The sequence below is a fragment of the Cohnella sp. OV330 genome, assembly GCF_900112065.1.
Taxonomy (GTDB): Bacteria; Bacillota; Bacilli; order Paenibacillales; family Paenibacillaceae; genus Cohnella.
Genome location: NZ_FOKE01000020.1, coordinates 1 through 57,671, shown reverse-complemented (window position 1 = coordinate 57,671; position 57,671 = coordinate 1). Strand labels below are relative to the sequence as shown.

General features: G+C 60.1%; 43 protein-coding genes, 1 pseudogene and 1 riboswitch (1 of these 45 running past the window's edge). Of the genes and pseudogenes, 11 read left to right on the top strand and 33 right to left on the bottom strand.

All coding sequences use genetic code 11. The features are described from left to right. Both BM235_RS30740 and BM235_RS30735 read right to left on the bottom strand, forming a co-directional pair. Nucleotides 1-156, bottom strand: partial view of a LacI family DNA-binding transcriptional regulator gene (locus BM235_RS30740; protein ID WP_090118079.1) — the 5' end (the start) only. 891 nt of this gene lie to the left of the window's left edge; only the first 156 of its 1,047 coding nucleotides appear in the window; the start codon lies at nt 154-156; its stop codon lies beyond the left edge, outside the window. A gap of 458 nt (nt 157-614) precedes the next feature. Further along, nucleotides 615-2,105 carry a DHA2 family efflux MFS transporter permease subunit gene (locus BM235_RS30735; RefSeq protein WP_090118078.1) on the bottom strand — a complete coding sequence of 497 codons (1,491 nt, stop codon included), beginning with the start codon at nt 2,103-2,105 and terminating at the stop codon, nt 615-617. A 224-nt stretch (nt 2,106-2,329) separates the two neighbouring features. On the opposite strand from BM235_RS30735, the gene BM235_RS30730 reads away from it, so the two are divergent. Continuing rightward, entirely contained in the window at nt 2,330-2,965 is a 636-nt protein-coding gene (locus BM235_RS30730; RefSeq protein WP_090118077.1) for a TetR/AcrR family transcriptional regulator, read from the top strand. Between the two features lie 66 nt (nt 2,966-3,031). Here BM235_RS30730 and BM235_RS30725 read toward each other — a convergent pair whose 3' ends face one another. From BM235_RS30725 to BM235_RS30690, 8 genes are all read right to left on the bottom strand, one after another. Further along, nucleotides 3,032-4,321 carry a 6-phospho-beta-glucosidase gene (locus tag BM235_RS30725; protein WP_090118076.1) on the bottom strand — a complete coding sequence of 430 codons (1,290 nt, stop codon included), beginning with the start codon at nt 4,319-4,321 and terminating at the stop codon, nt 3,032-3,034. Next, a complete protein-coding gene (locus BM235_RS30720; protein WP_090118075.1) occupies nt 4,318-5,310 on the bottom strand; it encodes an N-acetylglucosamine kinase in 993 nt (330 codons plus the stop codon). The genes BM235_RS30725 and BM235_RS30720 overlap by 4 nt, the downstream gene beginning before the upstream one ends. Before the next feature lie 86 nt (nt 5,311-5,396). Further along, nucleotides 5,397-7,061, bottom strand: coding sequence for an extracellular solute-binding protein (locus tag BM235_RS30715; protein ID WP_090118099.1), 1,665 nt, complete (start codon nt 7,059-7,061; stop codon nt 5,397-5,399). Between the two features lie 104 nt (nt 7,062-7,165). Continuing rightward, nucleotides 7,166-8,062 (bottom strand): carbohydrate ABC transporter permease, encoded by an 897-nt coding sequence (locus tag BM235_RS30710; protein ID WP_090118074.1) that lies wholly within the window; start codon nt 8,060-8,062, stop codon nt 7,166-7,168. Between the two features lie 16 nt (nt 8,063-8,078). Continuing rightward, nucleotides 8,079-8,942 (bottom strand): ABC transporter permease, encoded by an 864-nt coding sequence (locus BM235_RS30705; RefSeq protein ID WP_255374681.1) that lies wholly within the window; start codon nt 8,940-8,942, stop codon nt 8,079-8,081. A 211-nt stretch (nt 8,943-9,153) separates the two neighbouring features. After that, nucleotides 9,154-10,026 carry a helix-turn-helix domain-containing protein gene (locus BM235_RS30700; RefSeq protein WP_255374679.1) on the bottom strand — a complete coding sequence of 291 codons (873 nt, stop codon included), beginning with the start codon at nt 10,024-10,026 and terminating at the stop codon, nt 9,154-9,156. 180 nt (nt 10,027-10,206) lie between these two features. Beyond that, nucleotides 10,207-10,878, bottom strand: coding sequence for a phosphatase PAP2 family protein (locus tag BM235_RS30695; RefSeq protein WP_090118072.1), 672 nt, complete (start codon nt 10,876-10,878; stop codon nt 10,207-10,209). A gap of 22 nt (nt 10,879-10,900) precedes the next feature. Beyond that, entirely contained in the window at nt 10,901-12,763 is a 1,863-nt protein-coding gene (locus BM235_RS30690; protein WP_090118097.1) for an LTA synthase family protein, read from the bottom strand. A 236-nt stretch (nt 12,764-12,999) separates the two neighbouring features. Here BM235_RS30690 and BM235_RS30685 point away from each other — a divergent pair, with 236 nt between their 5' ends. From BM235_RS30685 to BM235_RS30670, 4 genes are all read left to right on the top strand, one after another. Then, the gene (locus BM235_RS30685) at nt 13,000-13,302 is read left to right on the top strand and encodes a hypothetical protein (protein ID WP_090118071.1); all 303 of its coding nucleotides are present in this window, start codon (nt 13,000-13,002) and stop codon (nt 13,300-13,302) included. A gap of 153 nt (nt 13,303-13,455) precedes the next feature. Further along, complete coding sequence (locus tag BM235_RS30680) at nt 13,456-16,743, top strand: DEAD/DEAH box helicase (protein ID WP_090118070.1); 3,288 nt, start codon at nt 13,456-13,458, stop codon at nt 16,741-16,743. A 117-nt stretch (nt 16,744-16,860) separates the two neighbouring features. Beyond that, nucleotides 16,861-17,337, top strand: coding sequence for a copper amine oxidase N-terminal domain-containing protein (locus BM235_RS30675; protein WP_090118069.1), 477 nt, complete (start codon nt 16,861-16,863; stop codon nt 17,335-17,337). 187 nt (nt 17,338-17,524) lie between these two features. Next, nucleotides 17,525-17,935, top strand: coding sequence for a hypothetical protein (locus BM235_RS30670; RefSeq protein ID WP_090118068.1), 411 nt, complete (start codon nt 17,525-17,527; stop codon nt 17,933-17,935). A gap of 91 nt (nt 17,936-18,026) precedes the next feature. Here the strand turns inward: BM235_RS30670 and BM235_RS30665 are convergent, their stop codons facing one another. Continuing rightward, nucleotides 18,027-19,457 carry a WG repeat-containing protein gene (locus BM235_RS30665; RefSeq protein ID WP_090118067.1) on the bottom strand — a complete coding sequence of 477 codons (1,431 nt, stop codon included), beginning with the start codon at nt 19,455-19,457 and terminating at the stop codon, nt 18,027-18,029. A gap of 61 nt (nt 19,458-19,518) precedes the next feature. Beyond that, on the bottom strand, nt 19,519-20,544 hold the full coding sequence (locus BM235_RS30660) for a sulfate ABC transporter substrate-binding protein (protein ID WP_090118096.1): 1,026 nt from the start codon (nt 20,542-20,544) through the stop codon (nt 19,519-19,521). A 419-nt stretch (nt 20,545-20,963) separates the two neighbouring features. Here BM235_RS30660 and BM235_RS30655 point away from each other — a divergent pair, with 419 nt between their 5' ends. Further along, nucleotides 20,964-22,049 (top strand): sulfate ABC transporter substrate-binding protein, encoded by a 1,086-nt coding sequence (locus BM235_RS30655; protein WP_090118066.1) that lies wholly within the window; start codon nt 20,964-20,966, stop codon nt 22,047-22,049. 614 nt (nt 22,050-22,663) lie between these two features. Here BM235_RS30655 and infC read toward each other — a convergent pair. The 11 genes from infC to BM235_RS30595 form a co-directional block, all read right to left on the bottom strand. Then, nucleotides 22,664-23,155 (bottom strand): translation initiation factor IF-3, encoded by a 492-nt coding sequence (gene infC, locus BM235_RS30645; RefSeq protein WP_090118064.1) that lies wholly within the window; start codon nt 23,153-23,155, stop codon nt 22,664-22,666. Between the two features lie 28 nt (nt 23,156-23,183). Next, complete coding sequence (locus BM235_RS30640; RefSeq protein WP_255374678.1) at nt 23,184-24,308, bottom strand: acyl-CoA dehydrogenase family protein; 1,125 nt, start codon at nt 24,306-24,308, stop codon at nt 23,184-23,186. Between the two features lie 105 nt (nt 24,309-24,413). Continuing rightward, nucleotides 24,414-26,375, bottom strand: a complete 1,962-nt coding sequence (locus BM235_RS30635; RefSeq protein ID WP_090118063.1) for an ATP-binding protein — start codon at nt 26,373-26,375, stop codon at nt 24,414-24,416. Between the two features lie 161 nt (nt 26,376-26,536). Beyond that, nucleotides 26,537-27,778 carry a DUF445 domain-containing protein gene (locus BM235_RS30630; RefSeq protein WP_090118062.1) on the bottom strand — a complete coding sequence of 414 codons (1,242 nt, stop codon included), beginning with the start codon at nt 27,776-27,778 and terminating at the stop codon, nt 26,537-26,539. A gap of 116 nt (nt 27,779-27,894) precedes the next feature. After that, nucleotides 27,895-29,787 carry an LTA synthase family protein gene (locus tag BM235_RS30625; RefSeq protein WP_090118061.1) on the bottom strand — a complete coding sequence of 631 codons (1,893 nt, stop codon included), beginning with the start codon at nt 29,785-29,787 and terminating at the stop codon, nt 27,895-27,897. Between the two features lie 418 nt (nt 29,788-30,205). Further along, entirely contained in the window at nt 30,206-30,928 is a 723-nt protein-coding gene (locus BM235_RS30620; protein ID WP_090118094.1) for an amino acid ABC transporter ATP-binding protein, read from the bottom strand. Nucleotides 30,929-30,936: 8 nt separating this feature from the next. Next, a complete protein-coding gene (locus BM235_RS30615) occupies nt 30,937-31,593 on the bottom strand; it encodes an amino acid ABC transporter permease (protein ID WP_255374677.1) in 657 nt (218 codons plus the stop codon). Nucleotides 31,594-31,686: 93 nt separating this feature from the next. Then, nucleotides 31,687-32,526: a basic amino acid ABC transporter substrate-binding protein gene (locus tag BM235_RS30610; RefSeq protein WP_090118060.1), complete on the bottom strand. Its 840-nt coding sequence runs from the start codon at nt 32,524-32,526 to the stop codon at nt 31,687-31,689. Between the two features lie 492 nt (nt 32,527-33,018). Next, complete coding sequence (locus BM235_RS30605) at nt 33,019-34,338, bottom strand: ABC transporter substrate-binding protein (RefSeq protein WP_090118059.1); 1,320 nt, start codon at nt 34,336-34,338, stop codon at nt 33,019-33,021. A gap of 112 nt (nt 34,339-34,450) precedes the next feature. Then, nucleotides 34,451-35,290 carry a carbohydrate ABC transporter permease gene (locus BM235_RS30600; protein WP_090118058.1) on the bottom strand — a complete coding sequence of 280 codons (840 nt, stop codon included), beginning with the start codon at nt 35,288-35,290 and terminating at the stop codon, nt 34,451-34,453. After that, complete coding sequence (locus BM235_RS30595; protein ID WP_090118057.1) at nt 35,290-36,180, bottom strand: carbohydrate ABC transporter permease; 891 nt, start codon at nt 36,178-36,180, stop codon at nt 35,290-35,292. The genes BM235_RS30600 and BM235_RS30595 overlap by 1 nt, the downstream gene beginning before the upstream one ends. Before the next feature lie 107 nt (nt 36,181-36,287). Between BM235_RS30595 and BM235_RS30590 the strand changes: the two genes are divergently transcribed. Continuing rightward, nucleotides 36,288-38,288, top strand: a complete 2,001-nt coding sequence (locus BM235_RS30590) for a cache domain-containing sensor histidine kinase (protein ID WP_255374676.1) — start codon at nt 36,288-36,290, stop codon at nt 38,286-38,288. Then, entirely contained in the window at nt 38,285-39,931 is a 1,647-nt protein-coding gene (locus tag BM235_RS30585; RefSeq protein ID WP_090118056.1) for a response regulator, read from the top strand. Before BM235_RS30590 ends, BM235_RS30585 begins: the two co-directional genes overlap by 4 nt. Nucleotides 39,932-40,021: 90 nt before the next feature. Here BM235_RS30585 and BM235_RS30580 read toward each other — a convergent pair whose 3' ends face one another. After that, the gene (locus tag BM235_RS30580) at nt 40,022-41,416 is read right to left on the bottom strand and encodes a hypothetical protein (RefSeq protein ID WP_090118091.1); all 1,395 of its coding nucleotides are present in this window, start codon (nt 41,414-41,416) and stop codon (nt 40,022-40,024) included. A gap of 498 nt (nt 41,417-41,914) precedes the next feature. Here BM235_RS30580 and BM235_RS30575 point away from each other — a divergent pair, with 498 nt between their 5' ends. The 3 genes from BM235_RS30575 (at nt 41,915) to BM235_RS30565 (ending at nt 43,718) form a co-directional block, all read left to right on the top strand. Further along, complete coding sequence (locus BM235_RS30575; protein WP_090118055.1) at nt 41,915-42,133, top strand: hypothetical protein; 219 nt, start codon at nt 41,915-41,917, stop codon at nt 42,131-42,133. 67 nt (nt 42,134-42,200) lie between these two features. Further along, complete coding sequence (locus BM235_RS30570) at nt 42,201-42,716, top strand: L,D-transpeptidase (RefSeq protein WP_255374675.1); 516 nt, start codon at nt 42,201-42,203, stop codon at nt 42,714-42,716. Between the two features lie 189 nt (nt 42,717-42,905). Continuing rightward, nucleotides 42,906-43,718 carry a hypothetical protein gene (locus BM235_RS30565; RefSeq protein WP_090118054.1) on the top strand — a complete coding sequence of 271 codons (813 nt, stop codon included), beginning with the start codon at nt 42,906-42,908 and terminating at the stop codon, nt 43,716-43,718. Nucleotides 43,719-43,828: 110 nt separating this feature from the next. Here the strand turns inward: BM235_RS30565 and BM235_RS30560 are convergent, their stop codons facing one another. The 9 genes and pseudogenes from BM235_RS30560 to BM235_RS32405 all read right to left on the bottom strand — a co-directional run bounded on the left by BM235_RS30560 (nt 43,829) and on the right by BM235_RS32405 (nt 57,596). Further along, nucleotides 43,829-44,032: a cold-shock protein gene (locus tag BM235_RS30560; RefSeq protein ID WP_090118053.1), complete on the bottom strand. Its 204-nt coding sequence runs from the start codon at nt 44,030-44,032 to the stop codon at nt 43,829-43,831. Between the two features lie 421 nt (nt 44,033-44,453). Beyond that, the gene (locus tag BM235_RS30555) at nt 44,454-44,669 is read right to left on the bottom strand and encodes a cold-shock protein (RefSeq protein ID WP_090118052.1); all 216 of its coding nucleotides are present in this window, start codon (nt 44,667-44,669) and stop codon (nt 44,454-44,456) included. 236 nt (nt 44,670-44,905) lie between these two features. Beyond that, nucleotides 44,906-45,373 carry a hypothetical protein gene (locus BM235_RS30550; RefSeq protein ID WP_090118051.1) on the bottom strand — a complete coding sequence of 156 codons (468 nt, stop codon included), beginning with the start codon at nt 45,371-45,373 and terminating at the stop codon, nt 44,906-44,908. Nucleotides 45,374-45,437: 64 nt separating this feature from the next. Beyond that, nucleotides 45,438-45,674, bottom strand: coding sequence for a DUF6953 family protein (locus BM235_RS30545; protein WP_090118050.1), 237 nt, complete (start codon nt 45,672-45,674; stop codon nt 45,438-45,440). A gap of 156 nt (nt 45,675-45,830) precedes the next feature. Next, nucleotides 45,831-49,667: an RCC1 domain-containing protein gene (locus tag BM235_RS30540; RefSeq protein ID WP_143106758.1), complete on the bottom strand. Its 3,837-nt coding sequence runs from the start codon at nt 49,665-49,667 to the stop codon at nt 45,831-45,833. Nucleotides 49,668-49,850: 183 nt separating this feature from the next. Further along, nucleotides 49,851-53,747: a galactose-binding domain-containing protein gene (locus tag BM235_RS30535; protein WP_369803578.1), complete on the bottom strand. Its 3,897-nt coding sequence runs from the start codon at nt 53,745-53,747 to the stop codon at nt 49,851-49,853. A 263-nt stretch (nt 53,748-54,010) separates the two neighbouring features. After that, on the bottom strand, nt 54,011-55,828 hold the full coding sequence (locus BM235_RS30530) for an APC family permease (protein WP_090118047.1): 1,818 nt from the start codon (nt 55,826-55,828) through the stop codon (nt 54,011-54,013). A 99-nt stretch (nt 55,829-55,927) separates the two neighbouring features. Beyond that, nucleotides 55,928-56,086: riboswitch (cyclic di-AMP (ydaO/yuaA leader) on the bottom strand. Between the two features lie 335 nt (nt 56,087-56,421). Further along, nucleotides 56,422-57,285, bottom strand: a pseudogene (locus BM235_RS30525) (IS3 family transposase); the annotation flags it as partial. 14 nt (nt 57,286-57,299) lie between these two features. Next, a complete protein-coding gene (locus tag BM235_RS32405) occupies nt 57,300-57,596 on the bottom strand; it encodes a transposase (protein WP_090110997.1) in 297 nt (98 codons plus the stop codon). Between the last annotated feature and the right edge of the window lie 75 nt (nt 57,597-57,671).

Sequence of the window (57,671 nt, the reverse complement as noted above, 5' to 3'; positions counted from 1 at the left end):
GTTCGGCACGTAGTTATAGGCGTCGATCACTTCCATGACCTTCCTGCGCGTCTCGGGCGGCACGTTGGCGTAATTGTTGATGACGCGGCTGACCGTGCTCCGGGACACGCCGGCGAGCCTTGCGATCTCGACCGAGTTGATTTCTGTTTTCTTCATGTATAGCCACCCTTTTGAATGCGAATCCGGGCTGTAAACACGTGTTTACAATGTTATTCTAACGAATCTGCGATTCGCGGTCAATCCCCGGCCTGGCATTCGACATTGACAATATATATTGCCTTCATGTATTATAATATATTAGACAAGTGTTAACCCTCTTATTTTTCCTCTCAATAGGGGTCGACCCCCTCCCGTTCCCCCACATCATTCCTTTTTACCAAGGCTGCTGGAAGGACACGAATTCAAGACTGGCGCGGTCATTGGAGCCGCAAGAACGACTGAGAGGCAGGGCTTTCGTTGCTTTCGTGCATGTGATTTACAGGAAAAATTGCGCGGTTTCGCTTGTATGGCTAGTTCAATAGCATCGCATTAAAAATCAGACCCCCGCAGGTACCCTGCGGGGGTCGTCCAATTGTGCCGGAATCTGTCCGCGCGCGAACGCGGACAGACTTGCATTAGCCGACGATCATGTGCATCTCGGCGCCGGCTTCCCCTTCGGGCAGCGGGTTTTTCGGCTTGGAAAGCAGTACGCCGAGCACGAGTCCCACGACGGCGACGCCCGTCAGCACGAGGAACGTAAAACCGAACGCATCCGCGTACGTGTGCAGATCGGGTGCCTGCAACTGCTTGTCGACCATGATATCCTTCATTCGCGATGCGGACAGCGTCGTGAGACCCGCTACCGCGAACGACATCATGACCTGCTGAGCGGCGTTCGTGAGCGAGGTCACGCGGCCGACGAGATTTTGCGGAGCGGATTGGATCAGGTACGTGTTGAGCGGCATCATGAACAATCCCATTCCTGCGCCGAGCAAAGCCAGCGGCAGGATAATCGCGCTCACGCCGGCGTCGGCGGAGATGCCGGACAGCAGGAAGGCGGATGCCGTCGTGACGATCATGCCGGCGAGCACGAGCGGGCGGGCGCCGAACTTGTCGCTCAGCTTGCCGCCGATCGGCATCATGATCGCCGAGGCGAGCGCCTGGGGAATCATGATCAGACCGGTCTCGAACGGCGAGTATCCCTTAGCCTGCTGCAGGAAGATCGGGACGAGGAACATCGTGCCGAACAGAGCGATTTGCGATACCCACTGGACGATGATGCCGCGGGTGAACGTGCTGGAGCGGAATACCCGCAGCTCGAGCAGCGGATCGCGGCGCCTAAGCTCGACGATGATGAACAGGATGAGCGCGACGACGCCGATGCCGATGCCGGTCAGCGTCGTGGACGCCGTCCAGTTGTTGCCCGTGGCGACCGTCTTGCCGCCCTCGGACACGCCGTAGACGAGCGCGGCGAAGGCGATCGGCGCCAGGATGATGCCGAGCATGTCAAGCGAAGCGACGGATTGGCGCTCCATCTTCGGCAGCGTGCGGATGCCGAGCAGGATGCCGATAATGCCGATCGGCAGGTTCAGCAGGAAGATCCATTCCCAGCTCGCGTATTCGACGAGCCAGCCGGCGATGACCGGGCCGAGCGCAGGAGCGAGCAGAATCGGGATGCCGAGCATGCCCATGACCTGCCCGACTTTGCCCGGAGGCGACAGTCTGTAGATAAACGCCATGGCGATCGGGCTTACGACGCCGCCGCCAAGACCTTGAAGGATGCGGAAAGCGATGAGCATCTCGACCGAATTGGACAGCGCGCACAAGATCGATCCGATCGTGAACAATCCGATCGCGATCAGGAACACCCGCTTGGCGCCGAAGCGGTCGGACAGCCAGCCCGCGAGCGGGATGACGGCGGCTTGAGCCAGCGCGTAGCCGGTGACCGTCCATTGGACGAGCGACAGGCTGTTCTGTTTGAACTCGACCATCAGTTGGGGCAGGGCGACGTTCACGGCCGTCCCGTCCAGGATGACCATGAATATGCCGACGATGATGGCGATCAGCGGCGCGAATACATCCCGGATGGATGTCGGCTGACCTGGCGATGCAGCATTGGCTTGCATTGTAGCGCTCCACTCTCCCTTGAGTAGCCGCTCGCCCCCGCGCCTCTCTTCGACCTATCGCGCCGTTGACCGCCGCTTGGCTTCAACGTACAATAGATTCATTCAAGGCTATAAAGGACCGCGGCTTCTTTAAGCGGACAATTGTCCGCTTTTCAATGCCATGTTACCGGACAATTGTCCGTTTGTCAACGCGAAGTTCTAATCATTGGAAGGAGCGTCCCTCGATGATCAAGCCACGCAAGCGCAGCGACGCCGCCGAGAATTGCCGCCTGATCCTGCAGACCGCGAAGAAGCTGTTCGCGGAGCAAGGCGTCCAGACGGTCAGCATGCATCAGATCGCCAAGACGGCCGGGGTCGGCCAAGGCACGCTCTATCGCTGTTACGCCCATAAGGGAGAGCTGTGCGCCGCCATCGCCGAGCAAGTGGGCATGGATACGGTGAAGCAGTTGGAGGATTTTCTTGCGAAGAACCAACATCTGCCGGCCTGCGAAAGGATCGGCGGCGTCCTTCAATACATTATTCAGTTCATCGACGATAAATTTCAGCTTTTGCTCCCGATCCATACGGTTCACGATTGCGAGGACGAGTCCGTGTTTTTCCGGTCGCCGATGTACCGGCATTTGCTGAACCTGATCGCCGGCCTGTACGAGGAGGCCGAACGCGCCCGCCGCGCGGGCCAAGCGGCCGCAGTATCCCCGGCAGCCGCCGAAACCGACGACGGCCTGCGCGCAAGGTGCGCCGCCCAAGCGCATATCTTGCTCTGCTCTCTCCAGCCGGCCGGGGTGATTCATATGCGAGAGTCGCTCGGTCTCGGCGTCCAGGAGATCGTGGACCGGTACCAGGGGCTGTTCGCCCGATAAGCATGGTCCGCAACGCAAAGCGGACGGCGCAGTGAGATCCGCGCCGTCCGCTTTTCATTTATCCGTTCAGCGAAAAAACAAAGGCAGGTACGCCCGGTTCCGCTCGATCATCTCGTCGAGCATGCGTTCCGCGTCGTTCGCGGACGGCACGAGCGGATGATGGGCCAGGGCGAGCAGCGCCTTGCCCTTGTCGCCTTCGACCGCCGCCTCGATCGCGAGCCGCTCGTAGGTTTTCACCGCGTGGATCAGGCCGACGACCGCATGAGGCACGGTCCTGAGCGGCACGGGCACAGGCCCCTCGGCGCCGACGACGCAGTTGACCTCGATGCAGGCGTCGTCCGGCAGGAAGTCGAGGATGCCGTCATTGCGTACGTTCAACGTCTGCACGTCCCTGGCGTCGTTGTGCAGGGAGACCATGAGCTTGACCGCCGCCTCGGAATAATAGGCGCCCCCGCGCTGCTCGAGCTGCTTCGGCTTCTCCGCCAGACGCTCGTCGCGGTAAATCTCGAACAACTCGCTCTCCAGCCGCTTGACCGTCTCTGCCCGCGTCTCCCCCTTGGCGGCGGCAGCCTGCTGCTCGGCCAGCAGCTCCCGGTGAAGATAAAAATACTTTAGATAATACGAGGGAATCGCCCCGAGCGAGCGAAGCAATGACGCGTTCCAATTGAATTGCGGCACGTTTTTGGCGGAATAGCCATCGCGGTCGCCAAGCAGCTCGGACAGCTTCGGGACGCCGTCAACCTCGATGTCGCTGATCCAGTGCAGATGGTTGAGCCCTACGAATTCGCAATGAATCCGATCCGCGGGCACGCCGTAGAGGCCGGACAGCCACTTGTAGGCGCCGATCGGGGAATTGCACAGACCGACCGAGCGGATACGGGAATGCTTCAAGATCGCTTCGGTCACCATCCCGGCCGGGTTGGTGAAATTGAGCAGCCAGGCATCCGGGCACAGCGCCTCCATGTCGCGCGCGATATCGAGCAGCACGGGAATCGTCCGCAGCGCCTTCATCATGCCGCCGGGCCCAGTCGTCTCCTGCCCGATCATCCCGTAACGGAGCGGTATCGTCTCGTCCCATGCGCGGGCCTCCAGCAGTCCGACCCGCATCTGCGTGGATACGAAGTCCGCGCCGTCGAGCGCCGCGCGCCGGTCCAGGGTCAACCGGACTTGGATCGGCAGCCCCGAACGCGCCACCATCCGCCGGGCCAGGCACCCGACGATGTCCAGCTTCCACTGCCCTTCCGGAACGTCGACCAGGACGATCTCCCGGACCGGCAACCGCTCGTAATTGTCGATGAATCCTTCAATTAACTCCGGCGTATAGGACGAGCCTCCGCCGATCACCGCCACCTTCATTCCTCCACCCCTCCTTGTCCGACCGCCTGAACGGGCAATGCCTGCGCCAGATTATCGTATACCTCCGGCCCGATCCCGAACCCGGCCCGATCCATAGCCAGCAGGAGCGCGCCGCCCGCCGGCTCGATCGTGAGCACGCGCAGGCTGCACCCCGGCGCCGCCGCCAGGGCGGCAGTTTCGATATAGGGCACCACATAGCGGCTGTCCCCGCGTGTCAGCACGCTGCCGACCAGCACGACATCGAAGCGGTCCTCCTCCATGCCGAGCCGGCGGATCGTCGTCTCGGCAGACAAGCCGAGCTCGACGCCTTGGTGCCGCAGAATGGCCCGCGCCGTCTCGTCGCGATCCGCGACCTCGAACAGCACTTTGACAAGATCGCGCGGGATGCGCGCGTCGCGATCGAGAAAATCGTGGAACATCGCTTCGACGGAGGCGTAGCCGAGCGCGGCCGGCACCGCTTCCGCGAGCAGCGTCGGCTCCCCCCTGCCCTCCCAGGCCCGGATCGCCGCGCGGAACGCCTCGACGGCCAGCTCGCCGCCGCCGCCGAAATCGCCATAGGCATAGCCGAAGCCCCCGCATTGGAACGACGCTCCCTGCTTGTTGATCCCGTAGCAGTTCGTACCGCTGCCGCATACGAGCACAATGCCGTCCGGCTGCCGGGTGCCCGCGCGAAGGCCGATGACCGTATCGCATACGATATCGTGCGCATTGAGTCCCAGATCGGCCATCAACGGACGCAGAATGCGGAAGTCCGCTTCCCTGTCGGCGCCCGCGAGCCCGTAGACGGCATACGCCACCTCGCCGCGCGATAGGTTCGCGCGGGCCAGCGCTTCGTCTACGGCTGCGCGTATATTCGCCTGGGCCGGCTCCGGGCCCAGCTGATGATTGCCGCATCCGCCGTAGCCGCGGCCGACGATCCGGCCCCGCTCGTCGCTGACGACGGCGAGCGTCTTGCTGCCGCCGCCGTCGACGCCTAAAAAGTACTTCAAGCTTTTCTCTCCCCTGACGGCGGTCGGTCCCCGGCTTCCGCGAGCGGATCGCGGCGCCGATTCCGTCGCCTCTCAATTTAACCGCGTTATTTTTGCAGCTTGCTCTGGTTTTCCTGCCACTTTTTCGTTTTGAACGCGAGCAGCTTGTCGTAGCCCACAGACTTTGCGTCTGCATTCGCCTTGTCCAGGATCGCATATACGTCTTCGTCGCTTTTTCCGTTCAGAATCGCCTGCGCGAAGGCCTTTTCGTAAATCTCCTTCACGCTCTGCGCCACGATGCCTTCCGGGGAATCGCCGGCAGGATCGAGATTGACGTATGCGGTCGTATTGAACTGCGTCTTCCATGTGATCTCGGACTGCCACTTGGTCTCCCAGCTCTTGAGATCCTCGGGCAGCGTCGACTCGAACTTCATCTTCGCGTTGTCCACGTACACGGTGTTGCCTACCCATTGGAGATTGACCGTGTCGTTCATCAGCTTGTCGCGGCCCTTCGTATCGCTCGTGAACTTGTCGGTGAACTTAGGCTTCTCCTCCTCGTCCGTGCCGTCCCAGTAAAGCCCGGGCGGACCCCACATGATGACGCGCTGGCCTTCGGGCCCCGTCATCCAATCGAGGAAGGCGAAGATCGCTTCCGGGTCCTTGGCCTTCTTGGTGATGACGCTCACGTTCCAGCCGAGCTGGTTGTAGGAGCCCGTGAAAATTTTGTTCTTGTCCAGACCTTCCTTGTGCACGGGCCAGATCATGATGTACCCGGCATCCGGATCTTCCGCCTTCAGCAGGGAGTTGCCGATGGCGCCGAATTCGGTCGGACTCGACGCGGCGTACACCGCCACCTTGCCGGTAACGATATTCTGCTCGACCTGATCGAGCGGCTGCGTGAAGGTGTCCGCGCTCATCAGTTTCTCGCGGTACAGCCTGGAGCCGAACGCGACGCCCTCCCTGAACGCTTCGTCTTCAAACACCGACGCCAGCTTGTCGCCCTTGGGCGAGGCCAGCATGGCCACGCTGCTGAAGTCGTACGGATGGTTCTCCGCGAACGCCGAGGACAGCACGGTTATCGCCTCGGCCTTCTGGCCGCCTTCGAACGGGATGACATTCGGGTACTTTTCCTTGACGAGCTTCAGATAACTGTAGAGATCCTCCGTCGTCTCCAGCTTGGGCGCGCCCAGGTCGTTGTAAATTTTCTTGTTGACCAGGTAACCCGCGTTGCCGTTCGGCTGCGTCGTATACCAGTTCGGGAACTGATAGATCTTGCCGTCCGGAGAACGGAGCATCTCAAGCGTCGACTCGCCCGCCCATTTTTTGAGATTCGGGTACTTCTCGAAGTAATCGTCGAACGCGACGAGCATCCCGGCCTCGCGCAGCTTCTCCACGTCGGCTCCCCGCTCCATCCAAATGACGTCCGGCAATTCGCCCGAGACGATCATGGTGCTCAGCTTCTGCGCCGCGTTGCCTCCCGAACTGACGGGCACCACGTCGACCTTTTTATTCGCCTTGATCCACTTGGAAGCTTCGTCTTCGCCCCAATTCGGCATCGTGTACCAATCGTAGTGACCGTAAAAGGAAAACGACAAAGGCTTCTCGCCCAGATTGTAGGCGCCGCCCGCCGCTTTCGCGGAAGCCGTCCCTCCCTCGGAAACACTGCCGGACGGAGACGACGTCTCCCCGTTGCCGGAAGAGCACCCCGATGCGATCAGCGCGGCGGCCAGCAAGCCGGACCATACGAGCGAAGCTCGTTTGTTGAGACTCATCATTTTTCCCTCTCCCTTCGAACATTTGATCTATGCGGCACCCGCCGGGAGGCGGGATCGCGGTCCAGGCGCCTTGGCGCCGTCAACCCTCTCGAAGCGGCGCGCTATTCCTTCAGCGAGCCGACCAGCACGCCCTTGACGAAGTACTTCTGCACGAACGGGTACACGCACAGAATCGGGAGCGTCGCCACCATCATCGTCGCCATCGAGAGCGACTTGGTGGTGACCGTCCGCATCTTGTTCAGCCGTCCCTGGGCGGCCGAATTCAACTGCGACATCTGCTCGCTCATGATGTTCGAATTCAGGATCTGCTGCAGCTTGGTCTGGATCGGCAGCAAGTCCGCATTGCTGATATAGATGCTCGGCGTGAACCAGTCGTTCCAATGGTAAACGGCCGTGAACAGCGACAGCGTCGCGATGACGGGACCGGACAGGGGCAGCACGATGCGGAACAGCACGCCCCAGTTCGAGCTGCCGTCGACCTTGGCTGACTCCTCCAGCCCGGGCGGCAGCCCGAGGAAGAAGGTCCGGAAGATAATCATGTCCCACACGCTGATCAGTCCCGGCACCACCATGACCCAAAACGAGTTGAACATGCCGAGCTCCCGAATAAGCAGAAACGAAGGAATCAGACCGCCGCTGAAATACATCGTGACGATGCAGAACACCATGTAGTACTTCCGGCCGATCAGCTCGCGCCTCGTCATGCCGTATGCGAAAATCGCCGTTGCCAGCATGCCGCAGAAGGTACCGACCGCAGTCCGCAGAATAGAGATCAGAAAGGCGTTGACCAGGCGGGCGTCTTCGAACACGATCCGGTAATTCGCGAGCGTGAATTCGCGCGGCCAGAACGTCACCCCGCCCTTCACCGTGTCGATGCCTTCGTTAAAGGAGATAACCGCCGCATTCCAAAACGGATAGAAGGCGGCGAAGCCCAGTGCGGCCAGCAGCGCGTAAATGACGGCAAGCAGCGCACGGTCCCCTGCGGTTAGTTTAAGCATGACGTACCTCCTCGCCCTACCATAAGCTGTTCCCCGACCGTCGAGCCAGTTGATTGGCCGCCACGAGCAGCCCGACGCTGATCAACGCCTTGAACAGACCAGCCGCAGTCGCGTAGGAGTAGCGAGAATTCTGGATGCCGATCCGGTAGACGTAGGTGTCCAGGACGTCGCTGACATCCCGCAGGACGGGATTCGAGGCGAGCAGCAGAATATTTTCGAAGCCCGCGTTCAGCAGATTGCCGATGGCGAGAATGAGGAAGACGACGATGACCGGCAGAATCGCCGGCAGCGTGATCGAGAACATCTGGCGCAGCCGGCTCGCGCCGTCCACCGCGGCTGCCTCGTGCAGATGCGGATCGACGCCGGCGATCGCCGCCAGATAGACGATCGAGGAGAAGCCGATCTCCTTCCACACGTCGGTGACGACGAGGATCGACCAGAAGTATTCGGGCAAGGACAGGAAGTTGATCGGCTCGCCGATGAGGTCGAGCCGCTGGAGAAGCATATTGAGGCTGCCGTTCTCCGTCGACAGCAGGGATGCGACTAGACCGGAGACGATGACCCAGGAAAGGAAGTGAGGCAGATAGCTGATCGTCTGAATCGTCCGCTTGAAGACGCGTCCGCGGATCTCGTTCAGCATGAGCGCCAGCAGGATCGGCGCCGGGAATCCGATCAGCAGCTTCAGCATGCTGATGACGACTGTATTGCGGATGACCGTCCAGAATTCGGGAGCCCCAAAGAACATCTCAAAGTGCTTGAAGCCGACCCACGGGCTCCCGAAGAAGCCTTTGAACAAGCTGTAGTCTTGAAAGGCCATGAGCACGCCATACATGGGGATGTAGCTGAATACCAGCAAAAAAATCAGGCCCGGCAATACCATCAGTTGAATGTCCCACTGCCGGAGAAACCGTGTCGGCCCGGACGGCTTGAGTTCCCCATCCTGTCGCGCCTTGCGGATGTCGGTAAGCGCCATATGCCATTATCGCCCCCCGTCGGTAATTTCCTTTATCTTACCTGCCGGGGGGCGGCGCCTCTGCGCTAAATCGACCGAATACTGACTCTATCTTACTGTTTTGCAAATGAGAAGGGGATCAGGACATCTTGCGGCGGACGGTCCGAGGGGAGCTGCCGTATTGGCGGATGAACAAGCGGTTGAAATTGGAGAGCGTACGAAACCCGCATTCCATGGCAATATCAAGGATTTTGCGATCGGTAGATTCGAGCAGATGGACGGCCTGCTCGAGCCGCAGCTGAATGAGATATACCTGCGGAGGCACGCCGACCGTCCGGCGGAAAACGTCGCAGAAGCGGGACGGGCTGAGATATACGCGGTCGGCCATCTCTTGAAGGGTCCAGGGATGGGCCAGATCGCTCTCCATCGCATGGATGACGCGGCGGATCTTCTCCAGCTTGCCCGCGCCGAGCGCCGCATTCCCGCCTTGGCGGGGAGCGCGGAAGTCGCGGTTTACGTAAGCAAGGAACTGATGGAGGCAGGCGTACACAAGCGAAGTATGCGAGCGCTGCGCGCCGATATGCTCCGCCTGCATCTCCAGGAGCAGCGAGCGGAGCTTGCCAATACGGGGATGAGCGCGGTCGAGCAAGTTCGAGAAGCTGACGCCCATCTCTTTGAAGGGAGCCAGAATCTCGGGGTCATACCGAAGCGTGCCCGTCAGCCAGGCACCGTCGAAGGACACGACTTGAAGAACCAGATCGCGGGTCTCGTAGGCGCAGTGGAGATCGTTCGAGTTGATGAGCAGGATATCGCCTTGCCGGAATTCGAACCGCTCGCCGTTGATGATGTAGTAACCGGTGCCGGACTTGATCATATTGATCTCCAGCGCGTCGTGCCAATGCATGCGCTGATATCCCGAGTCCACCCCTACCGTATCCTCGATAAAAATCGGAAACCGTCGGTCCAAATTCGTCTTCTCCCGCGGAATGCTATACGATTGAATTAATGTCACATTTCCTCCCCCTTCCTGGTCTTCTCCTGCCTCGATATGAGTATAATGATAATTTTATGTTATGTTTTCTGTCAAATAACTATCTTAATTTGACCCGCCCTTCAAATGTAAGCGTTATCTAAATGAAGTTAAAAAAAACGCCAATCCCTTTGGATTCGCGTTTGCTTCTTTATTTCCTGCTTAAGAGCTGTACATCGTTCCTTTGGAGCGTCCGGCGACCGACGCCTTGCCGGCCATCCAGCGCTCGGCCAGCATGACCGCGGGCAGCGCCAGCTCGACGAGCGCGATCGCGGCGACGACGTCAAGCAGGACGTGCTGCTTGATGAACTGCGTCGACAGGATGATCAGCCCCGAGCCGATGCCGACCAGCGTCAGGCTGCGGCGCGTCTTGAAGCTGCTGCTCGCGAGGATCCGGAACACCATGTAGCTCGAGAAGCAGTGGATGCTCGGAAAGCAGTTGAACGGCTGATCCCGATGATAAATAAAGGCGACAAGCCGGGTCAGCGGGTCGTGTCCGACGAGCTCCGGCCGCGGCACGGTCGTCTGGAAGACGCTATAGACGAAGTAGCAGACGAGCGCGCAGATCGTATATGTCGCGATGGCGCGGTAAAACGTCCTAACGTCTTTGACGAAAAAGAACAGCACGCACACGTAGATATACACGATCCAAACGGAATAAGGAAGGGCGAACCATTTGACGAACGGAACGGCCTGGTCCAACGGCGTCGCCAGATGCCAGACGCGTCCGCCCCCCCGGTTCACGGCCGCGTAGATCATGCCGAGCACCGGGAATACGAGCATGGCGAGCAGCGGCGCGAAGCGCTTGAAGTACGCCATCCAATTTGTTTTCATGCAGATCCCCTCCTCGCGACGGCTACTTGCGGTCCGGCAGGGATCGCACGTACCCGTCGGACATGCTGAGCAGCTTCATCGCATTGTCGTAGTTCGCGCGGCTGTCGCCGCCCGGCGTCTCTCCCCCGTCCTTGAAGCCGAGCGTGCGCCCGTCCTCGAAGCCCGTGCCGGAGATAAACATGCCGCTGTCGTCGATATAGGAGCCAGTCGGCAAATAATAGCGTTCCGGCAGCATATTCCCGGTTGAATTGAGCAGATCTTGGCCAAAATGAAGATGATCGGCCATCGACAGGCCCGCGAGATTCGCGATCATCGGGAAAATATCGGATTGCCCGCCCAGCGTGCCGATCGTGCGGTGCTCCGCCGCCCCTGCAGGCAGCTTGACGAGCAGCGGAATATTAAGCATGTCGGTCAGCTCGTAATCGCGGCCGAGCAGCTCCTTCATGAGCTTCTTCTCGCCGGCCGTCAGCGAGTAGATCGGCAGACCTTGATGGTCGCCGTACAGCACGACCGTGGTGTCGTCCCAAAGCCCGCGCGCCTTCAGATCGGCGATCAGCACGCCGAGCGCGTAGTCCGCGTAGTTCTGCGCGCGGATGTAGTCGCCGACGAGCGTGCCTTTGAAGCGGTCCGGCAGCTCCATCTTGTACTTGCGCGACGGAATCTTGTACGGATGATGGCCGGACATGGAGATCAGCTGCGCGTAGAACGGCTTGCCGCTCGCAGTCATCTCGGCCAGCTTTGCGGCGGACTTGGCGTACAGCACTTCGTCCGAGGCGCCGAACATGACCGTGTCTTCGTCGCCGAACAGCTTTTTATCGTAATACGCCTGCCAGCCGAGCGCCGGATACAGCTCGGTGCGGTTCCAGAACACGGCGTCGTTCGTATGGAACGTGGCGGTATCGTACCCGTTCGCGCCGAACAAGCGCGGCATGCTCGGCAGCTCCTTGCCCGCGTATTCCTGCGAAGCCGCGCCGTGGCTCGGCACGAACATCGAGGTATTCACGACGAACTCGGCGTCCGCAGTGTTGCCCTGACCGACCTGCTGATAGAATCGGTCGAAGTAAAGGCTATCGCCGACCAGCGCGTTCAGGTTCGGCGTGATGACCTGGCCGTCCACGGACTTGCCGATCAAGAAGTTCTGCAGCGCCTCCATTTGGACGACCAGCACGTTTTTCCCGCTCGCCTTTCCCCAATAGAGCGGCGTGCCGGACGGCGGCGTATAGCCTTTAAGCTGGTCGATCTGCGCTTGCGTCATGCCCGAGACGTCGACGCGCTGGTCTTTGGAAGGCGCGAACGCGGCATAGACTTCGTAGTTGATGATGCCCATTTTCTCCGCCTGCACGACCTCGTTCATGCTGTGCCGGTACGGCCAGACGGTGAAGATGCACGCGGCCAGCGCCAGCACCCCGATGACGGACAGCACGCTGCGCCGCTCGCGCACCTTAAGCCCGCGCCCCCAGGCCCGGAACGACTTGCTCAGGCACAGCAGGAGCAGCAGCGCGACGAAGTCCGTATAGATGAGCAGAAAATACGGATGGAGCAGCGAGAAGACGCTCCCCTTGACCTCCGTCACCTGGTTGACCTGCTGAAGCGCGTGATAGGTGACGATGACGCCGAAATATTTATAATACATAATCACGGCAAAATAGACCGACGTCAAAACGCCGTTCGCCGTCAAATACAAGCCGAGCTTGCGCCTAGGCGCGAGCAGCTCGATCAGGCAGAAGACGACCCACACGGACGGCAGCCCCGTCGCGAGCGGCAGCCACAGCCGCCAGCCCTCGAAGATGACGTACCCCGCCAGGTACATTTTCAGAATCATCAGGAGGGAAAAAAGCACAAACGGCTTCGTAAGCCAAAACCGTACCCGCTGCCATGCCATCATATAATACAAGACCGTCCCTCTATTTAAATGTAAAAAAGCTCGCCTAAGATGCCGATTCATGTAAACTGCAAGTTAACCGGACCAACCAAAATCAACTTCATCATTATAGTCCTTTGCCGCCTTCAAATAAAGCGATGCATGCAATTGCCAGCCGCCGCCGGAATCGGGCCTGCCGCACGCTTCGCGCTTGGGAAAAATAAGCTATAATGTGGACATACGAAAGGAAGTGAGCGAACGTGGCCATTCGGTATACAAGACCCTACGACGAGATTCTGGATGAGCTCTCCGAGGCGCTGGCGACCATCCCGGACTGCTACGATACGTTCGAGATGGAGGCGCAGGAGTGGGCGGACTTGACCCAGGCCGAGAAGGATGTGTGCATCCGCACGCTGGCCGACGACCTCTTCTATGTACTGGGCGCGGAAAAATCTGCGAGCGCGGGCTCCGGCAGCGTCGAGTACGACAAGGCGCATCATGTCATCAAGGTCGTCTCGACGCCGCAGCTCGTTCATATCGTGGGCCTCAGGGAAAAGGCCTGACGCCAATGCGGCCGCAGCGGCCCTTCGCCCGTGCCGGGCGCGAAGGGCTTTTTGCGTTTGTCCGAACGCGGCCGGCCGTCTAAAAGCGCGCAGGGCTGTGGTATAATGAAATATTACCATTCGCGCGCGCTGCCGCGGGGAGGAAGCTTACAAATGATTTATCATCCGTCCCTCCAGCAGATCAAGCTGCTGTGCGGGCAAACCGCGTACGAGCGCGGCATGAAACTGGATAAAGCGGGCAAGGCGATGGCCGCCGACGAGCAGAAGGACGAACGCCGGTACGAAGCGTACGTATGGGGCGCCGAAGGGCGCCGGAGCGTGCGCATCGACCTGGGCGACTCCGGCATCGTCGACGCCCGCTGCGATTGCTCGGCCGCGCATTCGCAATATTACTGCGAGCATATCGCCGCCGCGTTGATCCATCTCCACGAAGAGCGTGCCCCCGAGCCGGAGGAGCGTCCTTTTCCCGCGACGCCTTCGTTCAAGCGGGAAGCGTTGATCCCGACTCGCGACCTGCTTTTCACCAAAGGACTGATATCGCTGTTCGACGGCCCTGTCGGAGCGGCCGACGCGATCGAAGATACCGGGACCGAGGCCGGCGAGATCGTCCCGCTCGACGTCGAGTTCATCTGCAAGGCCGTGACGGAAAACACCCGCTCCCCGCTGCTCGCGATCGAGATGAAGGTCGGCCCGAAGCGGCTGTACGTCGTACCCAAGCTCAAGGAGTTCCTCGAACGGATCGAGCTTGGGCAATCGTACGTTTTCGCCAAGCACTTCGTCTACGATCCCGCCGTCCACGTCTTCAAGCCCGAGGACCGCGCGATCGTCGACAAGCTCATCGTCATCGCGCGCAGCGAGGCCGCCTATCGCGACGCCTTCCGCGCGGCTCCCGGCGGCACGGCCTTCGCGATGGACCGGCTGCTCATCCTGCCGCCGCTCGCCTGGGAGGACCTGCTGCCGCTGTTCGCGCGCGCGAGCGTCCGCTTCGAGTACGGCATGCGGACCGCCGACGCCGTCGTCGTGACCGAGGAGCCGCTGCCCCTCGTCTTCGAGCTGGACAGCGCCGAGGACCTCGAAGGCTATCGGCTCGACATCCGCGGCCTCGAGAAGCTCGTCATCCTGGAAAACTACGGTTTCGTGCTCGCGGACGGCACGCTCCACCGCACGGGCGATGCCGCGATCCGGCGTCTTGAAGAGCTCAAGCGCATGTTCGCCTACAAGCCGGCCAAGCAAGCGTTGATCGCGCCCGCCCAGATGGAATCTTTCCTGGATCGCGTCGTCCCTTCCCTCAAGCGGATCGGGCGGGTCGACATCGCGCAGCCGATCGCGGACCGCATCGTCAGCCCGCCTCTCGCGGCGCGGCTTGACCTCGACTGGCTGAACGGCAGGCTGCTCGCGCGACTCACTTACCGGTACGGCGACAAGGAGATCAACGCCCTGCAGGCGGACAGCCCGCTGCGGCGCGACGCCATCGACAATGACGCCATCCTCGTACGCGACGTCGACGCCGAGCACCGGATCATGGCCTTGATCGAGCGCGCTTCGTTCAAGTACAACGGCAGCGAGCTGTATCTGGAGGAAGAAGACCACATCTACCGATTCCAGTACCGGCTGCTGCCCGAGCTCGAGCGGCTCGTCCAGGTCAACGCGACGGCGCCGATGCGGCGGCTCATCCAGGACCTGCCGCCTGCGCCGCGCATGACGATCGACTATGACGCGCATGCCTCCTGGCTCGAGGTGCGCTTCGACGTCGAGGGCATCGACGACGACGAGATCCGCGACATCCTGCGCAACCTCGTCGAAAAGAAGCCTTATTACCGCCTGTCCGGCGGCGGCCTGCTATCGCTTGAGGACGCCGGCTATGCCGAGATCTCCCGGCTCATGGACGAGATGGGCATCCGCAAATCCGAGATCAAGGGCTCGCGGCTCGATCTCGCAGCCGTGCGAGGCCTGCCGCTCATGGACGCCGACGTTCGCGGCGGCAGCGTCAGGCTCACGCGGGCGCTGCGCGAGCTGCTCGACAACATGCGCAATCCGGACAATCTCGATTTCCCGATTCCGGACAGCCTGACGGCGACGCTCCGCGACTATCAGAAATTCGGCTACCAGTGGATGCGCACGCTCGCGCACTACCGGTTCGGCGGCGTGCTCGCGGACGATATGGGCCTCGGGAAGACGCTCCAGGGGATCGCCTTCATCGCGTCCGTCGTAGAGGAGATCCGCGCCTCCGGGCGTCCCGCGCTGATCGTGTCTCCGGCCTCGCTCATCTTCAACTGGAAGCACGAGCTCTCCCGCTTCGCGCCAGGTCTTCGCGTCCGCATGGCTGCCGGCGACAAGCAGGAGCGTGCCGACACGCTCTCCGGCATGGAGGACGCCGACGTCGTGATCACCTCCTATCCGCTGCTGCGCCGCGACATGGAGCTGTACGGGGAGCTGAAGTTCTACTGCCTTTTCCTCGACGAAGCGCAGGCGATCAAGAACCATGCGACCCAGACCGCGCAGGCCGTGGGACGCATCCAGGCGGGCATTCGCTTCGCGCTGACCGGCACGCCGATCGAAAACTCGCTCGACGAGCTGTGGTCGCTGTACGACGCCGTCTTTCCCGAGCTGTTCGGCAGCCGGCGGGAATTCGCCTCCCTCTCCCGCGAACTCGTCGCGAAGCGCGTGCGGCCCTTCCTGCTGCGCCGGATGAAGCGGGACGTGCTGAAGGAGCTGCCGGACAAGATCGAGACGCTGCAGCATTCGGAGCTGACCGACGATCAGAAGAAGCTGTACGTCGCTTATTTGTCCAGACTCCAAACCGAGACGCTGCAGCAGCTTGAGCATGACGGCTTTCAGAAGAGCCGCATGCGCATTCTGGCCGGTCTCACGCGGCTTCGGCAGCTGTGCTGCCATCCGGCGCTGTTCGTCGAAGGCTATGAAGGCAGTTCCGGCAAGCTGGACCAACTGCTTGAGATCGTCGGGGACGCGCTGGACGCGGGCAAGCGAATTCTGCTGTTTTCCCAGTTCACGTCCATGCTCGCGATCATCCGCGACGAGCTGTCGCTGCGCGGCCTGCCCTACTTCTACCTGGACGGCCAGACGCCGGCGGCGGAACGCGTCGAGCTGTGCACCCGGTTCAACGAGGGCGAGCACGATATCTTCCTGATCTCGCTGCGCGCGGGCGGCACGGGCCTGAACCTGACCGGCGCCGATACGGTCATCCTGTACGACCTGTGGTGGAACCCGGCAGTCGAGCAGCAAGCGGCGGACCGGGCGCACCGGATCGGGCAAAAAAACGTCGTGCAGGTCATCAAACTCGTCGCGGAGGGGACCATCGAAGAAAAGATGGTCGAGCTGCAGCAGCGCAAGCGCGACCTCATCGCCGAGGTCATCCAGCCGGGCGAAGAGAGCCTCTCCGCCATGACCGAAGACGAGATTCGCGAGCTGCTAAACATTTAATCCAATATTTGTTGTCCCGTATTGATTGCAAATTCAAACTTCGGGGTATAAAATTCATGAAATATTCGCCATTAACTCTGGCGTATTACATATCATCCTACTAAGGAGTGATCTCTCATGAAAAAGTCCATGAAGAAAACAGCCGCGCTTATGCTCGGCGCCGCCATCGCGATGTCCGCTACGGGTGCCGCCGCATATGCGGAGGAAACGGCGATGCCCACGAAGCTGTGGTTCCAGGTCGGCAACTACAACGTCGGGATCGACGACAGCGTCGAGACGCTCGACACGACGCCATACATCCAGAACGGCGTCACGTTCGTGCCGTTCGCGGTCATCGCCGAGAAGTCCGGCGCGCGCATCAACTACGACGGCAAGAAGACGATCTACATGAAGAAGAGCAACAACAAGGATACGTACACGTTCACGATCGGCTCCGACAAGTACGTGTTCAACGGCGAAGAAAAGACGCTCGCCGCCAAGCTGACGGTCAAGAGCGGACGCGTCGTCGTCCCGCTCCGCGACATCGGCACGCTGCTGGGCTGGAAGGTCGTCTCGTACGACAACCAAAAGAAGATCGTGCAGATGACGATGTAAAAGATGAATCCTATTAAACATTGATGAAGTTAAAGACGGGCGCCCCTGCGGGTGCCCGTTTGCCATGCGCGCGGACCATAGCAAGATTGCTCGACGTTGATTGGTTCTAACGGAAGGTGCGCTCCTCATAGGCTCAAGCAAGCACAGTCGCGTCCATTAGGCACGGCGAGGGAAAGCAGGTGTCGGCATGACGACAGAAACGCCAAGCCAAGAGCTGCGTTCGCTCCTCGAAGAGACGTTGCGGCAAGCCGTCACGTGTCAGGAAGAGGCGATGGCCGGGTTCATCCGGGCCGCTGCCCTTCACATGCAAATTTGCACGCGCAAAATGGCGGAGGGCGTACCAAGCGGTGCCGGAATGCCGCCGAGCGCCAAACCGCTCGCCGACGCCGCCATCGCCGCGGCCCGGATCGCCGAGTCGTTGGACGAGCTGCAGCGTCTCGCATGGGAGATCGCGCGCAATCTTAACGTAACTCGACCGTCCTCCTCCCTCCGGCAGCCTCCCGCAGCGAGCGAAGCCGCCGTCTCGAAGGTTCGATTTTCAACCCCGGAGAAAGCGGCCCCAGCCTGGTTCGCATCGCCGAGCAGGCGAAAAAAGTAACGACTTTCTGCGCCCTTGAATACGAGCCGCCAAAATGAAAAAGCCTCATCCCGCGAAATAAATTCGCCTGGGACGAGACTTTTCTTAAGCATTACTTGGCCGCAGCATCCTCGGCTTCCGCTGGCGCCGCGTATGCCTTCTTCACGACGAACGCGCCCTTCGCGTTGATCAAGCCTTCCCAATCGCCCTTGATCGCGTACGCCAGTCCGTCCTTGAAGGCATCCGCCTGATCGAACGCCGGCTCGATGACGACCGCGCCCTTTTTGTTAATATAGCCGTACTTGCCGTCCTGCTCGAACGCCGCCAGGCCTTCGCTGAAGTCTCCGACGTCGTCGTAGTCCGTTTCCAATACCGTCTTGCCGGTCTTGTCGATAAATTGGACGGCGCCGTCTTTAACGACCGCCGCGAGCCCGTCGCTGAAGGCGTAGCCTTCCTCGTATTGCGCGGGAATCGCCCATTCGCCCTTCGCGTTCAGGTAGCCGAATACGCCGGTCGATTGCTCGACGCCGTCAGTCTCCGTGCTCACGAGCGTCGAGGCGAGCGCCAGGCCCCCCTTGAAGTCCGATACCGACTGGTACTTTGCCGGAATGACCAGCTTGCCCGTCTTGTCGATAAAGCCGTAGCTGCCGTCGATCTGCACGGCCGCGAGACCGCCGCTGAAGTAGAAGGCGTCCTCGTACTGCGCGGGAATGACGAGCTTGCCCGTCTTGTCGATGTAGCCGAAGCTGTCGCCGCTGCGAACCGCCGCCAGTCCCTCGGAGAAGTCGAACAGCTCGTCGTAAGCAGGGCTCAGCACGACTTGGCCGGACTTGTCGATGTAGCTCTGCGTGCCGTCCTTCGAAGCGACGAGCGCCAAGCCGTCGGAGAAGTCGTACGCGCTGCTGTATTGCACCGGAATCGCGATCTTGCCGCTGCGATCCTCGTAGCCGAACGCATCGCCTTGCTGCAGCACCGACAGGCCGCCGCTGAACGCGCTCGCGATGCCGTAGGTTGCGCCGATCACGGATTCCCCGTAGACGTTGACGAACGCAGTGTTGCCGTCCTTGGTGAACGGATGCAGCCGCGTGGTCACTTCATAGGCGCCGGTCGATGCGTTCCACGAGAGCGAAGCGCCGAGCGATTCGGCGACGAAGCGAAGCGGTACGTAAGGCACGCCCCCGATGAGGATCGGCGCCGCGACGATCGCGCTTTTCGCGCCGTTCACCTTCGCCGTCTTCGATTCGGGCTGCAGGATGATCAGGCGGTTGCCTTTCTTGATCGAGATCGTGTTCGTCTTGGCATCGTACTTGCCCGCGGCGCCCAGAGCGGCCGAGACGCCCGCGAGCGGGCCGTAGGTCGCGCCGTTTTTCGTGACGGGGGCCCAGAGAGACTGCTGGCTCGTGCCGTCCACCGACACATAAGGCTTCGCGGCAGGCGCCGCGAAGGCGCCCGGCACGGCGGCGAAGGCGAGCGCTTGCGCGCCGATGGCGACGGCGAGCGCGGTTTTGGCGATGCGTTTTTGGATGCTGCGGCTATGGGACATGTCGTTTACCCCTTCATATTTGGAAGATGACTGCGTGTCGAGCCTGGTTATTCGCGCCGGCTTATTTCTTCAGATAGATCTGGTCGAACGTGCCGCCGTCCGAGAAGTGCGTCTTCTGCGCCTTATCCCATCCGCCGAAATCCTTGATCGTGACCAGATTGAGCTTCGGGAATTGCTTCGAATACTCGAGCGCGACCTTCGGATTGATCGGGCGGTAGAAGTTGCGGGCCGCGATGCGTTGGCCTTCCTCCGTATACAGGTAGTCCAGATAGGCGGTAGCGACTTGGCGCGTATCGTGCTTTTGCACGTTTTTCGTAACGACGGCTACGGTCGGTTCGGCGAGAATGCTGAGCGACGGCGTGACGATCTCGAACTTGTCGCCGTACTCCTTTTTCGCGAGAAACGCTTCGTTCTCCCACGCGAGGAGCACGTCGCCGATGCCCTTCTCTACGAACGTCGTCGTCGAGCCGCGCGCGCCGGTGTCGAGTACGGGAACGTGCGTGAAAAGATCCTTGACGAAAGCCTTGGCTTTGTCGTCGCTGTTGTTGTTATGCTTGAGCGCGTAAGCCCAGGCCGCGAGGTAGTTCCAACGCGCCCCGCCGGAAGTCTTCGGATTCGGCGTGATGACCTTCACGTCGTTTTTCACGAGATCGTCCCAGTCCTTGATGCCCTTCGGATTGCCCTTGCGCACGAGGAAGACGATCGTCGACTTGTACGGCGCGCTATTGTTGGCCAGACGGCTCTGCCAGCCTTTGCTGATCAGGCCCTTCTGCTCGATCGCCGAGACGTCGTATTCCAGCGCCAGCGTGACGACGTCGGCTTCGAGGCCGTCGATGACGGAGCGGGCCTGGGCGCCGGAGCCGCCGTGGGATTGCTTGACGGTGACGCTCTGGCCGGTTTTCTTTTTCCAATACTTCGCGAATGCCGCATTGTAGTCCACGTAAAGCTCGCGGGTCGGATCGTAGGATACGTTCAGCAGGGTGATGCTTTTCTTTTCGTTCTTCTTCGATACGGCCGCGAACGCGCTGGAAGTCGTCAGCGCGAACGCCAGAATTACGAACATGGCGATTTGCAGGCTTCTTTTCATCTTTGCATTCTCCCTTTGTCCCCATTTGGTTTTTTTATCGGAAAACAAAGAGGCCGCGATCCGCTTCTCCGCACGAGGATGAAGTACGCGAAGTCGCGTCCTTTCGTCCTCGTCCCCTTTTTGATCGGCGATGCGGCGGCATGAGCGGCCAGCCAGCATGATCAAGGGATGCAGCCTGACGTCTCTAGGCGTCTCGGTCTGCGGCGGAGAAATGCATATCGGGCCTCCGGTCGTCCGGTAGGTGAATCCATTTCTTGGATCGATCATACAATTCATTATTCCAACCTGTCAACTAGGTTTTATAAACTTTATTTTACAATTATCTATTGACACTTTTCAGCCGAAGTTGCTACAATCGCTCCGTTAAACCTATTTTTCCAATTGGAATTAACATTAGGGTTTGAAGGGGCGTCATTCCGATGATCGTTAAAAGAAAAAGAAAAGGACATCCCGTCCTAACCGCCGCGATGCTGATCTCGTCCGCATTGGCCTTGTCTGCCTGCGCTTCGGGCGACGGCCAGCCGATGGATGCGGCTGCTGCGGACGCATCGCCGTCCGCCAGCTCGGACTACGGCAAGGCGCTCACGCTCAGCGGCGTCTCGCCGGACGGGACGGAGTCGTTGTTCGTCGCATTGAACGACGCGTTCGCTGGCGACTGGAAGTCCAAGACCGGGCAAGACGTGTCGATCAAGCAAACGACCGGTCCTTCTTCCGTGGAGAAAGACGCCGTGAATGGCGGTACGCTCAAAGCCGACCTGACCGTGCTCGGCGTCGGCACCGACATCGATGCGATCCAAGCCGCAGGGTTGGTCGAGGAAGGCTGGCAGCAGCGCTACGACTACAACAGCTCTCCCTTTTATACCACCGTGGCGTTCGCCGTTCGAACCGGCAATCCGAAGGGCATCAAGACGTGGGACGACATCGCCGCGCCGGGCGTGAAGCTCGTGGCGGCGGATCCGAAGACGTACAGCGATGCCAGGTGGACCTATACGGGGGCTTGGGCGTACGCGTTCGACCAAGCGGCCGACGAGGAAGCCGCCAAGACGTTCGTAAAAAGCGTGTACGCGAACGCCGGCGCGCTGGATGCCGACGAAGCGGCTGCGCAGGCGCGTTTCCTAGGCGGAGACGGCGATGTCTGGCTCACGACTGAAGCGCGGGCGCTGGCATTGGCCGCCGGCGAAGCGCAGGGCAAGATCGAAGTCGTCGTGCCCCCAGTCACGCTCGCCGTCGAGCCGATCGTGTCCGTCGTCGACAAAAACGCGTCCGAAGCGGGCACGCGCGAAGCGGCCAACGGCTACGCGGACTTCCTCTTCACCGAGCCGGCGCAGCAGATCGCCGCGGAGCACTATTACCGCCCCCGGTTCGCTTCCATCGCCGAGCAGTTCGCGTCGCAGTTCCCGGAGACGACCGTGCTCACGGTCGACGACAACCTCTCGGGCTGGGAGGACCTCAACAGCGTCCAATTCGCCGACGGCGGCTTGTTCGACCAGCTGACGGGGAAATAAGCGGCGGCGGGACGCGAGGTGCGGGGTAACGGGAAAATAGACAGGCGGCTGAATGGTGCGAATAACGGGAAAGTAGGCAGGCGGCGTGACGCGAGGTGCGGGTAACATACGACATCGCGTACCGAGCCGCGCAAAGCGAACAACGCTCCTCGGGGAGGAGCGTTGTTCGTTGTTTTATGGGGCTTGCTGGAGCGAGCATCATCGCCTTCTGTAGTGAAGGCGATCGGTTCTTTCGCGCGGGTATGAGCATCATCGCCTCCTATTGAGAAGGCGATCGGTTCTTTCGCCCGGCTACGAACACCATCGCCTTCTGTAGAGAAGGCGATTGGTACTTTCGCCCGGCTGCGAACACCATCGCCTTCTGTAGAGAAGGCGATCGGTACTTTCGCGCGGCTGCGAGCGTCATCGCCTTCTGTAGAGAAGGCGATCGGTACTTTTGCGCGGCTGCGAGCGTCATCGCCTTCTGTAGAGAAGGCGATCGGTTCTTTCGCGCGGGTATGAGCATCATCGCCTTCTGTAGTAAGGGCGATCTCCCCTTTCGCGGCTGCGATCCGCTCCATTGCCGCTCCTCGCATAGGCGATATCCACGCCCCCGCGGACCGCCCCCTACAGCTTCAGGCCGGATTAACCTTCACGGCGGCCTGTTTACCGCTGACTTGGATTCCGGTCTCTCGCGTACCGTGCGGAGCGAGCTCCTTCAGCATGCGTTCAATGAGCGCCTTGGCGCGCTCGCCTTCTTTGGCGCCCGCCAGCTTGACCGTGAGCTGGACGGCGTGCCCCGAGGTCAGCAGCTTCTCGGCCTGGCGCAGCTTGGTTTCGTAGTCGTGCTCCTCGATTTGCGCGGTCAGCCGAAGTTCTTTGGTCTTGACCGCGCCTCCCTGGATGCGCTCCGCCTTCTTTTCCTGCGCGGCCGTCTGCTTGGCGGCGCCTCGCGCGACGAGCTTGCACGGCGGCGGACTGCTGAGCAGCGACGCGCAGACGAGATCCGCCTTCGCTTCTCTTGCCATCGCGAGCGCTTCCTCCCGTCCGACGATCCCTAGATCCTCTCCGTGCAGTCCAGTCAGCGCAACTTCGGAGGCTTTTATTTTTTCGTTCATCAGCAGCATGCTGCCTCTCCCCTTTCCGCCTGCAAAGCTACATATTCAGCACGCCGTGCTGCGCGGCCGTATGCAGATCGCGCCAAGCGCGATTGACCGTCTCCCGCTGCATCAGCGCGGTCATGCCAAGCATCGGCCATATCGCATGCGCGGCCGCTACGGCCGATCGCGCGGCTTCGACGCAGGCGCTACCAACGCGACCCTTCGCCTCGTCCGACAACACGCGCAGGTCGGCAAACGTTCGCCAAGACGACTCGGTCTCCAGATAAAATTGGTCGGAAGCCGCATCCAGTAGCAGTCGTTGCCCCGCGATCGCATCCGAAACCTTCCCGTGTCTGCTCGCATAAGCGCGATCCCACTCGCCTCGCTTCTCGTCGGCGAGCGCCGCGGCCTCATCAAGGAATCGGCGTCCCAGCCCCAGAACGACCGCCGCAAACGAAACCTGCGCGAACGGCAAAAACGGATAGCGGTAAATCGGATCGTCGTAACGCGGCTCAGACGTGATATCGAAGGTCCGCGCTTCCGGCACGAATGCGTTCGCGACGCGGATCGTATGGCTTTCCGTCGCTTGGAGCCCCATCGCGTTCCAATCCCGGACGATCTCCACTTGATCGGGCAGGAAGGCGAACGAACGGATCTCAGGTGCGCGATCATTAACAGTACCCTCGTTATCACTGCCCGCTTCCTCGCCCCGCTCCACGATGCAATTCGCGGTGTAAAAGCTGGCATAGCCGGACCCGCTGCAATATTTCCAGCTGCCGTTCACCTGGTAGCCGCCCGGCACCGCCTTCGCGATGCCCGTCGGATGGCCGCTGCCTGCAATGACTGCGCGCCGGTCCATGAACAACGTCTCGGCCGTCTCCGCCGGCAGCGTGGCCGCGAAAAAGCCGCCGCCCGAGCCGATCGTCACCAGCCAGCCGAAGCTGCCGTCAGCGTAGGCTGCCTGCTCGAAAATACGCGCGGCATCCGGCAGCGGCGTCATGCGCCCGCCCAGCTCATCCGGCACGAACAGCTTGAACAGCCGCTCCTCGTAGATCCGCTCCAGGATGTCCGCCGGCAATCTGCCGTCGCGTTCGACTGCTGCCGCAGCTTCCCCGACTTGCGCCAACAGCGCCTCCGATATCCCTATGCCCATCTTCCCCATGACTGCGTGCCACTCCAATCTCTTTTCCCTCTCCAGGCCTTGCCTCTCTCATGCTTACCTTTAGTAATTCCTTCCCTCTCGCCCAGCCTTCTACCTTTACGCCTTCCCTTTCGCCCTGCCTGTTCACGCCTTCCCCTTCGCCCGTCCTTCGCGTATGCGAACGCCGATCTCGCGGACGAGGTCGTTCACGTTCACCGGCTTGGTCATGTAGCCGTCCGCTCCCGCGCGCAGGCATTCATCGCCGTCCTCGGCGAACGCCTTCGCCGTGAGGGCGATGATCGGCAGCTCCCGGCGTCCGGGCATCTCCCGAATGCGCCCGATCGCCTCGAGACCGCTCATGCCGGGCATCATGATGTCCATCAGCACGAGATCGATGGTCGCGTTTCCCGACAGCAGGCCCAGCGCCTCGCCCCCGGAGGAGGCGGTCACGACGCCGAAGCCCTTCGCCGCGAGCGCGACCCGCAGCGAATAGACATTGTGCTCGTCGTCGTCCACGATCAGCAGACGATGCGTCGCAGGCACAATGGAAGCCGGCACGGCGACCGCAAGACGCCCCGCCCCCTGCCTCCAAGGCGCTTCCAGGGACGCCGCCTCTTCCATCGCCGCCGGATCCCGCCCCAACGGCGCCTGCGAGCCCTCCGCCGAAGTGACCAGCGCCGGCCACGGCAGGAGCAGCGTGAACCGGCTGCCGCCGCCGAGCTCGCTCTCGAGCCGGATATCGCCGCCCAGCAGCATCGCGAATTGCTTCGCGATGGACAGGCCGAGCCCGGTCCCGCCGTAGGATCGGCTGATCGAGCCGTCGGCCTGGAAGAAAGCGTCGAAAATAGCCTCCTGTTTGTCCGCCGCGATCCCGATGCCGGTGTCCTCCACTTCGAAGGCCAATCCGCCTTCTGCCAGCGGCCCGCCTTCGGGCACGCGCGAGACGACGAAGCGCACATGGCCTTCATGCGTGAACTTCAAGGCGTTCGACAGCAGATTATTGATGATCTGCTTCAGCCGCTGCTCGTCCGTGTGCAAATATTCGGGCACGTCCGGCTCGCTGCGCAGCGTGAACGACAGCCGCTTGCGCGACGCGATCGGGCGGAACAGCTCGTCCATATGGCCCAGCAGCTCGCGTACGCTGAACACCGAGCGGTCGAGTTCCAGGCGGCCCGCCTCGATTTTCGACAAGTCCAGCACGTCGTTGATGAGGCCGAGCAGCTCTTTGCCGGAATGATGGATGATGCGGGCGTAGCCGACCTCCTCCTCGCTGAGCCGGCTGTCGACGTTCTCCTCGAGCAGCTGCGCCAGCACGAGCACCGAATTAAGCGGCGTTCGGAGCTCATGGGACATGTTGGCGAGAAATTCGGTCTTATAACGCGAGGCCGATTGAACCTGGTCGTACATCGTCTCCAGCTCCTGCTTCGCCTGCTCGAGCGACCGCCCCTTTTCCTCCGAGATCCGGTATTGCTTTTCCAGACGCGCCGTATAGATCTTCAGCTTGTGCGAACGCTTGTCCTCCGTCATGAACTCCCGCAGGATGAACATGAAGGCGAAGCACAAAAACAAACTGACGAGAAAGGTACCCGGCGCGATGTCGACCAGGTAATGCCGGCGGGGAATGATGCCGAACAGCGCGATGAACAGCACGTTGCCCATATTGACCGAGATGACGATCGTGGCCATCTTGCGAAGCTCCGGCCAACGCCTGCGACGCGCCAGCCACAGAATGAAGAGCACGAGCAGACTCATCGCCACGACGTTCAGGCACCCGACGAGCGCCGCATGACTCAATCCTAGGGACAAGCGCGCAAGACCGATGCCGAGCCCGATCACCAAGATCGACAGCTTGTTCCGCACGAACAGCGGCGCCACGATGACGGCCAGGTAGCGCATGTCGAACATGACCGTCTCCGAAAAACGGAACCCGAACCGAATCGTCGTCCATCCGCACACGATCGCAAGTACGATGAACAGCGTTTCTTTCCAAGCGGGGCTCCATTTGTAGACGACGTATTTATAAAGCAGGCTGGCCAGATAGAGGAGCGTCAGCATCGTGCTGACGTTGATAAAAAAGATACGTAAAAAAGAAGTGATATCGTTCACGGTGCACCGCCTCTTGGGAGCTTGCTTCCATTATAACAAATCGATCCTCTCTGCACGCATGAGAACGACTTTTCTGCAGATATGCTACAGCGAGTCTCCTTCTTCAACCGCAAATAAGCGCGATCGCATGCGATCGCGCCTACCGTGACCTCAAAATGGTCCTATGCGAGCAGATTGATGCCTTCCAGCGCCAGCCCGATGAGGAAGCCGCAGACCGCGCCATTGACGCGGATCCACTGCAGATCGCCGCCGATCTTGTCCTCCATCATCTCGATCAGGGCATCGTTGTCCAGCTTGTCGATATTTTCCTTGACGAGCTTGCCGATCTTCCAGTGATTGCGCTCGACGAAGCCGGTGATCCGCTCCTGCACCCACGTCTGGAACAGCTCGATTACCTGCGGGTTTGCCCGGAGGCTGGCGAGCAGGCCCGATAGAGCCGGCAGTACGTAATCATCGGTGAAACGGGGCTCGCGCACGAAGGCCAGCGCCTTGACGCGCAGATCCTCCAGCCAGCCGGCAATCTGGCGCTCGATCGCGCCGCCGTCCGCCAGCCGCGCTTTCCAGCCTTCGAGCTCGGCCAATACGGAAGGCGATTCCGGCAGATTGCGGATCGCGTTCCGCAGCGACGCCAGGAGCATCTCGCGCAGCGGATGATCCTCTCGCTGCTGCATCTCCGCCAGCGTGCCGACGATCGCGTTCTGCAGCAGACCGCCGATCTTTTCTTCATCCATGAAAGAGATGAACGCGTTCACGGCAAAGCCCATCAGGCCGCCGACCTGCAAATTCTGCAGCGCCGCCGCGCCGATGATGCCGAGCTGCCGCCGCGTCTCCTCTCGGGAAGCGAGACCGCCCGCCTTGTCGATCAGGAAGGCTAACGCCTTCTCCTCGTAGCCTCTCGCCAGCGCTTCGTCGCTGATCTTGCGCAGCAGGCCGGCGGTATCGAGCTCGCGCAGCTTCGACTCGAGCGCGCGGGCGAGCATCGGGACGATCCGGTCCATCGGCAGCCGCTCCAGCGCGAATTCGCTCACGCGGACGGCCACGGCGGCCGCATCCTCGCGATGCGTCTCCAGCAGGTCGAGCAGCCGCTCCCCGATCTTGAACTCGGCCGTCTTGGTGACGATGCTCTCCTTGGTAAGCAGCTCGGTCTCGATCGCCTGGATAAGCGAACGGACGACCTTGTCCCGGTTGCGCGGCAGCAGCGCCGTGTGCGGGATCGGAATGCCGAGCGGATGGCGGAACAGGGCGGTGACCGCGAACCAGTCGGCGAGCCCGCCGACGAGCCCGGCTTCGAAGCCGCCGTGGAGCAGCGCGCCTCCCCAGCCTCCGAAGGGGAACGTGGCCAGAAATCCCGCCCCCATGACGCCAAGAGAAATGGCGGCCGTATGCTTAGCTTGTCCGGGCATGTTCGGTAGACTCCTTCAGCTTCGATATTCTATGTCTATATGATACCCAAAAAGAGAACGGACGGGGAAGTGCGGGATTCACCCGACTTCTCCGTCCGTCATCGCGCATGCTATGCTCACTTGGAATCGGCGCCCGATACGGGGCCGCCGTCCAGCGGCAGCTCGGGCAGTTGCTCGACGTAGCTGTCCGACATGTTCAGCAGGCGAAGGGCCCCGTTGTACTGCGCCTCCGTCGATCCGCCCGCGCTGATGCTGTTGTCTTTGACATCGTAGTTGGTGCCATCCTCGAACCCGACGCCCGGCAGGAACACCGAAGTGTCGTTGACGAACGAGCCGGTCGGCAGGAAGTGCCGCATCGGCAGCAGGTTGCTCGTGTGGTTCATGAGATCCTCGCCGAAGTGGATCTGGTCCTTCGTGGACACGCCCAACAGGTTGGCGACCGTCGGCAGAATGTCGATCTGTCCGCCGGTTTGCTCGAAGGTCTTGCCGTACGAGACGCCAGGCACGTGGACGATGAAAGGAATGTTGAACATATCCGTGTAGCCGTACTCCCGGCCGAATATGCCTTGCATCAGTCCCTTTTCCTTGTTGTCCAGCGAATACAGCGGCAGGCCCTGGTGATCGCCGTAGAACACGATGACGCTGTCGTCCCACAGGCCGCTGGACTTCAACTGCTCCAGGAACTGCCCCATGGCATAATCGGCATAGTTCTGAGCCAGAATGTAATTGCCGACTAGCGTGCCGTCGTACTCGGCGGGCAGCTTGATCTGGTCCTTCGCCTCAGGTATCCGGTATGGATGGTGCGCGCTCATCGAGATGACCATCGAGTAAAACGGCTTATCCTCCGCGTCCATCTTGGCCAGCTCCGGCACCGTCTTGGCATACAGCACTTCGTCGGAAGCGCCGAACGCGATGTGGTCGTCGTCGCCGTAGAACGCTTGGTCGTAATACTTGTCGAAGCCGATCGCTTTGTACAGCAACGTACGATTCCAGAACTCTACGCTGTTCGTATGGAACGTCGCCGTGTTGTAGCCGTTCGACGACATGAGCCGCGGCAGGCTCGGGAGCGTCTTATCCATGTAGTCCGAAGACGTGGCGGCCTCGTGATGCGGCACGTAGAGCGACGTGTTGACGACGAATTCGGCGTCGGACGTCGTGCCCTGGCCGACGTTGGTATAGAAGTTGTTGAAGTAAAAATCGCCGGCCGCCAGCTTGTTGATGTTAGGCGTGATCTCCTGGCCGTCGATCGTAAGGCCGATCAGGAAGTTTTGGAACGACTCCATCTGCACGACGATCAGGTTCTTGCCCTTGGCCGCAGCCCAGAGCGCCGGATCGACGGACTGCTCTCCGCCCTTGAGCGCGTCGATCGACTGTTGGTTGATCTCCTTCATGTCGATGACTTCTTCGTGCTCCGTGCTGTCGGCGAAAATCGTGTAAACCTCGTAGTTGAGAATGCCCATGCCCTCTGCCTTTTTATTCTCGTTCATGCTGGCGTGATTCGGCCAGATGTTGAAGATGCAGAGCGCGGCGGACACGATGAACGTCGCGAGCAGCGCAGTGCGGTTCACCTTGCGCATGCCGATGCTCGTGAAGCGGGCGATATACTTCGGGCGAACCATATAGAACGCGAAAATGACGATATCGATAAAGATCAGCAGATAGTACGGATCAAGCAGCGAGTAGGTGCTCTCTCCGACCTTCGTCACCTTGTCTGCTTGCTCTAGCGCATGGTACGTGACGATGACGCCGTAGTATTTGTAATACATGAGTACGGCGAAGTAGAGCAGCGTGATCGACAGATTGACGATCATGTAGTAGAGCAGCTTGCGCTTGGACGCGAACCACTCGATCAGACAGAAGACGATCAGAATGAACGGAATCTCGGTCAGCACCGTCATCCAGGACGGGCCGTCGTCGAAGATGACGAACCAAGCCAACGCGCCTTTTAAGAGCAATATCAATGTAAACCATAGGATCGGCTTGGATTTAATCGCATTCCAAAGTCGCATCTTCAGCACTCTCCTTCTTGCAGCATAGCCTTATTTTCAGACAGCATCCATGCACGCAATCTCTATCTCTTTTTGTAATCGTTCTGTAAACAACGTTTCTAATTATGCCTCGAATGCAGCCGCATGTCAAAAGACATAAGCCGCGAAAAAAGCTGAAAATCCGGCTTCTTAAGCGTTCCTGCCGGCCAAATCGGGCCGATATGACCGCATTGGATGGGAATAAATTGAAAAGGTCTGGAATAAATAGGTCCTTACCCTTACTTACGCTCCTCTACCTTAAACGAAGCACGGATGGACATGGTTCCGTATCGCTTCCTTAAATGTAGTTAAACGCAGACAAACTTCGGCTTGCCAAGCGATTCCTCATTAAAAAAGCTCCCTCCTTGGCCGCCGCGGCCGTGGAGAGAGCGTCGTTTTTTCACAGCACTTTGGAAAGGAACAGCCGGGTCCGCTCCGTGCGCGGGCGTTCGAACAGCTGCTCGGGCGGGCCTTCCTCGACGATCGTCCCCGACTCCATGAACAGGATCCGGTCTCCGACCTCGCGCGCGAACCCCATCTCGTGCGTCACGACGACCATCGTCATCCCTTCCGCGGCCAGCTCCTTCATGACGGCGAGCACCTCGCCGACCATCTCGGGATCGAGCGCCGAGGTCGGCTCGTCGAACAGCATGATCTTCGGGTCCATGGCGAGCGCGCGCGCGATCGCGACGCGCTGGGCCTGTCCGCCGGACAACGAGTCCGGATAGGCGTCGGCTTTGTCCGCGAGCCCCACTTTGCGCAGCAGCGATATCGCCCTTTCCTTGGCTTCTTCGGGCCTGCGTCCGCGCACCTGCACCTGTGCCAGCGTCACATTATCCACTACCTTCATATGAGGAAACAGGTTGAAGCGCTGGAACACCATGCCCGCTTCGGTGCGGATATCCGCGATATTGGTGCCCTTGGCCATGAGCGAATGCCCGTCGATGACGACCTCGCCTTCGTCCGGCCGCTCGAGCAGGTTGATGCAGCGCAGCATCGTGGACTTGCCTGAACCGGAAGGACCGATGACGACGACCACCTCGCGAGGCGCGACGTCCAGGTTAATGTCGTGAAGTACCTTGTTTTTGCCGAAGGACTTGGCGACCCCGCTCATTCGAATGATCGGCTCCATCACTTCACCCTCCTCTCGATCCACTGCAGCAGCTTGCTAAGCGTGTAAGTGAGCACGAAATAAATTACGGCCGCGGCCAGGTATGGCTCCCATATGTGGTAGTACTGACTCTTGGCCGCATTGGCCCAATACATGATCTCGGGCACTGCGATCCAGGCGACGAACGATGAATCCTTCACGAGGACGATGAATTCGTTGCCGAAGGCGGGGATCATGCGGCGCACCGCCTGCGGCACGATAATGTGGCGCAGCGTCTGCGCGTGCGTCATGCCGAGCGAATAGGCAGCCTCCCGCTGCCCCGCGTCGATCGACTGGATGCCCGCCCGGTAGATCTCGGCCGAATACGCGGCGCAGTTGAGGCCCAACGCTACGATGGCGGCCACGACGCCGTTCGTGGTGCCCAGGATCGGTGGAATGACGCCGAAATGGATGATCAGCACCTGCAGGATAAGCGGCGTTCCTCGAAAAAGGTTGATATAACCGCTCATCAGCCAGCGGAGCGGCCAGAACCCGGCCATTTTGCCGAAACCGATGAACAGTCCCAGAATTAAGCCGTTGGCGATGGCCGCAAGGGAGATACCGATCGTCAGCAGCGTCCCTTTTAACAGTAAGGGCAAATATTCCTGGATGATATCGAATCTAAACGCGTAATACACGCCCGCACCCTCTCTCATCAAAGAGAGCATGCGTCCGGTCTGCCCCGGGCCGCATGCCCTCTGCTTCCTAACTTTGCTTGATTATACCCGCATTTACTTCGCCGTAACCAAGTTGCTCGTGTCCGGCTCGACGCCGATCCACTTTTTGTAGATTTCTTTATACGCGTCGCTCGCGCGCACTTTTTCGACGGCTGCGTCGATGTCCGACTTCACGGTCTCGTCCGTCCCCTTCGGAAACAGGATGCCGTAGTATTCGGACGCGAAGTTCGTACGGTCGTAGATCGCGTTGAGCTTCTTGTCCGGGTTGCTCTGCACGTAGGATTGGACGACGGCAAAATCCGCGACGACGGCGTCGACGCCGTTGCTCTCCAGCTCCATCAGCGCCAGCGTGTTGCTGTCGAAGCGTTTCAGGTTCGGATTGTTATCGCCCATGATGCCCTTCATCAAAATCTCGGCGGTGGTGCCGCCCTGAACGGCGACCTTCTTGCCCTTCAGCTCTAGGGCGTCCTTGACCGGCTTGTCTTCTTTCGTCAGGATCATGTTCACCGATTCAAAATAAGGAATGGAAAAATCGAACGACTGCTTGCGCTCGTCGGTGATGGAAATCGACGAAATGCCCCCGTCGTACTTGTGGTTGCCGCTCCCCAGGTCCGCGAACAGCGGATCCCAGCCGGTATTGTCCAGCTTGTAGTCGTAGCCGGCTTCCTTCATGACGGCATCCAGAAAGTCGACGTCGAAGCCGACGATCTTATCCTTGTCCATGCTCTCCATCGGCGCATAGCTCGCGTCGGTCGCGAACTTCAGCGTGACTTTGCCAGCGTCCGCCGATGCAGCTCCGCCCGCGTTCGCATTGGACGACTCCTTCGCGCCGCATGCGGACAGGCCGACCGCCAGCGCGACAGTCAATATAATAGATGTCAACTTTCTCAACATGAATAACCCCCTGCGTTCTAGTCAGCACTCATTTTATCAGCTAGAATGCGAGAATGGCAATGGAAAAAATTAAATTTATCCGCAAAAGTTAACACGAAGAGAGATATTTCATTAAACAATAGTATAATTATCCAGAAATCTATATTCGCTCAAATAAGAAAAGCCCCCTGCGGCCTTTTTGTTTGTGCATTAACGCGTAGATGACCGACCGAGGATCCGTTATTCTTGTTCATATCGCTATTTGCGGCCCGCTCGCGGACATAGAGGCCGCTATTGCGGGATTGCCGGTCTTTTTTAGCCAAATTCGGGGTCTATAACGCCCCTCCAGTCCGAATCCTATCGCCATTGTACCGTTTTTTACGAAATAGCGTCCCCTGAGTCCGATGCCCTCTGCCTGCACTTGCACAAGCCGAAAAAGGCTTCATGAGAGGCATTCCTCTCATGAAGCCCTGATCTTCGTTCGCACCTGTTTCTACTATATATAAAGTAGTCTTATTTACTCACGATATCTTTGACGGCCTTGTCGAACTTGTCGAACAGTTGGTCCTTGTCGATGGAGCCGCCTTGATATTCCTGCATGGCCGCGCCCCAGCCCTGGATGACGCCGTCAGGATACCGGCCCCAGTTCCAGCCGCCCGCTTCCTTCGCTTGCTCGGATACGGCCGCGCCGAGCTGACCGATGTCCGCCTCGGTCGCGGGGATCGTGACGAACGCCGGGATAAACTTGAACTCCTTGGTCATGTAGCTCTTGCCCGTCTCGGAGGCGACCATCCACGCCAGGAACTTTTTCGCTTCTTCGGCGTTCTTGGACTTGCTGTTGACGATCCAGAAGTTCGCCGGGCCGGTGTAGATGTGCGCCTTGCCGCTATCGTCGATCGGGACCGGCATCATGCCCAGATTCAGCTTGGCGACCTTGTCGACATCGCCTTGGATCCAGTTGCCTTGCTGGATCATGGCCGCTTTGCCGCTGGCGAACGTAGCGACTTGGGTCGCGTAGTCGGTCGTCAGCTTATCCTTCTGGGAATACTTGAAGACGAGATCGACATAGTTGATCCACTTGCCGAACACTTCGTTGCCCTTGAAGGAAGCGGTGCCCGCTTTATTGTCCTCGATAAACTTGACGGGATCGGGCTGCTCGGAGAGACCGATATTGATCGTGTGATGGCCGATCGACCACCATTCGTTCGTCGTGGAGAACGGCGTGATGCCGGCGTCCTGCAGCTTCTTGGCCGCGGCCTCGAGCTCGGTCAGCGTCTTCGGGAGCTCTGTGATGCCCGCCTTGGCGAACAAGTCCTTGTTGTAAATGATGCCGTAGCCCTCGATATTCATCGGCATGCCCAGCAGCTTGCCGTCCACCTGGGCCGGAGCGGCAGCCGAGTTGACGACGTCGGCAGCCCAGGATTCGCCCGAGAGATCCGTCGCGCGGTCGTAGTAGGGCTCGAGCGCCGCATAGCCTTCGGAGTTGAAGATCTCGGGCTCGGAGCCCGAAGCGATCTCGGCCTTCAGGAGCGCATTGTAGTCCTCGCCGCCGCCGTGCGTTTCGACGTCGACCTTGACGCCGGTTTCCTTTTCATAGGCTTCGGCCATCTTGTTCAAGGCGTCGGCGATCTCGACCTTGAACTGGAACACTTTGATCGTGACGTTCTTCTTGGGCGCGTCGGAAGATGCGGCAGCGGACGATGCCGGCGCGGACGACGCGGCGCCCGAAGCGGCTTCCGAAGATGCCGGCGAAGCGTTGCCGTTGTTGTTGCCGCAGCCTGCGGCGACCGTTAGGAGCGATGCGATCAAGATGCCTGCGGAGATGCGTTTCATGTAATGACCTCCCATGTATTCAATCATCTGGCTACAGTGTCGAGTATAGTGGAGAAAACGTTTGCACAAAACCGACGATGTTGTTGTCAAAAGTGTAACATATTGATCCTGCCTAACCTTTGACCGAACCTGAGGCGATCCCTTCGACGATGTGCTTCTGCAGCAGCAGGAACAGCACGACGATCGGCGTGACGCTCATGGCAAGACCGGCAAGCGCTAGATCCCACTGCTTCGTATACTGCCCGAAAAACCGCGTGACCGCGAGCGGAATCGTCGTCAGGTCTTTGTTCGAGCCGATGATGAGCACAGGCAGCAGGTAGTCGTTCCAGATCCACAGCGTGTTCAGAATGACGACCGTGACGGCGATCGGCTTGAGCAGCGGAAATACGATCCGCCAGAACACGCCATAAGGCGAGCATCCGTCCATGACCGCGGCCTCCTCGATCTCGAGCGGCACGCCTTTGATGAAGCCGTGGAACAGGAACACCGACAGCGCGAGACCGAAGCCGAGATAGCATACGACGATGCCGAGCAGGTCCCCGCGCAGCTCCAGAATGCTCGTCACGCGCACGAGCTGCAGCATGACCGACTGGAACGGGATGATCATCGACGAGATGAACGCGAGAAACAGCAGATTGTTGAAGCGCGTCGGCCTGCGAACGAGCCGGTAAGCGGTCATCGAACTGATCGTCACGATGCCGGCGACGCTGATCGCCGTGATGACGATGGAGTTGCGAAGCGCGGTCGGGAAGCGGATCATGTCCCATACCCGCGAGTAGTTCGTAAACTTGTAGGCTTCCGGCAGCGAGGCCGCGTCGACGAGGATCTCGCCCAGCGTCTTAAGCGAATTCACCAGCACGAAGTAAAACGGAGCGAGAAACAGCAGCGCCAGCAAGATCGCGAATATCTCGATTCCGGCGAGCCGGTAGCGAAGCGAGCGGTCGCGGTTCATCAGGCCTCCACCTCCTTGCGCTTGGTGAGCCACACCTGCGTCACCGCGATGAGCGAGACGGCCAGGAAGAACAGCATCGCCTTCGCCGTGCCGAGGCCGTAGCGGTTATTGACCAGCGCTTCCGCGTAAATGTTGTAGGCGAGCGACTGCGTCGACGTGCCAGGGCCGCCCTTGGTGAGCGACAGGTTCAGGTCGAACATCTTGAAGGCGTTGGAGATGGTGAGAAACAAGCATACGGTAATGGCCGGCATGATGAGCGGAAGCGTAACCTTGCGAATGCTCTGCCAGTAGCCCGCTCCGTCGATGGTCGCGGCCTCGAGCATGTCCTTCGGGACGCCGGTCAGCGCCGCGATGTAGATGACCATCATGTAGCCTGCCGACTGCCAGACGAACACGATGACGAGCCCCCAGAAGCCGGTGCCCGCCGTGCCGAGCCAGGGCTGCTCGAAGAAGGACCAGCCGGTCATTTCCCCGATCGTCTTGAAGCCCTTGGTGAAGATGAACTGCCAGATATAGCCGAGCAGGATGCCTCCGATCACGTTCGGCACGAAGAAGACCGTCCGCAGCAAATTGCGCGTCTTCAGCGCCCGCGTCAGCATCAGCGCCAGCAGGAACGCCAGCAGGTTCGACGCCAGCACCGTGACCGCCGTGAAGCGGAGCGTGAAGCCGAAGGCGGCCCAGAATTTGTCGTCGCGCATGAAAATGCGGTTCAAATTGTCCATGCCCGTCCAATGCGCCTTGTTCAGGTCTAGGCCGTTCCACTCGGTGAACGAATAATAAAAGCCGAGCAAGAACGGCACGAGCACGATGATCGAGAAAGCGATCAGGCCGGGTCCCACGAATACGAGCTGCTGCAGCCACTCTCCGGATTTACCGCCGCGTTTGGTCATGAGGCACACTCCCTTTCCGTTATGTAAAATATAAAGCCATATTGCGGCATCGACCACCGATAGATATGATGGGTTTGGTGTAATATATTGACCTCGGGGGAACCGCCTTGAAAAAAAGCATCCGCACCAAGTTGATGGCGCTGCTCCTCGCGGCCACCATCGTCCCGATGGCGCTGTCCATGGTCATCTCGGATTTTTATATCAAAAACCAGGTGACGGGCAAGGCGATCGCGGAAAACCGCAGCCTCCTCGAGGTCGGAAAAGACAATATCCTGAATTATATGAACACGCTCAACCGGAACTCGTTAAGCGTCTACAACTCGATTAATTCGCCGACTTCCCTGTACGCCATCATCGAGCGCTTCACGGCGCCCGGCGCGGATGCGGAGGCCGCGGATCTCGCCTATCGCACGACGATCTACCAGCATCTCTTGAACATGTACCAGTCGAACAAAGAAATTCATCAGATCCATCTGCAGATCGGACGGGGCGAGGATAGCTGGTCCTATCTATTGGCGCGCGGCCTGTTCCGCAGCGGATATGAAGCCCAAGGCGGCTGGCCCGCCGGGCGGGCGGACGACCCGGCGCCGTTCATGGAGCCGGCCCACAAGAGCGCGAGCTACGCGCTAGATTCGCGGCGATCCGTGTCCGCCCGGGACGTGATCACGCTCAGGCGGCCGATCATTCGCACGCCGAGCGACCAGGTCATCGGCTACTTGTCGATCGACGTCCTGCTGACCGAGCTGGGCGACATCTGCGGGCGGCTCGCGCTTTCGGAGGAGGAGAAGCTGTACGTGCTCGACCGCGGAGGCAACGTCGTATGCGGCGCGAAGCCGGAGGACGGCGATCTGCTTAAAAATACCGGCTGGACGCGCAAGCTGCTGACGGATACGGGCGGCACCGGCGATTTCAAGTGGTCGGATTCATCCTTTTCCGGCTATGTCGTCTACGATACGCTGCAGACGCAGTTCATGGACTGGGTCGTCGTGAAGCAGCTGCCTTACGACTATCTGTACCAGAACGCGCAGGGCATCCGAATGATCAACTCGCTGATCATCTCGCTGTCGCTCATCGTCGCCGTCATCGCGACGCTCGTCGTGTCCGTGCAGTTCACGAGCCCCATCAAGAAGCTGATCGCGCGCATGAACCTGGTTCAAGCCGGCAAATGGAGCGCGGGCGCGGACGCCCGCCTCGTGCGGAGCAGCGACGAATTCGGCGTCCTGGAGCGGCGCTTCGGCACGATGGTATCGACGATCGAGGAGCTGATCAACCGGGAGTACAAGCTGGCGCTCGCGAACAAGACGAACCAGCTGAAGGCGATGCAAGCCCAGATCAACCCCCATTTCCTGAACAACGCGCTGCAGTCCATCGGGACGCTCGCACTGCAGTCGAACGCGCCCAAGGTTTATGGGCTCGTCGCGGCCATGGCCCGGATGATGCGCTACAGCATGAACACCGAGGAGAGCGTCGTGCCGCTGTCCGCGGAGCTCTCCCACGCCAAGGCTTACCTGGAACTGCAGAAGCAGCGGTTCGGCGAGGATCTGGACGCGTTCTACGAGATCGATCCGGAGACGATGGATGTCGCGGTTCCGAAGATGCTGCTTCAGCCGCTCGTCGAAAATTACTTCAAGCACGGCTACGAGCCGGGGACGGGGGGCGGCTCGGGGGACGGCGGCGCGGGCGGCGGTAGCGTTGAAAAAGAAGCGGGAATAGCCGAAGCGGGCGGAACGGGCGCGGCTGGCGCCGCAGGTCAGGCGGGCGCCAAGCTGTACGTTCGCGCTTGGCTGGAGGGCGAGCGCGAATGGCTGCGCGTCGAGATCGCGGACAACGGCAAGGGCATGGAGCCGGGACCGTTGGAGAGCCTTCGCGCCCGCCTGAACCGCGCGGCGGCGGAGGACGGCATGGGCGGCCAAATCGGCCTGGCCAACGTCCGCATGCGGCTTCGTTTGTATTTCGGCGAAGAGGCGGGCATGGCGGTGGACGCTTCGCCGGGCGGCGGATTCAAGGCCGCGCTCCGGATTCCGCTGCGGCAGACGCCGGCCGCGGAAGAGATGCCGGCCGGCGCGCAAGCGCGCGAAGCGGGCGACGATAGGGAGGGGACGAGATGAAGGTCGTCATCGTAGACGACGAGCGCCACGTACGGGAGGCCGTCCGGCTGCTCGTCGATTGGGAGACGCTCGGCATACGGGAGATTCACGAAGCGGCCAACGGCGAGGAAGCGGCCGCGCTTATCGAGCGCGTGCGCCCGGGCATCGTCGTCACCGACATGATGATGCCGGTTCGGGGCGGCCTCGACCTGCTGGCTTGGCTGCAAGCGAACAATCCCGAGATTCAGAAGATCGTCATCAGCGGTCACGACGATTTCCATCTCGTGCGCGGCACGATGCAGCACGGCGGGCAGGATTACCTGCTCAAGCCGATCGATCCCGAGCAGCTGACCGGCGCGCTAGCACGCGCTGTTGCGAGGTGGAACGAACAGGATCGGTCCCGCAAGCACGAGCTGGCGCGGAATATGGAGATCAACCAACTGCGCCCGGTCATGCGCGATCGCATGTTTTCCGACTTGCTCGGCGGCGATCCCTACGGCAACGCGCAAACCGTCCTGCTGAACGAGTCCGGCGCCCCGCATCCGTCTTCGTGCCTCGTCGCCGTCCTGGACGTCGATTCGGCCTCGCCCGAAGTGGCGGACCGGTACGCCCGCCATCGGGACCTGCTCTACTTTACGCTGACGAACATCGCGGACGAAGTGCTGCGGCGAGGCGAACGCGGCATCGCCTGCCGCAATCTTCGCGCGGAAAGCGAGATCCTCCTTTTTGTCTGGGCGGATCCCCGCGCTGCGCGGCCTGAAGCGACGCTGGAGGAGACGCTGTCCGCGATCAACGACGGCTGCTTCCTGACGCTCAAGTGCCGCTTCGACTTCGGCATCGGCACCGTACAGCCCTTTCCCCAAGGCGCCGCGATCTCTTATCAGTCTGCCCGGGCCGCGCTGCACGAACGGAACCTCCTTGCGGAGCGGACCTATCATTACCGGCCCGAGGCAGCGGGAGCCCGCCCCTCCTTCGCCCCGCCGCGTCTGGACGCGTACGAGGAAGGCCTTCGCCTCGCCGTGCTTGGCGGCTCCGACCGGCAGATCGGGGAGGCCGTCGGCCGCTGGATGGCGGAAGTGCGCCGCATGCCCCGAATCAGCGGCGAGCAGCTGCAGCGGTGGCGAAACGATTTCGGCGAAATGCTGAGGCGATGGCGGGAGACGAAAGGCACGCGGGCGGACGTCCCGGGCGATGGACGCGCTCGCTCCGGAGAGGCGGACGAAGACCCGGCTCCGACCGGCGTCTTCCCTATGGACGCGCACGGACGACTCGACCTCGACCGCCTTGAAGCGATGCTGCGCGATTTTCTGACCGCTTATGCCCGCAGCCGCTCGGCCGCCGGCCAACAAGCCCAGAGCGCGATTCCCGCCGTCGTCCGCTACATCGAGCAGCATTACAACAAGGAGCTCACCCTGCAGGACATCGCGAGCCGATTTTATTTGAGCCGGGAGTATATCTCCCGCCGGTTCAAGCAGGAGACCGGGGAAAACCTCATCGACTTCCTCGGCCGCATTCGCATCGACAAGGCGAAGCTGCTGCTCGAGAATCCGCACTTTAAAATCTCGCAGGTCGCCGAGATGGTCGGCTACCAGGATGAAAAGTATTTCAGCAAGGTGTTCAAAAAACTCACGGGGCTGTCGCCGAACCAGTACCGAAAGTCATAAACGCATGCAAGGGGAAGCCGTTAGACGGCCTCCCCTTGTTTTGGCTTTAGACGATATCCTCGGGCATCAAGACGCCCCCCGCGCGAAGCGTCAGATCAGGAACATCGCGACGACGGTCGTCACCGCGAGTCCGATCAGCACCGGCAGCAAATTGCGCCGGGCCAGTTCGAACGGGCTGACGCCGCAAATGGCCGCCGCGGGGATGAGCGCCCACGGGATCAGCGTGCCGCCCCCCACCCAGATGGCCGCGACTTGACCGAGCGCCGTCAACGTGTCGGTGCCGCCGACCGAAGCGCCGAACATATTCGCGATGGAGCCCGCCAGCGAGATGCCGGAAAAGCCCGAGCCGTCGAGCCCGGTAATGGCGCCCACGACGGTCAGCGTCACGGAGCTCACCGCGCCGTTCAGCGGCACCGTGTTCGAAAGCGCGACGCCAAGATCGTTCACGATGCCGTGCGAGCCTTCCGGCAGCTTGCCGATGAGGTCCCCGAATGCCGAATCTCCGAGATAGAAGAAGGCGGCGATCGGAATGACGGGGCCGAATACGCGGAAGCCGAACTGCAGCCCCTCGATGAGGTAATCCGTCGTCGCCTCGAGCCCCCGATCGCCATGAGCCAGCAGCGTCACTGCGATAAGGATGAGCACGGCCGTGCCGCCGATGAGCGCCGTGGCGTCGCCGCCTTGCAGCTTGAACGCGATCATGGCGCCGACATCGGCCAGGAACAGCAGCGGAATAACCGCGGCAAGCACCCGCTTGAGCACGGGCGCCATCGGAATCGCATCGTTCTTCCCGCCGGCGTCACCTGCGGGCGCCTCCGCGACCAAGCCGTCGCGGAAGGCGCCGCGCTTCAAGTCCCTCCGCATCAGCCAAAACGCCGTCGCCGTCGTGACGATGCCCATCACCGCCACGAGCGGTATGCTTGCCTCCATGACCTGCGACACGGGCAGACCCGCCGCGTCCGCCGTCAGCTTCGGCGCGCCCTGAATGATGTAGTCTCCGGACAGCGCGATGCCATGTCCGAACAAATTCATCGCCATCGCGGCCCCGAGCGCCGGCAGTCCGACCCGCACGGCGACCGGGAGCAGCACCGCGCCGATCAGCGCGACGCCCGGCGATGGCCAGAAAAACCACGACGCGACCATCATGATGATGCCGATGCCCCAGTAAGCCATCGCGGGCGTCCGAATGAACCGCGTCAGCGGCGCGACCATTACTTCGTTGATCCCCGTCCGAATCAAAATCCGGCTCATCGAAACGATGATCGAAATGATGAGGATCGTGCCGATGAGCTCTTTAATCGCATAAATGAAGCTGTTGAATATGCCCGATACCGAGCTGCCGAGACTGTCCGTCGCGATCAAGCCCAGCGCAAGAATGCCGAACACGCACACCAGCATCGTATCGCGGCGCATTACGAGCATCGCCATGATAAATAAAATAAAAGCCAGGTACACCCAATGCAAGGATGTCAGGGCTATCTCCAAAGTCATCACCCTCTGCCTCTCCCCGAAGACTGCTACATCGTATGCGGAGAGGCGGGCGGGCGTTCGTCCCGGTGCAAGGGCCGGAGCTTCCCTTTCGTACGTTTACACGGTATCCCCCTCGAACAGGTTCAGCAGTCATAACCAAAAAAGCAACTACACCACCCCAAAGCCCATCCTATCATCCCCTTCATCTCTGTCTCTGTCGCCGCAAATCCTGCCATAGCAGCCAGAACATCCAAAGGAGTAACAGCGCCTTTCCGGCGGAAACCCACAAGTGGGACAACCGTGATCGGAGAGGAACCCGCCGTACCGATCGGCCAACCACAAGCGCAGAGCTACGCCAATCAGCACAAGAGTTGTGCCTTTGCTGAAACAAACGGATGACAGCCCTGGATTTGCGCCTTCCGCGGCATTATGATGGATAGAGCCGTTCTTCTATGACTCCCGACCGCCCTGTCTCGGACGTTAGCGGAACCGGGCCAAGAAAGGGGTACCCTTATGTCAATCAACCGCAGACTGTTTACGGACGCGGATTTCCAAGAGGCGATGGAGCGTCAGCTCCGCATGCGCGTTTTCAAAAACGATCATATCGTGGACAGCGGCGGCGTCATTCTTCGCTTCGACGACAACACCGTCGTCATTCAGACCAGCGTCAGCGAACTGGCCTATCACAATAGGCGGGACTGCGAATTTTTCGAGCTGAAGCGGAAAACCTGAGCTTATCCAACCATATTCGCCTCCTCTCGCGCATATCCATGGGGAACAGCGCAAGGAGGCGATTCCATTGAAAAAAGCTTTTTCGGTGTTGCTCGGTCTGTTCATCTGCATGATTGGCCTGATTCCCTTAGGTACCGCATCCGCGGCATCAGCCGCCCAGATCAAGCTGGACGCGAAGTACAGCGGCTACGAGAACTTCATCGTAATCGACAAATCGCTCAATAAGCTGGCGTACTTCAAGGAAGGCAAGCTCGTCAAAACGTTCCCGGTCGCGACCGGCGCCAAACCTTCGTACACCCCCGAAGGTCTTTTTGTCATTCAGGAGAAAATTAAAAATCGCCCCTACTACAAGGAAAAAATCAAAGGCGGCGATCCTAAAAATCCGCTTGGCGATCGCTGGCTCGGCCTCAAGGTGACGCTGAAAAACGGCGACGTCTCCTACGCTTACGGCATCCACGGCACCAACAATGAGAAATCGATCGGCAAATACGTATCCGCCGGCTGCATACGCCTGCACAATAAAGACATCCGTTGGCTGTACGACGAGATTCCGAGCAAAACGCTGGTGCTTATCCAAAAGTAACCATTCGCCCTTTTAGGACGGGAATATACGTTCCCAAAAAGGGATTGACTTCCAACATCGTTTCCGTGTATATTGAACGAACAGAATACTTATCATCCGACAGGGGAAGCACCCGTGAGTCAAGGCCACAGCCTTGCTTGCTGGTGCTTTTTTGCTGTCCAATCAACCTTTTCGGGGAGGAAATTCGTTATGCGATGGGGATTTAAAGTCGTGCTTGCGGCGGTACTGACGTGGTTTGCGATGTTGCCGGGGGTGTCGGAGGCCGCTGCGTTCACCTTCTCCGCGGCGGCCAAGACCGCTTACGACAAGATGTATGCGGCGACGGAGCCGGCGCTGCGCACCAAGATCGCGTCTCAACACGACGCGCTCGTATCGCTGGAGGCCAAGGGCGATCAGACGGACGAAGCGACCGCCGCCCTGCACGATCGCAACGAGCTGCAGTTGAAGACGGCCAAGCAGCGGATCAAAGACATCGACGCCGTCGATATCGCCAAGCTGGACGGACAGGTCAAGGCTGCGCAGGCCAAGTACAAGCCGCTCTTCGAAGGTTATACGGCGCTCAACAAGCGGATCGAAGCGGCACGCATGTTAAAAAACAAAGAGCTGAACGCGGCGCTCAAGCTTCAAGCCGATATCATGAAAGTGACGGTTCAACTCGCTCGCGACGATATTCGAGCCAAGCAAGACAAGCTCAAGCTCGCCAAAAGCGCCGCCACCGCGAAGTCGAAGCGAGCCAAGGAGCCGCTGGAAGCGATCGACGGGTTGAAGACGCGTATTCAAGCGGAAAAACGGGCCGCTTCCGCCGCAAAGCAGGCAGGCAAGACGCTCTGGAGCAGCTTTAATGCAGCCGCGAAAAAGAATGCCCCTGGAGACGCCTCCAGCGCGCTTGCGAGCCTGCTCAAGATAGCCGGCCAGATCAACGAAGCCAAGCAAAATCAATACGCGCTCGAGCAGAAAATCTCGGAGGCGATCGCACGCGCGTCGTTTTTGGCCGCGGCATGAACGCCCAAAAGGCAGAAGCAAGAAACCGAATTCAGGTTCATACACGCACAAAAGCCCGGCCATAGGCCGGGCTTTGCTATTTAAGGGCGTTGCCGCCGCTTAAAATCCTATTACAGCTTTACAACGTTCTCAGCTTGAGGACCGCGGTTGCCTTGAACAACGTTGAATTCAACGCGTTGGCCTTCGTCAAGCGTCTTGAAGCCTTCGCCGACGATTGCGGAGAAGTGAACGAATACGTCGTTGCCGCCTTCAACTTCGATGAAACCGAAGCCTTTTTCTGCGTTGAACCACTTAACTGTACCTTGTTGAGCCATTTGGTATTACCTCCAAAAAATGTTTTTTCTACATGACCTTTATTTTGCGTAGAAAATAAAATTCACATATTGTACAAGGTTATTAAAGCTTCTAAAATAATAACCCTCTACAATATGCGAACTCAGGTCAAGATTTAGATTAGATTCATCTTATCATATCTTGTCCAGGAACGCAAATGCAGAAATGGTCCATGTAAGGCAGAACAATAAAACGCTCTTCCTTGCCGGCTTCACTCCCCTCGGCAGGGTAAAGCGTCGCTCATATATAGGTTAACCAAATACGGGAGATCTTAAACAGGGTCGCACAACTTTTTTTTGGAAATATCGAATCTCCCCCTCAGATGCAAAGATGCCGCTCTCCATAAGGAGATACGGCATCGGGCGCGATCACGGGTATCCAAGTTCGATGCGGCGGCCAGCCTCAGCTGCGGCTCGACATCGACAGGCTCGTGTTCACGAGGGCGGGAAGCATGCGCTCGGTCTTTTCCATCGGCGATCCGCAGAGCGTGCAAGCCGGTTCGTCCGAAAACGCAAAATTTTCGCGAATCCATCCGTTGCAGCTATCGCTGGCGCAGGACCATACGGAAGTCGGCTCGAGGGGGACCTCTTCGACCGGTTTTTTGCGGGAATTGTACATGGAGCGCTCCTCTCCAAGGCTTAGCCTTGTTCCTTGTATTGGGCGTAACACAAGCAGCCTCGAACCGTCAAAACTAAAAAATCATATACTCGACAAGGCTTCGCTAACTGCCATGGAACCTTGACGATATATGATTCTCCACGTACATGCATTATATCCATCATAGCCCATAAAAGAACGGATGGCAAATCCAAAATGGTCCTTAAGCGGATTTCCGCCCCTTTTCAAAGCACGATTTAAGCCTTGGCGAACCCTTCTTCCTTCAAGTAGGCCGCGGCTTCGTCGTAGGAGTCGAATGCGCCGTCCAAGTTAAGCCCCGCATAGACGTACCACATCGCATCTTCGTCGTCGTACTTCAATTCCAGCGTCTGCCGCTTCTCGTTCCGCCAGATTTCTTCTAGGGCCGGCTCGGATGCTGCGCCCGCTTCGCCTCTGAGCGAATCGATGGATGCCGCGACGATCGTCCGCAGCTGTTCCTCCGAAAACTCGGCGATATTGGCGAAGCCTTTATCGTCCGTATCGTACCCGTCAAGCCTCCCCGCATATACGAAGCCGTTGCCGCTGCGGTGCAAATGATAAATGACGTTTTTCTTGTCGAAGGCGCTGCCTTCGAATTGATAATTGACGCGGCCGAGCGATACGTCCTTGCGCGTCAGCTCTTTGAATTCGTCGGCGATCGCCAGCTTTTGCTCAAAGCTCAGCATGCTTGCACGCTCCTTGTCATGATCTATCTATATCGCTGCGCATCCGCGCGTTCAACCGGCCGCTTCAGGTCCATCCCCAGAAAAAACCGTCGCGATCCCAAGCGACGCGGCCCCCGTGGAGCTTGCGAAACGCCTTGACCACCTCGCGGTCGAGCGCTGTATGGCCGCGTTCGTTCACGAACACGAATCGTTCGCCGAACTGCTCGCGGATATAAGCGACCGCTTCCTCCTGCTTCAACATTCCCCGATGGCGAATCTCGCTAACCATCCAGTCCGCCACGTCCTGCGCCGTATTTTCCATTCCGATGCCTCCTTGACTGCCGGTAACTCTTCTTGCGCTTGACCGTTTCTTATTGTACCAAATTGACGGGAATTGCAGGCAATTAATCGAGCGCCGATAAAAAAAGAGAAGGACGGTTCAGGCAGACCGCCCGGGTTGTCCCTCTCTGTAAAAACGTTAATCTTGGATCAAGCCTGCCTGCACGAGCAAGCGGCGAAGCATAGTAGCCGTCTCGGCGCGGGTCACCGATCCCGTCGGATCAAGCCGGCCTCCTGCGCCTTGAACGAGGCCCTCCTGCACGGCGCCCGCTACGTCCTCGCGCGCCCATCCGTGAATCGCGTCGCCATCGGCGAATGCAAGCAGGATGCGGTCCGCATCCCCGGTTGCCGCCGTGGCTTGAATGCCGGCGAGCTTCGCAGCGCGCGCGATTACCGCGAACGCTTCCTCGCGGGTGATCGTCTCGTCCGGCCGGAATCGGCCGTCGCTGCCGCCGAGCAGCAGGCTGTACGCCGCCGCTTGTTCGACGGCTCCGCCGTACCAGGCCCCAGCCTTTATATCCGCGAACGCGTTCGTTCCGTTCGCCGTTTGCGGCAGTCCCAGCGCTCGAATGAGCATGGCAGCGAATTCCGCGCGGCTGACGGCGGCGTTCGGGCGGAATTCGCCGCCCGAATAGCCGTACACGATCAGCCGAGCCGCCATGTCGGCGATCGCTTCCCGTGCCCAGTGCCCGCTCAGATCCGCGAAGTCCTGCGCCGTCGATCGGACGAGCGCGTAGGCGCTGTTCGTCAGACTGCGGACGACTGCGTAATACCGGCCGTCGCGGGCCACGATCTCCGTCGGAACCGGCCGAAGCGTGCCGTCGGGTTCGACCGCGACGGCCGTCACGCCTGTCGGATCGGCCCCAGCCGGCAGCGGCAGCTCTCTTTTTACAAAGGACTTGAAGCTGTCGACGACCGTCGCTCGGCCCGCATCGTCTACCTTTAATTCGAACGATACTGGCGAACCGATGATGGCATATCCCGCATCCGTTGCCGCCTGGGACAGCTGCAGGGCGGTCCCTTCTCCCCCTCGGCCCACGGTCAAGCTGTATGTCGCGCCGGCAGCCGCTTCGACAGGAGGAAGGTCGGTGATCGGAAGCGTATAGCTTCCTTGGGCCGTCACGAGCTGGAGCAACGCTCGTTTCTCCTTCATGGCGTTAAGCGCCGCTGCGTCGAACCGCACGGTCAGGCTCAACGCGTCGTCTGGCGCCGTGATCGCGATCGAAGTCCCCTCAGCCGCATCCGTCAAGCCGGTCGTCAGCGCCGATGATCGCAGCTGCACGTCGAGATCGTGCGCGTTCATGGTCGCCGCTCCGATAAGGGACTGCTCCGCTCCCCCGATCGTCAGCTTGAATGGAGGCGGAGTCGGCGTTGGCGAAGGCGTCGGTATCGGCGTTGGCGTCGCCGGATCCTGCGCCTTTTCTCTTTTGATTTGCAGCGTGTACTTCAATGCCCTGCCGTCTTCGGCAACGACCGCGATCTGCAAGGAGGCTGCGGAGGCGATAAGCGAGACGCGCTCGGATTCTGCGCCGAGCTCGACCGGGCCGACGATCCGCAGGCCTTCCCCGTCGTAAACGCTGGCCGTAACGGATTGGCGTTCGTTCGCGGCTGCCGACGTTATGTCGACCGAAGGGACTTCCTCCGGCAGGGTGATCGTGTACGCCGTCGTGTCCGAAGCAAAGGCCGTGCTCCAAACGCCCGCCGATAGATGGAGCGACGATAGCTTCGGCGCAGCTACAGGATCGGGGCCCGGGCCCGCATCGATCTCCCACTTGGCGTACAGCGTCAAGTCGGACGCGCCCATCGTCAGCTTGTCGCCATTCTTGTACACCGTTCCGGTGCCCTCGGCCGACAACGTCCAACCGACGAAGTCAAAGCCGGCTTTCGCCAGATTACCCGGATTGCCTCGCACCGTCACTTCGGCGCCTTCTTCATACGCGCCTGCATCCACGGGTACGCTGCCGCTATCGGTATCGCCTGCCTCGTACGTCACGCGATACGTCGTGATCGCCGTCCACTGCGCATACAGCGTCACGTCGTCAGCGCCGATGGTCAGCGTCTCCCCTGCCGAATACGGCGTGCCGCCGCCGTCCGGCTTGGTATTCCAGCCGGCAAAGGCATAGCCGCTTTTGACGAAGCCGCCGGCATTGCCCATGACGATCGCAGCCGCGCCGGGCCCGTATTCCTCGTCGTCGTTCGGACCCGGGCCGCCCGTTTCCCCGTTGCCTTCGTAGATTACCTTGTAGGGCGGGTTCTTCGTCCATTGCGCGTAGAGCACGAGGTCCTCATGCCCGATGGGCGCCAAATCGCCTTCCGCATAAGCCTCGCCGGTTCCGTCGGCTTTCGTGTTCCAATTCGCGAACGTGTATGCGGCTCTGACCAGCCCTCCGGCATTGCCGAGAACCTCGGCCTCTTCACCCTCATAGTAAGTGTAGTCGTCCACCGGCACGGTGCCCCCGGTACTTCCGTTCCCTCTATAGATGACGCTATACGTAGGGATGGCGACCGTCACGACCTGCTGCATCCCATAAGCGGTCTTATTGCCGGCCTTATCCTTGACGATCACGTTAAAGTAGTAAGGCATGCCGTCGAGCAGGCCCGTCAGTGCCAAGCTGTCGATATCGGCCGTATACGCGTTGACGACGATGCCTTTGGATTCGATATCCGCGACCGACTGAATATTGCTTTTAAAGGAACGATAAACGCGATATTGCAAGCCGGACTGCTCGGTCATGTTGTCGGTCGCCTTCGCCCACGTCAACGTAGCGCTGTTCGTCGTAACCCCCGAAGCCGCGATCGTGCCGGAGGCGACGTCCGGCGTCGTGCCGTCGAGCCATGCTTTGCTTTGAACGGGAACGGCGGTATCGGCACTGCTCGCGTTGCCGTGCTGCCCGTAGCTGCCGAGCCCCCAGCTCCAGACAGAACCGTCTTTGCGCAAGGCTGCCGAGTGAAAGGCGCCGGCCGCGATCTGCACGAATTCGGAAAGACCGCTTAACTGCACGGGCGCGTTTCGATTCGTTAGCGTGCCGTCGCCCACCTGCCCGTACTTATTGTAGCCCCAGGTCCATACCGTGCCGTCCGTCTTCAGCGCGATGCTGTGCCAGCCGCCTGCGGACACTGCCTTAACGCCGCTCAGTCCGTTCACCTGGACCGGCACGATCCGCTTGGTCGTCGTCCCGTCGCCCAGCGCGCCCCAGTCGTTGTCGCCCCACGCCCATACCGTCCCGTTCTCCTTCAGCGCGAGATTGTGATAGTTGCCGGCCGAGATCGCGACCACATGATCCAGCCCCGATACTCGCACCGGCGTCGTCTGAGCGACCGACTCCGTACCGTTCCCCATCTCGCCCGAAGAATTGAGTCCCCAAGCCCATACCGTCCCGTCGGCCTTCAGGGCGATGCTATGGTAGCCGCCGGCCGATACCGCGATCATGTTCGCGAGACCGGGGATTTCGGCAGGTACGGAGCGGTCTGTCAATGTGCCGTCCCCAAGCTCTCCGTTGCCGTTGTCTCCCCACGCCCACACGGTCCCGTCCTTCTTCAAGGCAAGCGTATGGTAGCCGATGCCGCCCGACAGCGAAGCCACGTCGCCGATCGCGATTTGCACGGGCAGCCATCTGTCCGTCTTCGTGCCGTCTCCCAACTGCCCGTAGTTGTTGGAGCCCCAGGCCCATACCGTCCCGTCCTTCTTGATCGCGAACGATTGTCTGACTCCCGCCGCGATCGACGCGACGCCGGTCATGCCCTGTGCCGCTACCGGGATGCTGCGATTCACGTTGGTTCCGTCGGCCAATCCGCCTTTTTCATTGCCGCCCCATCCCCATACGCTCCCGTTCGTCGTCAACCCGACATTGTGGTAATACCCCGCGACCAGCTGAGGTTCATTGCCCGGCGCGGCTGCGTCGGCGTTCCCGCCGTATATCGGAATGAGCCCCAGAAGCAGCGCCAGACACATCAGCATGCTCAATTTGCGTCTCAACTTGAATTCCTCCTCGCTTGCCGGCGCGCAGTCCGGCTTCTGCCGCTATTTTAAGGGAGGCCGGCAGGACGATACGATTATCGAAAGTTAATTCGGTTAAAGGAATACGCCGTTAATCCTTAATGCCGCTCATGCAAACAGCCCGCCCGCCGGAGGGCGAACGGACTGTTGGTCGGCCTTGATTTAAGGATTGACGTTGATCGTAAAGGTCGAGGTCGTATTCTTGATCGGCGTCACGACGTTGTTGAACTTCAGATTGTTAAACGTAACCGAGCCGACCGCCGGACCTTGGCCCGGTTCCGGCATTTCGTTCGCCCAGATGCCGACGCCGCTCTTCGCGTCGAACGCATCGCCGCTCTTCTGTGCGCCGGAGATGCTGATGTTGGTGAAGATCGTATCGGTCACCGGATTTTCCGGTTGCGTGCCGTTGTACTTCGTCTGGAACATGATGCCGTGATACGTCGGATCGACGATATCGACGTCGCTCACGCGAATGCCCTGGAACACCTTGGACGCCGAGAACACCCAGATCGCCGGGAACGTCTGCTGCCCCCAGAAGTGGCCGCCCGCACGCACGATCGAGATATTTTGCAGATTCGTGGTAGGGCTTGCGCCGAAGCCGTTCATCGGGTAGCCGAAATCGAGCGAGCTGATCGTAATACCCGAGTAGCAGAGCGTATCCGCGATGTAAATGTTGCGGAACGTGTTGGCGTACCCGCCGTATACCGCCAGGCCAGCCGCGCGCCAGGTGAGGATGGACGTCAGGTTTTCGAAAATGTTGTCCTTCTCGTCTGCTCCGCCCGCGTCGATCGCCGAGAACAGCGCGAAGCTGTCGTCGCCGGTCGCGCGCGCTTCGTTGTTGGAGATCAGGTTGTTCGTGCTGCCGTTCGTCATGTTGATGCCGTCGGCGAACGTATTACGGATGCGCGAGTTTTTGATCGTCACGTAGTCCGTGTTGGCGCCCCAATACATGCACACCATGTGTTCGGTCCAGATGTTGTCGATCGTCATGTTGGCGACGTTGGAAAAGTCGAACACTTTGCCCGGTCCGTCGATCCGGGACGTGTAGTTGCCGAAGTAGGCGAAGTTGGCAAAGGTGGAGCCGTTCGCCGTGGACGTCGCCGAGAAGCCGATGTCGGTGTTGGCCTGGTTCGACGGCGCGACGAAGCGCGTGTACCATGGACCGGCGCCGATCACCTTGATCGGTTTGCCGTACACCTGGAACTTGTTCGACGTCGTGTACGTGCCCGCCGGCAGGTAGACGCCCACGTAGGTCCCGGTCGTGTCCATCCGCACTTTGTCGAGCGCGTTTTGCACGTCCTGGTGCGTGAAGCCCGTCGGCACGACGTACTTGGCCGGGTCGGGATTCGCGATCGGCGACGCCTGCTCGAGGCTGACGAAGTCGATGGCGTAGTTCGTCGCGTTGGCCGCGTCCTTCTGCAGGCGGATCGTGCTGCCCGCCGGGATCGTCGTGTCGAACATAAGATTCGCTTCGTCATAAATGTGACGCGGCGAGCCGGAGCCCGGGCTGTTGCCCGGCGCGGTTTCGGAGCCGTACAGCCAGGCATACCTGGACGTCAGGTCGATGGCCTTGGCGAACGTGCCGTTGACGTAGACGTTCAGCGTCGCGTCGATGCCGTCGCCGCCCGGCGCGTCCGGGATGGAGAAGCGGGCGACTAGCGTGTTGGTGCTCGCCTTGGTCGTGAACTGCACGTAGCTGCCGGTGGCGTTCAGCGTGACCGCCTTGCGGCCGGACGCTTCGCCGGCGAGATCGCCGATGTTGCGGTTCGGCCCGACGACGGCCGCGCCGCCGCCGATCGTGCCGTCCTCGGCCTCGTACATGTCGAACGGCATGTTCGCGCCGCGTCCGACGAACAGCGGCTGCGTGGAGACGTTGTTCGCTTGCTTGACGGACAATTCGTTGCCGTCGGCGGCGATCTGGACCTTGACGTTGTACTTGCCGTTCGATGCGGTCCAACTGCCGAGCGCGATCGACGGGCTGGATGCGCCTGCGGCGAGCGTGCCGGTGTAGCTGGCGGTTAGCGTCTTAAGCACCGCATTGGTCGTGGCGTCCGTCAGCGTCAGCGTGACGGCGTGCGCGCCGGCGGCCGAAGCGATCGTGCCTTGATTTTTCAGGATGACGGAAAAATTCGTCGTATTGCCCGCAGCCGGATTGCTCGGGCTCCAGCTGACCGACGTTGCGACCAGGTCCGAGCTCTGAACCGGGCTGATCGTCAGGTTGGAAGCGGCAGCGTAGCTGTTGTTGTTTTCGTTCTGCTCGATGACGGCGTTGTCTTCGTCGATCTTGGCAGAGACGGCATAACTGCCTGCGTCCTTGGCGCCGATGCTGGCGGTGATGTTAGCCTGGGCGCCGGCCGCGAGCGCGCCCACGTTCGCCGTGCCAGCTTTGGTCGTGCCCAAATAGAAGTTGACGGTCGTCGCTGCGGATGCCAGCGTGCCGGCGTTTTTGACGGTCGCCGTCAGGTTGACGCTGTCCGTCTCGACCGGCGCGGACGGCGTCCAGGACAAGCCCGTCACGGTCAGATCCGGATTCGGCGCGGGTACGCCGATGACCTGGAACTCTGCCACCTGGCCGCCCGTCGCGCCCGTGTTCGCCGTGAACTTCAGCTGCACGCCGCTGGCCGTAGCGCTCACGGGGATGGTGACCGTATTGCCGGTCGCCGGGTTAAACGCGTACTGCGCGGACGAGACCAGGTTGTTGAATGCAGTCGCGTTCTGATCGCGGCCCAGCACCTGGATCGTCTGCGTGCGCGTCGCCCAGGCGTTGTCCGGATTGAGCTTCAGCACGATGGCGGAGATGCTGGCATTCGAGCCGAGCGAGACGGTCAGCGTGGCGGGGTAGCTGTTCGCATTGCTTTCCCAGTAGGTAGCCGTATTGCCATCGTTGGCGTTGGTAGCAACATAAGTCCAGTTGACGGAAGAAGCAGTGATCGGCTTGCCCTGCGCCAAGTTGGAGCCGGACGGCGGAGGCGTAGAGGTCGGCGTAGCGGTTGGCGTAGCCGTTGGTGTTGCGGTCGGCGTTGCCGTTGGCGTCGCTGTCGGCGTTGCTGTCGGCGTTGCTGTCGGCGTTGCCGTTGGCGTTGCCGTCGGCGTCGCGGTCGGCGTTGCCGTCGGCGTCGGCGTCGCGGACACTGCGGTCAGGGCGATTTGGTCCAAGTTAACGTTGCCGGAATCGGTCGCGTCGTATTTATAGGCAATCGTGTTGCTGCCCGCGTTCAGCGCGAACGTCTCGGATTGCGTTCCCCATGCATCCCAGTTGGCGAGATTGGCGAGCGTCGTCTGTTTGACCTTGGTGCCGTTCACATAGACGCTCAGCGTTCTGGCCGCGCCGTTCGCGTTGCCGTACTTCAGCGCGACCGCGTAGTTGCCGGCGGCTGCAGCATTGACGGTAAACTGCGTCTGCGCCCCTTGCGTCCAATAGCCGTCCACGAATCCCGTCCCCGTATAACCGGCGTGGTCCGTGTTCACCTTTGCCCCGCCGGACAACGCCGCGGCCTCGGCCTCGTAGACGTTGTTGGCCGGCGGCGCGACGGTTCCGTACACCTCGAGTTCGGACACCTGACCGGCCGGCCAAGCGCTGTTGGCCGTGAAGTTGACCTTGACGTAGCGCGCGCTGGCGGCGGCGAAGCTGATCGTCACCGCGTTGCCGGTCGCCGGGTTAAACGAATAAGACGCGGAAGCCGCGAGCGTGCTGTAGTTCGAATCGTTCAGGCTGCCCTGCACGGACAGCGTCTGGGAGCGCGTTCCCCATCCTGACGGCAGCTTCAGCACGACCTGATTTACCGCCGAAGCTGCGCCCAGGTCGACTCGGATCCACTGCGGCCATGCGTTGTTCGCGCTCTCCCAGTAGGTGCCGGCGTTGCCGTCCACGGCATTGCCCGCTTGGTACACGTCCGCGTACGAGCTTGCGGTCACAGGTTTGTTACCCGCCAGATTCGGACCGTCCGCATAAACTTTGGACGCCGGCAGTCCGGCCAGGTTGGCGAGCAGTCCGGCCATCAGCGCGAGCGCCAGCAAAGAAGCCGTCCACGGCTTCCGTTTCCCCGTATGCAGTTGCATAAACCTCATCTGCCTCCTTTTAGATGGATAACTCGATTTTCCGGTCCCTTCCGACTTAAGCGGCTGATCAGTGACCCTGTTAAAGTCAACGGCTCTGCGAACCTCCTCCTCCCGGATATGGATGATGCTTCCTTTCAAATTATAAGCGCTTACAAACCGGCCGACGATGTACATTCCTATGGGATGTGTGTGCGGAATTACGATACAAAAAAAGCCTCGCCCGCGAATCGCGGACGAGACGATCGTAAAGCTCAGCATGAACGTTAACGCCGCAAATGGTAAGGCACGGTCGCGATGATGACGTCCTTCTGATTGTAAAGATAAGCGCGGAGCAGCAGGCTCGACTGGTTGTGCAAAATATGCTGCCACCAGTGCTTGGCGATGAACTGCGGGATGAGGACGGTGATATGGTCGGTCTCGGCGGTTTTCCACTCGATCGTATCGATGAACTTCATGATCGGCCGGATGATGCTGCGATAGCTCGATCTCAGCGTGATGAGCCGGACGCCGGGATCCCAATCGGCCCATCTTTTCTCCATGCGCTCGATCTCCTCGTCGTCGAAGCCGACGTAGACGGCGACGACGTTGTCGGTCAGCGACTTGGCGTAGCTGAGCGAGTTCATGACGACGCGGGTGACGCCCGCGACCGGCACGACGATCGTGCTACCCTTGATGCACGGCTTTTCCTTCGTCGGATCGATGCGGAGCTCGTCGGCCGTATTCCGATAGTGGCGCGCGATGGCGAAGAAGGTCCACATAACGATCGGCAGGAAAACGAATACCATCCATACGTGCGTAAACTTGGTGAAAATGAAGATGAGCGTGATGCTCAGCGTGGTGAGCATGCCGATCGTATTGACCGCGAGACGCATCGCCCAGCCCTGCGGGCGCAGCCGGATCCAGCGCACCATCATGCCGAGCTGCGACAGCGTGAACGGGATGAAGACGCCGACCGCGTACAGCGGGATCAGATTCTCCGTATTGCCGTGGAAAAGAATGACGAGCAGCGCGGAAAATACGCCAAGAAAAATGATGCCGTTGGAGTAACCGAGCCGGTCGCCGCGAACCATGAAGGCGTGCGGCATGTATTTGTCCTTAGCCAGCATGAAGGCCAGCAGCGGGAACGCGGAGTACGCCGTGTTCGCCGCCAGAACCAGGATCAGCGCGGTCAGCGCCTGAATGACGTAATAAATCGTGCCCCGACCGAAGGTCGATTCGGCGATTTGCGAGACGACCGTCTGCTTTTCGTCCGGCGCTACGCCGTACCAGTAAGCGAGCAAGCTGATGCCGATAAACATCGCGCCCAGAATCGTCCCCATCATGATCAGCGTGGCTGCGGCGTTGCGCTCGGCCGGCTTTTTAAAGTTGGGGATGGCGTTGGATACGGCCTCGACGCCCGTAAGCGCCGAGCAGCCTGAGCTGAACGCTTTGAGCAACAGGAAAAGGCTGACGTTGGACACGGCGGCGCCGAACTCGGGCGCGTGGGCGTCCGCGCCGCCCGTCGCGTACTTGACGATGCCCGCGGCGATGAGCACGAAAATCGCGACGACGAACAGGTAGATCGGCGTGGCCAGTACGGAAGCCGACTCGGTCACGCCTCGAAGATTCATGACGGTCAGGATCAGTATGATGATGAGCGCGATCAAGACCCTATGCTCATGCAGCGACGGGAAAGCCGACGTGATCGCGTCCGTCCCGGCGGACGAGCTGACCGCGACGGTCAATATATAGTCGACCAGCAGCGAGCCGCCGGCCAGGAGTCCCGTCGAGACGCCGAGATTGTCCTTGGCCACGATGTAGGCGCCGCCGCCTGCCGGATAGGCGTAGATGGTCTGGCGATAAGACAGGATGAGTATGAACAAAAGTCCGAGCACCGCCAGCGAGATCGGCACCGAATACCAGACGGCCGCGAATCCCGCCGCCATGAGCACGAGCAGGATCTGTTCCGTGCCGTACGCTACCGACGACAGGGCGTCCGACGACAGTACGGCGAGCGCTTTGAACTTGCCGAGCTTGGCGCCTTCGATTTCCGCGCTCTTCATGGGCCTGCCGATCAGTAATCGTTTTACTTTGCTGACCATGGGGTTATCTCCTTTGCTGTTCCGACGCCGCACAGGCGCATCAAAAAAAGCCGCAGGAAAGGATCTCCCGCAGCTTATTCTTAGGCGAATAGCGGCGCAGGTTCCTCTTCCGGACGCTTGCGAGGTTAGCTGTCGGATTCGGGCTCGGCAAGCAGCCCTACGCCTGGCATGGCCAAGCGATTCACCCCTGGGCGCGCATGCGCGGCACCCGGTTGGTTCCCCCGTTCCCGCTCTCGCGGGATTCAGCGATTAGGATGTTGAATCACGAAATGAATCATACGTCACGTTCCATCTTCATGTAAACTGCCGCGGAAGGAGATGAAACAGCGCGGCGGCCGGTTAGCGCGCCAAGAGAGCGGTTACAAGCAAGCGGCTCTTGCATTATCGCGTTCTCGCACGTCCGCGCGCGGTTTATTGTGAATTGAGGTGATGAAGCGTCCGCCTGCGGGGAAAGCGCGGGCGAAAAAAAGCGGCTGGAGCGAGGCAGAAAAGCAGTAACCGCAAGATGCACGGTTACAGCGTGATAGTGGGGCCGAGGCGGTGCTGAAGCAGCAGAATTGGACCTCTGTCAATAAAGTAGACGCTCTCTAAGCTCACTTGTCCTTCTTGTTATAAAACTGGGTTCTGAATTGTTCTGGAGATAGGTAATCCAAAGAGCCATGAATTCTTTTACGGTTGTAGAAGAGCTCAATGTACTCAAACATCGCTTGCTGCGCCTGCGCCTTGGTCCTGAATTTCGTACAGTAAATAAACTCCTTTTTCAGCACGCTGTGGAAGGATTCAATGCAGGCATTATCGTAACAATTTCCCTTGCGGCTCATGCTCGCTTGCATGCCAAGTTGTTCTAGACGACCTCGATACGCATCGGAAGCATACTGAGAGCCTCGGTCCGAATGATGCAGTACGCTCTCGGAAGGTTGCTCGGACGCGTGAGCCTGTTCGAGTGCAGCCAGCACCAGGTCCGTCGTCATGCGGTCTGAGAGCTTCCAGCCGACGATGCGGCGGGTGTACAGGTCCATGATGCTGGCCAGATACAGACGGCCTTCCCGGCAAGGGATGTAGGTGATGTCGGCCATCCATACTTCATTCGGTAATGTCGTCTTAAACTGCTGATTCAGCACGTTAGGCGCAATCGCCAGGTCATGGTTGGAGTCCGTCGTGTTTACACGAAACTTCCTGGATACGCAGGATCTGAGGCCATGCTCACTCATGATCTGTCCCACCAGACGCTCGGAGACGATCCAGCCTTCGTTGCGCAAGATCCTCGTGATTTTAGGGCTGCCATAACGGCAATAGGAGTCGGTAAAAATCCAAGTGATACGCAGCAGAAGCGCTCTCCGGCGTTTTTGGTAGTTCGTCTCCTTGAGTTTTTCATTCATCCATTTGTAAAAACCGCTCCGAGAGACATTCAGTACGGCGCACATCTTCTCCAGTCGAAACTCGGAGCGGTGATCTTCGACAAACTGGAACCTTAGTTCCTTTCTTTGCTGAAGATGTGCATGGCTTTTTTTAAGATGGCGATCTCTTCCTTGAGATCTTCGATCTCACGCTCTTGAGAAGCAATCTGTTTTTCCTTCTGACGAATCGTTTCCCGATCCATGAGGGGCTCATTTTCAAACTTACGATGCTTGGTCATCCACTTCCTCAGCGTGCCGGCGGGGATGTCAAGTTCCTCTGCGATCTGGGGAATCGACTTCGTCTGTTCCTGAATGAACTTTACCGTTTGTTCGATGAACGCTTCGCTGTAATGTTTCCGCATCTCGCCCATGTAGGACACCTCACGTGATTTTTGTTTATTATCTCATGAGCTTAAGAGGTGTCCACTTTGTATTCTAGTTGCAAA

Excerpts from the sequence above, each read along its gene's own strand:
- BM235_RS30735 (WP_090118078.1), bottom strand. The coding sequence starts at position 2,105 with ATGCAAGCCAATGCTGCATCGCCAGGTCAGCCGACATCCATCCGGGAT.
- BM235_RS30730 (WP_090118077.1), top strand. The coding sequence starts at position 2,330 with ATGATCAAGCCACGCAAGCGCAGCGACGCCGCCGAGAATTGCCGCCTG.
- BM235_RS30725 (WP_090118076.1), bottom strand. The coding sequence starts at position 4,321 with ATGAAGGTGGCGGTGATCGGCGGAGGCTCGTCCTATACGCCGGAGTTA.
- BM235_RS30715 (WP_090118099.1), bottom strand. The coding sequence starts at position 7,061 with ATGAGTCTCAACAAACGAGCTTCGCTCGTATGGTCCGGCTTGCTGGCC.
- BM235_RS30710 (WP_090118074.1), bottom strand. The coding sequence starts at position 8,062 with ATGCTTAAACTAACCGCAGGGGACCGTGCGCTGCTTGCCGTCATTTAC.
- BM235_RS30705 (WP_255374681.1), bottom strand. The coding sequence starts at position 8,942 with ATGGTATTGCCGGGCCTGATTTTTTTGCTGGTATTCAGCTACATCCCC.
- BM235_RS30695 (WP_090118072.1), bottom strand. The coding sequence starts at position 10,878 with ATGAAAACAAATTGGATGGCGTACTTCAAGCGCTTCGCGCCGCTGCTC.
- BM235_RS30690 (WP_090118097.1), bottom strand. The coding sequence starts at position 12,763 with ATGATGGCATGGCAGCGGGTACGGTTTTGGCTTACGAAGCCGTTTGTG.
- BM235_RS30680 (WP_090118070.1), top strand. The coding sequence starts at position 13,456 with ATGATTTATCATCCGTCCCTCCAGCAGATCAAGCTGCTGTGCGGGCAA.
- BM235_RS30675 (WP_090118069.1), top strand. The coding sequence starts at position 16,861 with ATGAAAAAGTCCATGAAGAAAACAGCCGCGCTTATGCTCGGCGCCGCC.
- BM235_RS30670 (WP_090118068.1), top strand. The coding sequence starts at position 17,525 with ATGACGACAGAAACGCCAAGCCAAGAGCTGCGTTCGCTCCTCGAAGAG.
- BM235_RS30665 (WP_090118067.1), bottom strand. The coding sequence starts at position 19,457 with ATGTCCCATAGCCGCAGCATCCAAAAACGCATCGCCAAAACCGCGCTC.
- BM235_RS30660 (WP_090118096.1), bottom strand. The coding sequence starts at position 20,544 with ATGAAAAGAAGCCTGCAAATCGCCATGTTCGTAATTCTGGCGTTCGCG.
- BM235_RS30655 (WP_090118066.1), top strand. The coding sequence starts at position 20,964 with ATGATCGTTAAAAGAAAAAGAAAAGGACATCCCGTCCTAACCGCCGCG.
- infC (WP_090118064.1), bottom strand. The coding sequence starts at position 23,155 with ATGCTGCTGATGAACGAAAAAATAAAAGCCTCCGAAGTTGCGCTGACT.
- BM235_RS30630 (WP_090118062.1), bottom strand. The coding sequence starts at position 27,778 with ATGCCCGGACAAGCTAAGCATACGGCCGCCATTTCTCTTGGCGTCATG.
- BM235_RS30625 (WP_090118061.1), bottom strand. The coding sequence starts at position 29,787 with ATGCGACTTTGGAATGCGATTAAATCCAAGCCGATCCTATGGTTTACA.
- BM235_RS30610 (WP_090118060.1), bottom strand. The coding sequence starts at position 32,526 with ATGTTGAGAAAGTTGACATCTATTATATTGACTGTCGCGCTGGCGGTC.
- BM235_RS30605 (WP_090118059.1), bottom strand. The coding sequence starts at position 34,338 with ATGAAACGCATCTCCGCAGGCATCTTGATCGCATCGCTCCTAACGGTC.
- BM235_RS30600 (WP_090118058.1), bottom strand. The coding sequence starts at position 35,290 with ATGAACCGCGACCGCTCGCTTCGCTACCGGCTCGCCGGAATCGAGATA.
- BM235_RS30595 (WP_090118057.1), bottom strand. The coding sequence starts at position 36,180 with ATGACCAAACGCGGCGGTAAATCCGGAGAGTGGCTGCAGCAGCTCGTA.
- BM235_RS30585 (WP_090118056.1), top strand. The coding sequence starts at position 38,285 with ATGAAGGTCGTCATCGTAGACGACGAGCGCCACGTACGGGAGGCCGTC.
- BM235_RS30575 (WP_090118055.1), top strand. The coding sequence starts at position 41,915 with ATGTCAATCAACCGCAGACTGTTTACGGACGCGGATTTCCAAGAGGCG.
- BM235_RS30565 (WP_090118054.1), top strand. The coding sequence starts at position 42,906 with ATGCGATGGGGATTTAAAGTCGTGCTTGCGGCGGTACTGACGTGGTTT.
- BM235_RS30560 (WP_090118053.1), bottom strand. The coding sequence starts at position 44,032 with ATGGCTCAACAAGGTACAGTTAAGTGGTTCAACGCAGAAAAAGGCTTC.
- BM235_RS30555 (WP_090118052.1), bottom strand. The coding sequence starts at position 44,669 with ATGTACAATTCCCGCAAAAAACCGGTCGAAGAGGTCCCCCTCGAGCCG.
- BM235_RS30550 (WP_090118051.1), bottom strand. The coding sequence starts at position 45,373 with ATGCTGAGCTTTGAGCAAAAGCTGGCGATCGCCGACGAATTCAAAGAG.
- BM235_RS30545 (WP_090118050.1), bottom strand. The coding sequence starts at position 45,674 with ATGGAAAATACGGCGCAGGACGTGGCGGACTGGATGGTTAGCGAGATT.
- BM235_RS30535 (WP_369803578.1), bottom strand. The coding sequence starts at position 53,747 with ATGCAACTGCATACGGGGAAACGGAAGCCGTGGACGGCTTCTTTGCTG.
- BM235_RS30530 (WP_090118047.1), bottom strand. The coding sequence starts at position 55,828 with ATGGTCAGCAAAGTAAAACGATTACTGATCGGCAGGCCCATGAAGAGC.
- BM235_RS32405 (WP_090110997.1), bottom strand. The coding sequence starts at position 57,596 with ATGGGCGAGATGCGGAAACATTACAGCGAAGCGTTCATCGAACAAACG.